Source organism: Streptomyces sedi (assembly GCF_006335015.1).
GTDB lineage: Bacteria > Actinomycetota > Actinomycetes > Streptomycetales > Streptomycetaceae > Streptomyces > Streptomyces sedi.
Genome location: NZ_VDGT01000004.1, coordinates 288,358 through 345,633 on the forward strand (window position 1 = coordinate 288,358; position 57,276 = coordinate 345,633).

The window sequence follows — 57,276 nt, forward strand, 5'->3', positions numbered from 1 at the left end:
GGAGTCCGCTAATCCGTACGAAGGGACCCCCCGTGTCCGTTGACCCGTCCGCCATCCCGAACTTCGGGGGGCGGTCCGACAAGCCCGAGCAGCAGGGCGGCCAGCAAGGCCAGCCGAAGGCGGCGAAGCCGACCGGGCCGATCATGCCGAACCAGGACCTGCTCAAGCAGCTGCTCGACCGGATGCAGCTGAAGTACGTGGTGGACAAGCAGGGCGACCTGGTGGCGCCCTGGAAGCAGTACCGGATGTACTTCATGTTCCGCGGCGAGGAGAAGCAGCGCGTGCTCTCGGTGCGCACCTTCTACGCGCGCCCCCACACGCTCGACGACAAGCCGCGGCTGCTGGAGAGCGTCGACGAGTGGAACCACACCACCCTGTGGCCCAAGGTCTACACGCACACCAACGACGACGGCACCGTGCGTCTCGTCGGCGACGTGCACATGCTGCTGGGCGCCGGTGTGGCGTTCGACCACTTCGTGGCGAGCGTCGTCAGCTGGGTCCGCGCCGGCATGGAGTTCGACCGGTGGCTGGTGGAGCGCCTGGGGCTGGCCAAGGACGTCGACGACGCCGAGGGCGCCGAGGGCTCGGACGGTGAGGAGAACGGCGAGGAGAACGGCGACACCGTCGCCGACGCATCCGACGACACCGACACCGACGCCGACGCCGACGGCGGTGTCGACACCCGGAAGCCGGGGGACCAGGCGTGATCGTCGCGTTCTCGGTGACCCCGATCGGCGCCGGTGAGGACGTGGGCGAGGAGGTCGCCGAGGCCGTGCGGGTGGTGCGCGACAGCGGGCTGCCGTACCGCACGGACGCCATGTTCACCTCGCTCGAAGGCGACTGGGACGAGGTGATGGCGGTGGTCAGGGACGCGGTCGCCGCCGTCGAGGCCAGGGCGGGGCGGGTCAGCCTGGTGCTCAAGGCCGACATCCGCCGCGGCGTCACCGACGGCCTGGACGCCAAGGTCCGCCGCGTCGAGGAGCTCCTCGCGGACCCGGCCCCGGACGACGGCACGCCCTAGCGAGGGCCGAACGGCCGAACGGGCGGGCGCCGACCGCGACCGGGTGCGGCGCCCGCCGGGCTCAGTCGTCCTTCGCCCCACCCTCCGGCGTCTCATCCGCCGCCGTCACCCCGGGACCGGACTCCTCGGCGAAGTGGCAGGCCACCGGGTGCCCCGTGCCCCGGTCGCGCAGCTCGGGCTCCTCGGTCGCGCAGATGTCCTGGGCCTTCCAGCACCGGGTGCGGAAGCGGCACCCGCTCGGCGGGTCCAACGGGCTCGGCACGTCGCCGGTCAGCACCGTGCGCCGCCGCTCCCGCTCGCGGCGCGGGTCGGCCAGCGGTGCCGCCGACAGCAGCGCCTGGGTGTAGGGGTGCGAGGGCCGTTCGTAGACCTCGTCCCTGGTGCCGGTCTCGACGACCTTGCCCAGGTACATCACCGCGACCCGGTCGGAGATGTGGCGCACCACCGACAGGTCGTGGGCGATGAACACATAGGCCACGCCCAGCCGTTCCTGGAGGTCCTCCAGCAGGTTGACCACCCCGGCCTGGACCGAGACGTCCAGCGCGGAGACCGGCTCGTCCAGCACCAGCAGCTTCGGCTGGAGCGCCAACGCCCGCGCGATGCCGATGCGTTGGCGCTGCCCGCCGGAGAACTCGTGCGGATAGCGGTTGCCGTGCTCGGGGCTGAGACCGACCAGCTCCAGCAGCTCGGCGACCCTGGCCCGGCCGCCGTTCCGCCACACCCCCTGCACCTTCAGCGGCTCGGCGATGATGTCGTTCACCGGCAGCTTCGGGTTGAGCGAGGCGTAGGGGTCCTGGAAGACCATGCCGGCCTTGCGCTGCACGGGCCGCAGCTGGCTCGCCCGCAGCCCGGTGATCTCCTGGCCGTCGAAGCGGACCGAGCCCGAGGTCGGCCTGATCAGCTGGAGCAGCGCGCGGCCCGTCGTCGACTTGCCGCAGCCCGACTCGCCGACCACGCCCAGCGTCTCGCCCTCGTTGACGGCGAACGACACCCCGCTCACCGCCTGGACCTGGCCCACCACGCGGCGGACCATGCCCCCGCCGCGCACGGGGAAGTTGACCACCAGGTCGGTGACCCGCAGCAACTCCTCCGCCTCGCCGTCCTTCTCCAGCGTGGTCGTCGCGGTCATCGGCCCTCCTTCGGGGTGCGGAAGAACGCCGTGGCGTCCTCGGCCTCGGCCAGCCGGTCGCTGTGGTGGCAGGCGGCCCGGTGCCCGTCGCCGACGTCCTCCAGCCCCGGCTCGTCGGTGCGGCAGACGTCCGTCGCCAGCGGGCAGCGCGGCGAGAACGGGCAGCCGGGTGGGAGCGAGATCAGCGAGGGCGGGCTGCCCCCGATCGGCCGCAGCCGTTCGTCCCGCCCGCCGTCCAGCGCCGGGATCGAGCCCAGCAGCCCGGCGGTGTAGGGCATGCGGGGCTCGTAGAAGACGTCGTCGGTCGCGGCGACCTCGACCGGCTTGCCCGCGTACATCACCAGCGTGCGGTGGGCCATGCCGGCGATCACGCCGAGGTCGTGGGTGATCATCAGGATCGCCGCGTTGACCTCGTCCTTGACCTCCAGCAGCTTCTCCAGGATCTGCGCCTGGACCGTCACGTCGAGCGCGGTGGTCGGCTCGTCGGCGATGATCACGTCGGGGTTGTTGATGATCGCCATCGCGATCATCACCCGCTGCCGCATCCCGCCGGAGAACTCGTGCGGATACGCCTTCAGCCGCCGTTCCGCCTGCGGGATGCCGACCAGGTCCAGCATCTCCCTGGCCCGCGCCAACGCCTGCCGGCGCGGCACCAGATGGTGCGCCAGCACCGCCTCGGCCAGCTGGTCGCCGATGCTGCGCACCGGGTTCAGCGAGGTCATCGGGTCCTGGAAGATCATCGCGATCTTCCGTCCGCGCAGCGCCCGTTGCTCCTTGGGGCGCAGCGAGAGCAGCTCCCGCCCCCGGTAGCGGATCGAGCCGCAGACCCGGGCCGTCTTCGGCAGCAGGCCCATGATGGCCATCGACGAGACGGACTTGCCGGAGCCGGACTCGCCGACGATGCCCAGCACCTCGCGGGAGCGCAGCGTGTAGCTCAGGCCGCGCACCGCCCGCACCACGCCGTCGTCGGTGGGGAACTCGACGGTCAGGTCGTCGACGGTCAGGATCTCCTCGTCCGAGGGCGGCCTGGCGTCGGCCAACGTGTGGGCGGAGTGCACCTCTTCTGCCGCCTCCGTCACCGCGGCCTCCACGGAGGGCGGCGGGGCGGAGGGGTTTTTGATGGGGGGAGTCAGGGACATCAGTCACGCACCCGGGTCTGTCGGGGGTCGAAGGCGTCGCGCAGGCCGTCGCCGATGAAGTTCACCGACAGGGCGATCGCGATGATGAAGGCGCCCGGCCAGTAGAACAGCCAGGGCCGCACGCTCAACGCCGTGCGGTAGTCGGTGATCAGCCGGCCGAGCGAGGTGTCCGGCGGGCGGACGCCCAGGTTGAGGAAGGACAGCGCCGACTCGGTGAGCACCGCGCCGGCGATGGTCAGCGTCGCCGAGACGATGATGATGCCGACCGTGTTGGGCAGGATGTGCTTGAAGATGATCCGCCCCGCGGAGGTGCCGACGGAACGGGCCGCCTCCACGTACTCCTTCTCCCGCAGCGACAGCACCTCGCCGCGCACCAGCCGGGCGATCTGCGTCCACATGCACAGGCCGAGGAAGATCGCGAAGAGCACCACTCCCTTGCCCGCGACGATCACCCCGATCAGCCCGGCGAGCAGCAGCGTCGGCACGGCGATCACCACGTCGGTGACCCGCATCAGCGCGGCCTCGACCCAGCCCCTGAAGTAGCCGGCGAGCGCGCCGATCACGGTGCCGACCAGGGTCGCCACCAGGCCGACGATCACCGCGATCAGCAGCGACACCTGGGCGCCGCGCATCGTCAGGGCGAAGTAGTCACGGCCGACGTTGTCCTGGCCGAACGGGTGCTCGCCGAGGCTCACCCCGCCGCCGCCGAGGAATCCGGGCCACACCGACAGGGTGGGCCGGCCCTCGCCGACGACCGAGCCGGTGGTGGACGGGTCCTTGTCCCACCAGCCGGGGATGGGTCCGGCGCCGATGCTGGTGACGGCGAGCACCACCACCAGGAAGAACAGCACCATGCCGGCCAGCGCGCCCTTGTGCCGGAGGAACCGGCGGCGCACCAACTGGCCCTGGGAGCGGGCGACGACGTTCATCCCGTGGGTGACGGCCGCCCCGCTTCCCGCGTCGTCGGGCGGGGTGTCCTGGGACTTCGCCACCCCGCTGTCCGCGTTTCGCGTCATGGTCAGTCTCCTTTACGACAACCGGATGCGAGGGTCGAGGAAGGCGTAGACGATGTCGGCGATCATGTTGAAGACCACGATCGCGCCACCGGCCACCAGGAAGAAGGCCATGATCGGCATGGGGTCGCCCTGCTCGATGCCCTGGAAGAGCAGCGAGCCCATGGCCGACCAGCCGAAGACCTCCTCGGTCAGTACCGCGCCGCCGACGATGGTGCCGATGTCGTAGGCGACCAGCGTCGTGATGGGGATCAGACCGTTCCGCAGCACGTGGCGGGTGACCACGGCCCGTTCGCTCAGCCCCTTGGCGCGGCCGGTGCGGACGTAGTCCTGGTTCATCACCTCCAACATGCTGGCGCGGGTGTAACGCGTGTAGCTCGCCAGCGAGACCAGCACCAGGGCCAGCGTCGGCAGCGCCAGATGGCCGGCCGAGTCCAGGCCCGACTCCCAGAACGTTCCCTGGTAGTTGGGGGTCTCGGCGCCGATCGTGGAGATCGGTCGGCCGCCGACGGAGTCGCTGTAGTCGGCGAACGACTGGAGCATCCGGTCGGTGAAGATCACCGCGCCGGCGAACAGCCCGGTGAGGATCGAGGCGGGAACGGCGGCCCTGCGGTACAGCTCGCCGCCCAGGAACCAGCCGACGGCGCCGCTGATCGCCACGGTGAGCAGCGCGAGGCCCACCACGGTCAGCAGCTCGGGGTCCTTCAGCACCGGCCTCAGCGCCAGCGAGGCGACCACGCCGACGCCGGCGGTGATCAGCGCCGCCTGGAGCGGCGGCTTCCACTCAAGGCCGCTGACCAGGGTGGTGAAGCCCAACGCGCCGCCGAGCGCGGTCAGCGCGATCACGATCGGCCCGAGCCCCGGGTCGGCGAACCAGCCGGTGGCGGAGAGCACCGCCAGCAGCACCGCCATCGCCGCGGTCGCCGAGCCGAACGCGGTCAGCCGGCTGCGCCGGTCGCCGACCACGAGGGAGCCGCAGGCCAGGCCGACGATCAGCGCGATCGTGCCGATGAAGACGGGGGAGATGGTCGGGTCGGCCAGCCAGTCGTTGAAGTCGAGGGCCAGGAACTGCTTCAGCAGGGTGCCGACCCAGAAGAGCGGCAGCGAGAAGCAGACGAAGGCGACGAAGGTGACGGTCTGGTCGAGCGCCGTGTACTGCCGCAGCGCCGAGACGACGCCGACGGCGATGCCGATCACGATCGCCAACACGGTGGCGCCGGTGATCAGTTGGAGGGTGGCGGTGAAGGCGTTCTCCAGGGCGGCGTTGACCTGCTGGCCCTGTCGGTCCACACCGAGGTCGCCGGTGAGGACGTCGAGGAGCCAGTTGAGGTAGCGGACGATGACGGGGTCGTCCAGGCCCATTCGTTCGGTGATCTCGGCCATCTGCGCCTCGCGGGCACCGTCCGGCAACTGCCGTGCCTCGGCGAGCGGATCACGGATGCGGGTCGCGAGGAAGAAGACCACGACCGTGGAGGCGAGGAAGACCCAGATCGAGACGAAGAGCCGCCGCGCGATGAAGACGAGCATGGCGCAGACTCCTGAGGTTCACGTGGGTGGGGAGTGAGGAGTGGGGAGTGACGTGGGGGGACTGGGGAGTTGGCGCCGGGGCGCGGCGCGGCCTGGTGCGGTCGTGTCCGCGTCCCGGGACGGGAGGCGGGGCCGGGACTGATCTCTCCCGACCCCGCCTTCTCGCTACCGGGCGCCGCCGCGGGCGCGGTCCGGCCGGTCGGTGCTCACCGCCGGTGGCGGTGGCGCACCGGCTCGGTCAGCCCTTGCTCCACGTGTTGGCGTTCCAGACGATGCCGTTCTGCGACGGGTTGGGCACCACGCCGGAGACCTGGCTGCTCCAGGCGGTGATGCCCGGGTGCTGGTACAGCGGGATGGTGACCAGGTCCTCCCAGAGGAAGGCCTCGATCTGGGCGGTCAGGTCAACGGCCTCGGACAGCTCGGAGGTGCGCAGCACGTCGTCCAGCAGCTGGTCCAGCTCCTCGTTGGAGTAGCAGCCGTTGTTGTTGCCCTTGCCGTCGGGGCTGCACTCGACGGCCGTCCGGTAGGTGGAGTTCCAGCCGGAGCGGTCGGGCGAGCCGGACCAGGCGTACATGGCGACGTCGAAGCGGCCCTCGGAGAGCGCGCCGGTGGTGTCGAAGAAGTCGGCGGCGGGCTGGAAGTCCACCTCGAAGCCGGCCTCGTTGCAGCTCGACTGGATCAGCAGGCCGGCGTCGTTGCGGCGCTGGTTCTCCAGCGTGCCGAGCACGATCTCGGTGCCGACCGCGTTCTCCTCCTCCAGGATCTGGCGGGAGCGCTCGATGTCGGTGACGCCGTACTCGTCGAGGGTGGCGGAGGAGGCCTCGACGGCCTCCTGGTAACCCTCGTCCCAGGGCGCGACGTTGCGGACCTGCTTGACGGTGGCGTCCGGGACGACCGGGGCGATCAGGTTGTCCACCAGCGTCTGGTAGGGCACGCAGAGCGCGAACGCCTGGCGCAGCGCGAGGGAGTCGGCGAACGGGCCGTCCTGGAAGTTGAAGTCCAGGTGCTCGTAGGAGTACTCCTCGGCGACCTCGGACTCGATGCCGCCGGCCGCCTCGATCTGCTGGGCCATGTCCACCGTGGGCTGCGGCTCGATGATGTCGACCTCGCCGTTCTGGAGCGCCTGCACCTGCTCCGGCTCGGCGATCGTGCGGATCACGATCGAGTCGGCGGCGGCGGGCTCACCCCAGTACGCCTCGTTGCGGGTCAGCGTCACCGACTGGTCTGCCACGTAGTCGGTGATGACGAAGGGCCCGGAGGACGGGATCAGCGAGGCGTCGGGGAGCGCGCCGTCGATCAGCCAGCCCTCGTTGAAGAAGTCGGCGGCGGCCTGGACGGGCTCCGGGTCGTCGCCCTGGAGCGCGGCGAGGAACTCCTCGGGGGTCAGCCCGCCCTGCTCGGCGACGACGTGCGCCGGCATGATCGCGTTGTTGCCGCGGCCGGGACCCGAGGTCAGCCAGTCGGCGAACGGCTGGTCGTAGACGAGGGTGAACGCCTTGTCGCCGTCGGCGCACTCCGGCAGCGCGGTGTCCTCGATGCCCTGGGTGCCGGGGGCGGAGAAGAGGCCGTCCCAGCGGCCACTCTGCGCGGTCCACCACATCAGGACGTCGTCACAGTCGATGGGGGTGCCGTCGGACCAGGCCGCCTCCTCGTGGATGGTGTACTCCACGGTCAGCGGGTCGTCGGAGGTCTTCTCGAAGGTGCCGAAGTCCTCGTTGGCTATCGGCTGGCCGTCGTCGTTGCCGAACTGCCAGAAACCGGAGAGCACCTGGTGCATCACCTGACCGTTGGCCACGGTGTTGGCCCCGGCGGTCGTCTGGTTGAAGCTGTCCCAGGGCTGCGCCATGGCGTACGTGATGGTGCCGCCGCCACCCCCGGCGTTGGAATCCTCGTTGCTCTCGTCGCTGTCGTCGCTGCATGCTGAGAGGACGAGTGCCCCTCCCAACATGGCCGCGGCGAGCTTGGACGCTCTGCCGAATCTGGTCATATTCGGGCCTTCCACGGTGAATGGCTTCGGGTGAAGTTGCCGAGAGCCTTGTCACCGTCGAAGGCCCCCACAAGTGGGCCGCCGTGACCGTTGTGCAGCCGAGATGTGAAGACGGAGGCGCCCCGGGGAACGAGTAGGTGTATTCACTGGCGCAGTGGGGCGATTCGCCCCGGTCTCCGCGCGTTGACAGCCCCTTGTCGTCCGATAGTCGGACGGCCGATTAGTGGACACCTGACCTAGCCTGTCCCCTCGCGGGGGAAAACCCCCGGAGTTGGGTAAAACGCCTGTGGGCGTGGGGAGTTCCGTGGTTCGGTGGATTCGTTGCTCTTGGGAGGGTCGGGCGCACCGCCCTCAACTGCGTGTCATGCGGGGCGGTTCCATGCTGACGACCATCAACACCACCTTCACCGACACCCGGGCGGGTGACCTTACCTGGTCGCTGGAGTGCGGACCACAGCCGGCGCTGGCCACTCTCGACCTCGAACTCGCGGACACATCCGTGCAGTTGAGGGTCCTCGGCGCCTCGCACCAGGTGCTGCTCAACGGCAGCAGGGGTGCCTGCGCGGAGACCGTGGCGTGCCTCGCGGGGGACAACTCCCCGCTGCCGCTGGGCGTCTCGCGCCGGCTCGGGGAGTTCGACTACGAGTTCGCCGCGCACGTGGAGACGCTGAGCGCCGGCTCCTTCGCGGGGCGGGCGCAGGAGCTGCTCGCGCTGGTGGCCGAACACCCCCACGGGCTGGCCGCGTTGTTCCCCGGCGACCCCAACGCGTTCACCGCGCTGCTCGCCCAGCGGCAGGACGGCCAGGTGCACTGGCGCACCTGGCACTCCTATCCGCAGGAGCGGCGTCTGGTGGCCACCAGGACGCGGGTGGTGGGGGCGCTGCGCACCGTGGAGACCGTCGGGAAGTCCACTCCTGTGGGTGACAGGGCGAGTTCGAGGTGTGACGTAACGTTCGGTTCATGATCGAGACGTCCGAAGCCGAGTGCGCGGGCGATCCCCCCACCGGCGCGACGCTCCCGGTGCCGCCGGGGGTGGGGCGGGCCCTGGTGCTGGCCGCGGTCTTCGTCTGCGCGGCCTGCGGGCTGGTCTACGAGCTGGAGTTGATCGCCCTCGCCGACTACCTGGCGGGCGACACGGTCACCCTGACCTCGCTCGTGCTCTCCTCGATGGTCTTCGCGATGGGCATCGGCTCGCTCGGCGCCAAGCGGCTGCGGCAGCGCGCCTCGGTCAACTTCGCGCTGGTGGAAGCCCTGTTGGCGCTGGTCGGCGGCTGCTCGGCCACGGTGCTGCACCTGTGCTTCCTGTGGACGGGGGAGATCAGGCCGGCGCTGATCCTCTTCTCGCTGACCATCGGGCTGTTGATCGGCGCGGAGATGCCGCTGCTGATGACGTTGATCCAGCGGATCAGGCGGCAGGACGCGGGGCGCGCGGTCGCCGACCTCTCGGCGGCCGACTACGTGGGGGCGCTGCTGGGCGGACTGGCCTTCCCCTTCCTGCTGTTGCCGCTGCTCGGTCACCTCAACGCGGCGCTCTTCACCGGCGTCGTCAACGCGCTGGCCGGCGGCGCCGTGGTGCTCTGGCTCTTCCGGGGCGACCTCGGTCGGGCCACGCTCGGGCGGCTGACGCTGGTGGTGCTGGGGGTGACGGCGGTGCTGCTGTGCTGCACGTTGGCGGTCGACTCGCTGGGCGAGCGCGCCGAGCGGCTGCTGCGCCAGCGCACCGAGGAGCAGGTGGCGACGGTGCGTGGCGAGACGCCTGCGGCGCGCGGTGCGTTTGGCCCGACCAGTAACATATGCGCCGATCAGTGGGTAGGCTCCGCGCCATGGAGCACGAGGTCTACCTCCCGTACGCCCCCGCTGTCGTCCTGAGCGCCCTCGCCGAGCCCCGGCGGTTGGCGCGCTGCGTGCCGGGGCTCCAACCGGCCCAGGCGGGCACGCCCGCCGACAGGGAAGCCGCGCCGGACGCGATCCGCGGCCGGCTGCGGCTGCGCGTCGGCTCCTCCACCATCACCTACCGCGGCGCGCTGACCGTGGCGGCCGACGGCGAGGCGCACGTGGTGCGCGCCGAGGGCGAGGAGGCCAGGGGCTCGGGCAAGGCCACCCTGGAGCTGTCGGTCACTCCTCGCGCGGTGGACGGCGGTGCCGGCTGCGCGCTGGCGGTCGACGGCCGGCTCACGGCGACCGGCCGGCTGGCCGAACTCAGCGACGGTCAGCGGGAGTCGGCGGGGCGACGCCTGCTGGATCGTTTCGCCGCGGCGCTGGCCGACGAGCTGTCGCAGGAGGCGCGGACGCCGCCGGCGACCGGCGGCGGGATCGGCGAGCCGGACGACAACGAGCGGGCGATCCCCGGGATCCCGGCGGCGCCCGGCGGCGAGCCGCCGGCCCCGGCTCCCGGGGCGGCGGGCGCCGAGGGCGCGGGGGAGACGGCCGAGGACCCGGGCGACGCCGGCGAGCCCGCCGGGGAGTCGCGCGGCGAGGCGGCGCCCGCGCCGGGCGTGCCGGCCGCGCCGCGCGCGGAGAGCCCGGCGGAGCCGGCGGCCTCGGAGCCGCTGACGGAGCCGGGGGCGGCGGCGGGGCGTGGCGAGGGCACCCCGTCCGCGCTCGACCCCGAGCGGGCCGAGCCCTCGGCGCTGCCCGCGCCGGAGGCCGACCACGCCAGGCGCACGATGATCGGCAGGAGCGCGGAGGAGGTCGATCACGCCCCACCGCGCGGGCGTTACGCCCCCGAGCCGGCGCCCGAGGAGCGTGGGCGCTCCGTCGCGGTGCTGCGCTGGGCGGCCCCGGCCGCGGCGCTGGCCGTGGCGTCGGCGGTGGCGTTGCGCCGGGCGCTGCGGCGCCGCTGACCGCTCGCGCCGGGGCGGCGCCCGGAGGCGCGGGGGTGGTGTGTGGGGCGCAGGGGGGCGCGCCGTGGGGCGCGGCCATCATTAGTCATTTGATACATCAGATCGTTATCGTCGTGGGGTGACCATCGATGACAGTGAACGTGGGATTCGGCTCCGAGCCGGCGCTGCCGAGTTGACCGTCCGCCCCGACCAGGGGGCGCGGCTGGCGTCGCTGTCGATCGGCGGCCTGGAAGTGCTGCGTCAGGGCGAGCGCTACGGCTCCTTCGTGATGGCGCCCTGGTGCGGGCGCACCCGGCAGGGGAGGTTCCGCAACGGACCCGTCGACCACCGGCTCCCGTTGGACGCGGGAGAGCACGCGATCCACGGCACGGTGCGCCGGCGCCCGTGGCGGACGGCCCGGGTGGACGAGCGTTCGGTCGCTCTCTTCTGCGACCTCGTCGAGCCCTGGCCCTACCCGGGCCGGGTGACGCAGCTGGTCGAGCTGGCCGAGGACGGCGGCTCGCTCACCCTCACCCTCGGCGTGGAGACCGCCGGCAACTCCTTTCCGGCGCAGGCCGGTTGGCACCCCTGGTTCCAACGGCGGCTCGGTGCGGGCGGCCGGCCGGTGGAGATCGACTTCAGCCCGGAATGGCAGGAGGAGCGGGGCGAGGACCACCTGCCGACGGGGCACCGCATGGAGCCCAAGCCGGGTCCCTGGGACGACTGCTTCGGGATGCCGGACGGCGTCGACGTGCGGCTGAGCTGGCCCGAGCAGCTGGAGCTGACCGTGCGCAGCCGCGAGGAGTGGGTCGTGGTCTACGACGAGGTCCCCGAGGCGGTCTGCGTCGAGCCGCAGTCCGGCCCGCCCAACGGACTGAACACCCATCCGCGTCTGGTCACCGAGCTGGAGCCCCTGGAGGTCTCCACCCGGTGGGAGTGGCGGCTGGCATAGGGTCGTGGCCATGAGCGCGCGCACACGACTGCTCCAGCAGATCAAGGACAAGGCCGTCGTCCACGGCCGGGTGATTCTCTCCTCGGGGCAGGAGAGCGACCGCTATCTCGACCTCCGCCGGGTCGCGCTGGACGGCGAGGCCGGCCCGTTGGTCGGCCAGACGATGCTCGACCTGACCGCCGATCTGGAGTACGACGCGGTGGGCGGGCTGACCATGGGCGCCGACCCGGTGGCCGCCGCGATGCTGCACGCGGCGGCGGCGCGGGGCGAGCGGCTGGACGCCTTCGTGGTGCGGAAGGCCGGCAAGGCGCACGGGCTTCAGCGGCGGATCGAGGGCCCCGACGTGACGGGCCGCCGGGTGCTGGCGCTGGAGGACACCTCGACGACCGGGGGCTCGGTGCTCACCGCGGTGGAGGCGCTGCGCGAGGCCGGCGCCGAGGTGGTCGCGGTGGCGGTCATCGTCGAACGCGGCGCGGCGCCGGCGATCGAGGCCGCGGGGCTGCCGTACTACGCGGCGTTCGACCTGGCGGATCTCGGCCTGGACTGACCCGGGTTGGCTTCGACCGGCCTGGGCTGACCTGCGTTCACTACCCAGTGTCACGGTTTCACGTGAAACTTCGGCGGGCAGTTACGGCCGCCTTCCCCCGTCTGGGAAGATGGCCCCGACGATGACGCGCGGGACGCCGACGAAGACGTCTCCTGATGTCGAGTACCAGCCCATCGCACACTCTCCAAGGAGCGGACAGATGCCCATCGCGACCCCCGAGGTCTACAACGAGATGCTGGACCGGGCGAAGGCCGGCAAGTTCGCCTACCCCGCCATCAACGTCACCTCGACGCAGACCCTGCACGCCGCGCTGCGGGGCTTCGCCGAGGCGGAGAGCGACGGGATCGTCCAGATCTCCACCGGTGGCGCCGAGTTCCTCGGCGGCCAGTACAGCAAGGAGATGGTCTCCGGCTCCCGCGCGCTGGCCGAGTTCGCGCACATCGTCGCCGAGAAGTACCCGGTGAACGTGGCGCTCCACACCGACCACTGTCCCAAGGACAAGCTGGACGGCTATGTCCGCCCGCTGCTGGCCATCTCCCAGGAGCGTGTGGACCGGGGGCTCAACCCGCTCTTCCAGTCCCACATGTGGGACGGCTCCGCGGAGACCCTGGGCGACAACCTGGAGATCGCCGCCGAGCTGCTCGCCAAGGCCGCGGCTGCCCGGATCGTCCTGGAGGTGGAGATCACCCCCACCGGCGGCGAGGAGGACGGCGTCACCCACGAGATCAACGACGAGCTGTACACCACCGTCGACGACGCGCTGCGCACCGCGGAGGCGCTGGGCACCGGCGAGCGCGGCCGGTATCTGCTGGCCGCCTCCTTCGGCAACGTGCACGGCGTCTACAAGCCGGGCAACGTGGTGCTCCGCCCCGAGCTGCTGCGCGACCTCCAGCAGGGCGTCGCCAAGGCCACCGGCAAGCAGGAGCCGTTCGACTTCGTCTTCCACGGCGGCTCCGGCTCCACCGCCGAGGAGATCGCCACCGCGCTGGAGAACGGCGTGGTCAAGATGAACCTGGACACCGACACCCAGTACGCCTTCACCCGCCCGATCGTGGACCACGTCTTCCGCAACTACGACGGCGTCCTCAAGGTCGACGGCGAGGTCGGCAACAAGAAGACCTACGACCCGCGCAGCTGGGGCAAGTCCGCCGAGGCGGGCATGGCCGAGCGGGTCACCGGCGCCTGCCGCGACCTGCGTTCGGCCGGCACCAGGCTGAAGTAGCCGCGCCGCGGGGCCGCGTCCGGGAAACCACCGGGGGGACGACTGGGCGCGGCCGTCGCGGAAGGGGCAGACTGGGCACCATGGTCACGCACGAGAATCTGCTCGGGGGACCGCCCCCGACCCATCTGCCCGACGACCCGGAGCCGCGCGAGCTGCTGGCCTCCGGCACGGCCCCCGCCGAGGTGGCGGCCAAGTACCCCACCTCCAGCCTCGCCTGGGCCCAACTCGCCGACGACGCCTTCGTCGACGGCAGGACCGTCGAGTCCTACGCCTACGCCAGGACCGGCTACCACCGGGGCCTGGACGCGCTGCGCCGCAGCGGCTGGCGCGGCCACGGCCCGGTGCCGTTCGAGCACGAGCCCAACCGGGGCTTCCTCCGCGCCCTCCACGCCCTGGCCCGCGCCGCCGGCGCCATCGGCGAGCAGGAGGAGCACGAGCGCTGCACGCAGTTCCTGCGGGACAGCTCCCCGACGGCGGCGGACACCCTCTCGTAGAGACCCCCGGCCCTCGCCCCCCGGGTCTCCCGGGGCCAGCGGGGCAAGCCCGGCCACGCCGGCATCACAAGGCGCTCCCCCGTGGGGCGCCTTCGCTGGTGGGGCGCCTTCGACGGTGCGCGTCGACGCATCGGGAGACGGACGGAGTGCACGTGAACCCACCCGCGAGATCCGCGCGCGACCGCGACGATCGGGACGACCGCCCCACCCGGGCCGCACGGCTGATCGCCCGCGCCGAGGCGCTGGACGCGGCCGACCCGCTGCGCCCGCTGCGGGAGCGCTTCGTGCTGGACGACACGGTCTATCTGGACGGCAACTCCCTGGGCGCGCTGCCCCGTTCCGTACCCGGCCGGATGGCCGAGGTGGTCGCCGAGGAGTGGGGGCGGCTGCGGATCAGGTCCTGGACCGAGTCGGGCTGGGACAGCGCTCCCGAACGCGTCGGCGACCGGCTGGCGCCGCTGCTGGGCGCGGCGCCAGGGCAGGTGGTGGTCGGCGACTCCACCAGCGTCAACCTCTTCAAGCTGCTGGTCGGGGCCGTGCGGCTGGCCGACGACGCGCGGGACGAGATCCTGCTGGACGCCGAGACCTTCCCCACCGACCGCTATGTCGCCGAGTCCGCGGCCCGGATGACCGGCCGCCGGCTGCGGGCGGTGCCGGCCGCCGACCTCGCGCGGGCCGCCGGGCCGCGCACCGCCGTCGCCCTGGTCAACCACGTCGACTACCGCGTCGGCGAACTCCGGGACCTGCCCGCGCTGACGGCGGCCCTGCGCGAGGCGGGCGCGCTCTCGCTGTGGGACCTCTGCCACAGCGCCGGCGCGCTGCCGCTGGCGCTCGACAGGGACGGCGTCGACCTCGCCGTCGGCTGCACCTACAAGTACCTCAACGGCGGTCCTGGCGCGCCCGCGTTCGCCTATGTGCGGTCCGCGCACCTGCCGCGGTTCGACACCCCGCTGCCCGGCTGGTGGGGCCACAGCGAACCGTTCGCGATGAGCCCGGAGTACGCCCCGCACGCCGGCATCCGCCGGCTGCGCGTCGGCTCGCCCGACCTGCTGTCCATGGCGGCGCTTGAGGCGGCGCTTGAGGCGTGGGACGGCGTGGAGTTGGCCGCGGTGCGCGCCAAGAGCCTGGCGCTGACCGACCTCTTCCTGGAGGCGGTGGACGCGCTGGTGGAGCCGGGCGCCGTCGAGCCGTTGACGCCGGCCGAGCACGCCAGGCGCGGCAGCCAGGTCTCGCTGCGCCACGCCGACGCGGCCGGGCTGTTGGAACGGCTGGTCGCGCGCGGCGTCGTCGCCGACCACCGGCCGCCCGACGTGCTGCGGTTCGGATTCACCCCGCTGTACACGGGGTTCACGGAGACGGTCAGGGCCGCGGCGACGCTGGGCGCGCTGCTGGCCGGCGAGGAGGAACGATGACGGGCGGGGCGCCGGAGAGTGGCGTGGACGCGGTGGAGATGGCGGCGCTGCTCGCGCCGTTCGACCCGGTCGCGCCCGAGGCGACCGTGCGCTACGGGGACCACCCGGCGCACCTGGTCGACCTGCACGGCCCCGGCGACCCGGCGGTGGTGGTGCTGCACGGCGGGTTCTGGCGCGAGGCGTTCGACCGTTCCCATCTGACGCCGTTCGCGCGGGCGTTGGCGGCGCGCGGGGTCGCGGTCGCGGTGCCCGAGTTCCGGCGGGTCGGCGGGGGCGGCGGCTGGCCGGCGACGGGCCGGGACGTGCGGGCGGCGCTCGAAGCGCTGCCGGGGGAGCGGCCCGTGGTGCTGGTGGGGCACTCGGCCGGCGGCCAGCTCGCGCTTGTCGCCGCCGACCACCCCCGGGTGGGCGAGGTGTTCGGGGTGGCGGCCGTCAGCGACCTGGCGCGCGCGGTCGAGCTGGACCTGGGCCGGGGCGCGACCACGGCGTATCTGGAGGGCGCCGAGGGCGGGCTCGACGCGGCGCTGGAGGCCGCCGACCCGTTCCGGAGGCCCAGCCCCCCGGTGCCGGTCACGCTGGTGCACGGCGCGGAGGACGGCCAGGTGCCCGCCGAGCTGTCCCGCCGTTTCGCGGAACGCCACGGCGCCGGGCTGGCGTTGCTGCCCGGCGTCGGCCACTACGCGCCGATGGTCCCGGCGCTGGCGGCCGGGACCTGGCTGCTGGACCGGCTGGCGCGGGCCGCCGCCGCCGGGTGTGAGCCGCGCTGTCCGGCGGGGCGTGCGGAACGGGCGGACTGACGGCCAGCGGGACGGGGTGACGGGCCAGCGGGGCGGGGTGGGCGGCAGCGGGCGGGTTGACGGGCCAGCGGGGGACGGCCGCGCTCACCCGCCGTTCCACATCGGGTCCAGCTCCGGGTACGCCTCCGGCTCCAGCCCCGGCTCCAGCCCCTGTCCCGACCCCGGGTCGGGCCCTGGGTCCGGGAGTGGGGCGGGTTCCGGCGCGGGCTCCGCGTACGCGTCGTGGACCTCGGGCGCGTACGTTCCCGAGTCGGTCAGGCGGGCGTAGGCCACGATGTTGGAGTCGTAGCCGCCGTCCTGCGTCCACCGCCCGCCGCAGGTGATCAGGCGGAGCTGGGGCGAGGTCACCGAGCCGTAGACCCGCTCGTCGGGGAAGTCCGACTTCGGGTACTGCTCGACGGAGTCGACCGTGAAGACGGCGACGTCCCCGTTGGCCCGGTCGACCTCGATGGTCTCGCCCGGCTGGAGCGAGCCGAGCCCGGCGAAGGCCGCCGGACCGTCGTAGGTGTCCAGATGGCCGACGAGGATGGCGGCGCCGCGTTCGCCCGGCGAGACTCCGCCCGCGTACCAGGCGGCGCGCTGGGCGTCCTCCTCGGAGGGGGAGGGCGGCCCGCCGTCCGGCGTCAGGTCGGCGCCGAACACCTCGACGTCGGTGGCCAGATAGGGGATGCGGATCCGGATGGGCACGGAACGTTCCAGCGGCTGCGCGACCGCGGCCGTTCCCGACTCGCCCGAGCCGCCGAGGTTCGCGGTGGAGCCCGCGTCGGGGGCCGCCGCCGGCGCGTCCACCGCGTCGGGCCGGGAGACCCCCTCGGCGATGTCGCTGGACGCGCGGGCCTCGCGGACCGAGGCGTCGCCGCCGCTCGGGGCGAAGACGCCGACCAGCAGCCCGACCACCACCACCGTCACCGCGACCGTGGTCTCCAGCCGGCGGGTGCGCAGCGACTGCCGCTGGTGCCGGGTGCGGGTGCCGGGCGGCGGGGGCGGCGGCCCGGCGGCGCCGCGCACCGCCGTGGCCACCGCCACCCGCGCCTGGCCGAGCGAGGCGCCGCCCTTCCGGTCCCGCACCAGCCGCACCGTCGCGGGACCCGCGTCGCGCAGGCCGCCCGTCAGCCGCCGCAGCGCCGCCGCCGCGCGGGCCGCCAGCCGCCGCGGCGCGGCCACGCGCCCGGCCGGCGCCGGCCCCGCCGCGTGGCGGGGCGCGGCGAGGCGGGGGGCGGCGCGGCGGGGCGCGGCGAGGTGGCGCCGCACCCGCGCCAGCGCGCGCGGCCAACCGGGGCCGGCGCGCAGCGCGTTCGGCAGCCGGGGAAGGCGCGGCTTGGCTGCCGCGCGCCGGTTCCTAGCCACTGGGCTCCCTTTAGTAGGCGTGGTTGCCGGAGCGACGGCGCCTGGCGAGGAAGACGTACCCCACGCCGCCGGCCACCGCCACGCCGCCGCCGATCGCCAGCGCCGTCGCCTGGGTGCCGCCGTCGCGCGAGCCGCCCGAGCCGCCGAAGCCGGCCTCGGCGCCGCCGCTCGGGGTGCCCGCGGTCGCGGTGAACGTGGCGGTGAGCTGCACCCCGTCGGCGCAGTTCACGGTGACGGGGTAGCCGCGACCGACCTTCAGGCCGTGCTTGATCTTGCCGGTGCCGACCCACTGGCCGGCGTCGCCGCGACGCAGGTTGACCGGCTCCTTGAAGGCGTCGGAACGGGCCGGGCCGTCCGGGCGGCAGTTGGCGCGCACCGTCACCGAGGTGCCGGGGTCGCCGGAGGCGGGGGAGATGGTGAGGGGGGCGACGTTGTCCCAGGCGGGCTTGGCGTCCTCCAACACGGCCAGGCCCTGCTGGGGCACGGCCTCCGAGATCTCGGAGACCTCCTCGGGGGCCGGCTCGCGGTCCTGCGCGATCGCCTGGCCGGAGAGGCCGAGGGTGAGCGCGGCGGTGACGGCGGCCAGCGCCAGCGGTCTGGCCGAGGGAACGAGGGGAATGCGGTTGCGCTTCATGTGCGGGTGACCTCCGGGCTATGCCGCACGCGGGGTGCGTGACGTGCTGTCACCCATGCGAACAGTCAGTGATCGACTCCGCATCCGGAACGGGTCCCCGAGGGTGCATCGCTGCTCCGTCAGGGGGGGTGCGCTCGGGGGCGGCGCTGACCGTCCGTCAGCGCCGCCCCCGTTCACCCCTGGGGGCCGCCCGCCTCAGGGCAGTCCCAGGTCCCTGCGACGCAGCCCGAGCACGCCCAGCCAACTCAGGCCGGTGGCAAGGAAGGTGAGCACCAGCAGCGGCACCGCCTCGAACCCCTCGGCCGGCACGCTCGGCACATGGGTCAACGGCGACAGCTCGCGCAGCGCCCGCGGCAGGTTCACGACCTCCCCCAGGAAGACGACCCCCATGGCGTACCCCGGAATCGCCCACGCCGCCGCCGTCGCCCGGGGGAACCAGCCGTAGAGCGCCAGCGTGACGCCGCCGGTGAACCACACCGCGGGGGCGTAGGCCAACGAGGCCAGCGCCACCTCGGGCAGCAGCGCCGCGTCCCCGACGGAGGCCGCGCCCGCCGCGCCCAGGCCGAGCCCGGCGGCGAGCAGCACCAGCGTGGCGCCCCCCAGCGCGAACGCCAACTGGCCGCCGATCCACGCCGTTCGGGACAGCGCGGTGGCCAGCAGCGGTTCGGCCCTGCCGCCGGTCTCCTCGGCGCGCGCCCTGGTCAGCGCGGCCACCACCGCGGCCAGCCCGGCGCCGGCCAGGATGGTCAGACAGACCGAGATGAAGATGTCGGTGGTCGAGGCGCCGACCAGCTGGGCGGCCATCTCCTCGACCTCCTCCAGCATCTGCTCGGCGTCGGAGAGCACCGACCCCAGCATCACCCCGAAGAGCAGGGCGCCGGCGGCGAAGCCCAGCGTCAGCCCCCGGCCCAGCCGGAAGGCCAGGCCGAACGGCATCGCCAGCCACGCCACCGCCCCCGGGCGGCCCGGCCGCGCCGGTCGCAGCCCCGCGCCCAGGTCCCTGCGGGTGCTCAGCCAGAACGCGGCCACGGTCGCCGCGGCGGCGAGCCCCAGGTGGAGCAGCAGCGGCCACCAGCGGTCGTCGAGGAACGGGTAGGCGCGCTGCGCCCAGCCGATCGGCGAGAGCCAGGAGAACGCCGACGGCCCGACGTCCCCCACCGCGCGCAGCGCGTAGGCCGCGCCCAGCACCGCGCAGCCGAGCCCGGTGGCGCCCCGGGAGAACGGGGTGACCTGCGCCGCGACCCCCGCCGCCCCGGTGAAGGCGAGCCCCAGCGTGGCGGAGGCCGCGCCGTAGAGCGCGGCGCCCCCGGCGGTGACCCCTTCCACGCCCATCGAGGCCAGCGTTCCGGCGAGCAGCGCGCCCAGCAGCAGGCAGGCGCCGCCGGCCACCAGCAGCGCGGCGGCCAGTTGGGCGTGCCGGCCGAGCACCCCGGAGCGGACCAGTTCGGCGCGGCCGGACTCCTCCTCCACCCTGGAGTGGCGGACCACGGTCAGCACCGCCATCAGCCCGACGGCGAGCGTGAAGAAGCCGAGCAGCTGATGGGCGGTCATGGCGCCGAGCGAGTAGCCCCCGTCGAGGTAGCGCTCGGGCCCGGACATGGCCAGGCCGGCGGGGGAGCGGAACGTCTCCGCGACCGTGGCCCGGTCGGCCGGCTCCGGGTAGGTGGACTGGAAGCTGCCGACCGAGGCCGCCGTCGTCAGCGTCAACAACCCGAGCCAGACGGGGAGTCGGACCCGGTCCCTGCGCAGCGCGAAGCGGACCATGGTGCCGGTCCCCGCGAACGGGCCGGCGGGGCCGCCCGCCGGCGCGGGGGCGGTGGCGGGCGCCTCGGCCGCCCCGGCGGCCGGCGCGGTCGCGGCCCCGCTCATCGCCCGGCCGCCCGGGACGCGTCGTCGCGGTGGTCGCCGTTCTCGCCGCCGCGGAGGTCGCCGTGGGGGTCGCCGTGGGGGCTGTCGTCGTGGCGGCTGTCGCCGTGGTGCCGGTCGCCGTGGTGCCGGTCGCCGTAGTGCCGCAGCATCAACTCCTCCAACGTCGGCGGGTGGCTGAGCAGGCTCCGCACCCCGAACCCGGCGAGCCGGCTGACGGCCCGCTCCAGGTGCGGCCCGTCGACGGAGAAGGTGACGCGGGTGGCGTCCGGCCCGGTGCCCTCGGCCGGCGTCACCCGCACGTCGTGGACGCCGGGCAGCTCCTCCAGGCCGGAGGCGGGCCGGCCCGTGGTGGCCTCCACGCTGGTGCGGGTGAGGTGGCGCAGCTCGTCCAACGAGCCGGACTGCACGACGCTGCCCTGGCGGACGATGCTCACCCGGTCACAGAGCTTTTCGACCTGGGCCATGATGTGGCTGGAGAGCAGCACCGTCTGACCGTTCTCCTTCGCCTCCCCGATCAGTTCCTGGAAGACGGCCTCCATCAGCGGGTCGAGACCCGCCGTCGGCTCGTCGAGCAGCAGCAGCTCGGCGCGGGAGGCGAGGGCGGCGACCAGGGCCACCTTCTGTCGGTTGCCCTTGGAGTAGGTGCGGCCCTTCTTCGACGGGTCCAGCTCGAAACGCTCCAGCAGCCGCGCGCGGCGCTTCGGATCGAGCCCGCCGCGCAGCCGGGCCAGCAGGTCGATCGCCTCGCCTCCCGTCAGATTGGGCCACAGCTCGACATCGCCCGGCACATAGGCCAGCCGGCGGTGCAGGGCGACGGCCTCGCCCCAGGGGTCCCCGCCCAGCAGCCGCACGGTGCCGGAGTCGGCACGCAGCAGGCCGAGGAGCACGCGGATGGTGGTGGACTTACCGGCCCCGTTGGGCCCGAGGAAGCCGTGCACCTCGCCCGCGCGCACCGTCAGGTCGAGCCCGTCCAGGGCCCTTGTGGGGCCGAACGTCTTGACCAGATCGGCGATCTCGATCGCGTTGCTTGAGGACTTCATGGCAACAAGCTACGTTCGTTTCACGAATTTGTGAAGTTCGGGAATCCTCGGAAACGCGGCGACGGCTGGCAGGATGGCGGGATGACCATGGACCACCCACGTGACGAAGCGGACCCCTATCCGCCGGCCGTCTCCGAGTTCGTGGAACGGTTCGCCGCCGACCTGTTGGCCGCCGGGTTCCAACGGATGGCCGCCCGTGTCTTCGCCTGCCTCTCCGTCTCGGAAGAGGGCGCCCTCACCTCGTCGGAACTGGCCGAACGGCTGCGGATCTCCCCGGCCGCCGTCTCGGGCGCGGTGCGTTACCTCGCGCAGATCTACCTGGTCAGCCGCGAGCGTGAGCCCGGCTCGCGGCGCGAGCGCTACCGGCTCCACCAGGACGTCTGGTACGAGACCATGACCCAACGCGACCAGTACCTGCGGCGCTGGGAGACCACCGCGCGCGCGGGCGTCGACGTCGTCGGCGCGGACTCCTCGGCGGGGCGCCGGCTGGAGGAGACGGCCGACTTCATGGCCTTCCTGGGGGAGGAGATGAGCGGAATCATGGACCGCTGGCACGCGAGGCGTTCCGTCAGCGGGCACCCGGTAGAACACAACGCGTGAGCCCGGCGGCCCCGCGCCCCGTCAGGGGCGCGCGTTCGCCGTGAGGTGCGGGTTTCTTGGTCGGTGGGGCGGGCCCCGTCAGGGGCGCGGGGAACTGCGCGAATGCTGTGTGGCGGGGGTTGGCCGACTACGGAGCTTCGTGGCTGGGCGGGTTGTCGGCGTGAGCCCGGCGTTGGGTTGCTCGCGCAGTTCCCCGCGCCCCTGCACGGGGTGCGCGTTCGGGGTCACGGTGCCGCGCCGGCCAGGTGGAGCGCTCCGGGGAGCACCGTCCAGGTCCTCGCGCGAGTGGGCCCCAGGTCCACCGCGTTCGCCCGGTAGCTGAAGCCCGTCGGTCCCGAGACCGTCACCGAGCTCGCCCGCGCCCGGACCTCCACCTCCCGGGGCCCCGGCCGCACCACCACGTCCGCGAGGCCGTCCGCCGCCCGCACCGAGACCTCGGCGACCGGCCGGTCCTGGTCCGCCAGCAGCCGCCCGTCGGCCTCCACCCGCAGCCGCTGCTCGGCCCGCCCGCGTGGCCGCCCCTGGCGCGGGGGCCGGGGGAACGGCACCGCGCGCCACCACCCGGAGGCCGGGCCCCTGCCGCGCGGCGCCGGGATGCCGAGCGTTCCAAGCACCACCCCGCCCGCGTCGTCGGTCAGCACGTCGAGCCGGCGGGTGCGCCCGGTCAGCACCGCCCGGGACGCGGCGACCGCGTCCGTCGGCACCCCCAGCGCGCTGGCCACCGCCGTCGAGCCGCCGACCGGCACCACGCCCAACGGCCGCGCGCTCAGGTGCCCTTCGCTGTGCAGCATCCGAACGGCCCGCAGCAGCGCCCGGTCGTCACCGACGATCACCAGCTGGCGGCCGTTCCCCCTGGCGAGCGCCTTCGGCAGCGCCTCGCCCTGCTCCAGCACGCAGACCCTGACCTCCCCGCCGGCGCCCGCGCTCAGCACGTCCCTGGCGATGCGGACCGATTCCCCGTCCACGCGCCGGGCCCTCGGGTCGATGACGATGAACACCTGACTGTTCGCCTCCCGGCTGCGTCTCCCGTAAGCTCTCTGTGCAAGAGCCCCTGTCGCGATTGCGCAGGGGTTTCGTCGATCCGGGGCAGCACAGCGTAGATGCCCCGCTCGAAAGGGGTGTACGCCTGTGCCCGCACTTGTGCTGCTCGGCGCTCAGTGGGGTGACGAGGGCAAAGGCAAGGCCACGGACCTGCTCGGTGGCTCCGTCGACTATGTGGCGCGCTACCAGGGTGGCAACAACGCCGGTCACACCGTCGTCGTCGGCGACCAGAAGTACGCGCTCCACCTGCTGCCCTCCGGCGTGCTGAGCCCCGAGTGCACCCCGGTGATCGGCAACGGCGTCGTCGTCGACCCCAGCAAGCTGCTCTCCGAGGTGCGTGAGCTGAACGAGCGCGGCATCGACACCTCCCGCCTGCTCGTCAGCGGCAACGCCCATCTGATCACGGGCTACCACCAGACGCTCGACAAGGTCTCCGAACGCTTCCTCGGCAAGCGGAAGATCGGCACCACGGGACGCGGCATCGGCCCCGCCTACGCCGACAAGATCAACCGGCAGGGGGTGCGCGTCCAGGACCTCTTCGACGAATCGATTCTCCGGCAGAAGGTCGAGGCCGCGCTCGACCACAAGAACCAGCTGCTGGCCAAGATCTACAACCGCAGGGGCATCGAGGTCGAGCAGGCCGTCGAGGAGCTGCTGGGCTTCGCCGAGCCGCTGCGGCCCTACGTCTGCGACACCACGCTGGTGCTCAACCAGGCGCTGGACGATGGCAAGGTGGTCCTCTTCGAGGGTGGCCAGGGCACCCTGCTCGACGTCGACCACGGCACCTATCCGTTCGTCACCTCCTCCAACCCCACCGCCGGCGGCGCCTGCACCGGCACCGGTGTCGGGCCGACCAGGATCGACCGGGTCATCGGCATCCTGAAGGCGTACACCACCCGGGTCGGCGCCGGCCCCTTCCCCACCGAGCTGCACGACGAGGACGGCGAGCGGCTGCGGACCGAGGGGCACGAGTTCGGCGTCACCACCGGCAGGGACCGTCGCTGCGGCTGGTTCGACGCGGTGATCGCCCGCTACGCGGTGCGGGTCAACGGGATCACCGACTTCTTCCTCACCAAGCTCGACGTGCTCAGCGGCTGGGAGCGTATCCCGGTCTGCGTCGGCTACCGGATCGACGGCCGCGAGGTCAGCGAACTCCCGTACAACCAGAGCGACTTCCACCACGCCGAGCCGGTCTACGAGTACCTGCCGGGCTGGCAGGAGCCGATCTCGGCGGCCAGGTCGCTGTCCGACCTGCCGAAGAACGCCCAGTCCTACGTGGCGGCGCTTGAGGAGATGTCGGGCGCCCGGATCTCGGCCGTGGGCGTGGGCCCGGGCCGGGACGAGACGATCCAGGTGCACTCCTTCCTCTGAGCCCCCCGCCCCTGGCGGACGAGTCACGCGCGAAAGGGGCCGGGTGGTGGTCGATCGACCACCACCCGGCCCCTTTCCTTCTCAGGGTCGTGCCGGCGTCAGCTCTCGCGCTGGGCCGTGAACTCGCCCGCACCGTCGCCGAGCGGGGTGAACGTGATCTCGTCCGGGTCGTCGAGGCCGGTCCAGTGGATGCGGTAGCTGGGCAGCGGGTCGCAGCCGCCGGAGGTGGCCTCGCCGGGGCCCACGATCAGCTGCTCGGCGCTGAGACCGCCGGCGACCAACGGCATCTCCCAGGTGCAGCCGTCGCCCGTGGCGACCATCGCCGTCTCGCCGGAAGGGGCGGTGGTCTCGGGGTCGAAGGTCATGCCGGAGCCGACCCAGTTGGAATCGTAGATGGCGTACGGCATCGCGTCGGAGTTGGCGGAGGTGTCCGACATCGTCATCTCGGCCTCGACGTTGAACCTGGCGGCGCTCCACACCAGGTTGCCGCCGCTCATCTCCATCGTCTGCTCGCCCCAGGGGCTGCAACCGCCGCTGGAGGGCCAGGTCTGCTCGACCGTGTCACTGTTGATCGTGGCGACCGAGTCGTAGCTGACCAGCGCCGACGACTCCTTGCAGACCACGTCCTCCAACGCCGTGTACTGCGTGGTGACGATCTGCCCGGTGGAGCCCTCGGCGATCTCTATGCGCTGGTAGAAGACCTCACCCCGTCCGGTGGTCATCTCGCCTTCCCAGGCGCCGACCATCTCGAACGGTATCTGGCCGCTCCCGCCGCCCCCGGTCGGGTCCTCGGTGGGCTCCGGGTCCTCGGTCGGCTCGGGGTCCCCCGTGGGCTCGGTGGTGGGGTCGGTGGAGCCGGTCTCCTCCGTCGTCGGCCCGTTCTCGCCGTCCGCCTCGTCGTCGCTGTCCCCGCCCAGGGCGAAGACCGCGACGCCGGCGACCACGGCCAGCACGGCGACGGCCGCGACCACGATCCACAGCGTCTGGTTGTTCTTCTTGCCGCCGGGACCGCCGGGTCCGCCCTGCGGGTGGTAGCCGCCGTAGCCGCCGCCGTACGGGTTGTTGGGGTCGCCCTGCTGCGGATAGCCGTAGCCACCCTGCCCCTGCTGCGGGTAGCCGTAGCCGCCCTGGCCGGGCGGGCCGTAGCCGCCGGGCGGCGCGTTGGAGGTCATCGTGGCCATCGCGTCCACCGGGCCGTTCGGCTGCGGGCTCGGCGGCGGCGTCGACGGCACGCTCAACTGGGTGGGCGTGGGCGGCGCGTGGCCGGGAGGCGCCGGGGTCGGCGGCACGTTCGGCATCGCCGGGGTCGGCGCCGCGCCGGGCACCGGCGGGGCCTGCAGCGGGTCCTCGGAGTCCAGCAGCTCTACCGCGTGCCGGCCCAGCTTGGCGATGAGGGCGCCGGGCAGCCAGGGCTCGTCGTCCTCGGGAGCCTCGGTGGCCTCCAGCAGCTGGTCCAGCGTCGGCCGCTCGGCCGGGTGCGGGGCCAGGCACGCCTCGATCAACGGCCTGATGCCCTCGGGCACCTCGGTGAGGTCCTGCTGGTTCTGCACGATGCGCAGCATCAGCGCGGTCATCGCGCTGTTCGCGTCGCCGAACGGGGTGTGCCCGGTGGCGGCGAACGTCAGCACCGAACCGAGGCAGAAGATGTCGCTCGCCGCCGACAGCGTCTCGCCCCTGCACTGCTCGGGCGACATGAAGCCGGGGGAGCCGACGGCGGCACCGGTCCTGGTCAGGCCCTCGTTGGTGGCCTCCAGGGCGCGCGCGATGCCGAAGTCGATCACGCGGGGGCCGTCGATGGTGATCATCACGTTGGACGGCTTCAGGTCACGGTGGACCAGCCCCGCCGCGTGGATGTCGCGCAGCGCCCGCACCAGGCCGTTGGCCAGGATGCGCAGCGTGCGCTCCGGCAGCCGGCCGTAGGTGGTGGCGACCACCTCGTGCAGCGAGGGGCCGGCGACGTAGCCGGTGGCGACCCAGGGCGTCGCCGCCTCGGTGTCGCCGTCCAGCACGGGCGCGGTCCAGTCCCCGCCGACGCGGCGTGCGGCGTCCACCTCCTGCTGGAAGCGCTGCCGGAACTCCGGTTGACGGGCGAGTTCGGGTTGAACGAGCTTGACGGCGACCGTGCGCCCGCGGTCGGAGCGGGCGAGATAGACGCTGCCCATTCCGCCGGCGCCCAATTTCCCCAACAGCCGGTACTGGCCGACGCGTTGGGGATCTGTCGGCCCGAGCGGTTTCATGCTGTCCTACTCCTCTTCGGTCCGGTAAACCTCAAGAGCATACGGGGGGTCCCGCACGGGGAGAAGGACAGAAAGAGAACCGCGATCGGTTCCCGATCTGCCACTTTGGCCCGTAACCGTGTCAATTCGTGACCTGAGGCATACCTAATCGTTGCGTGTGTGCTCGGCTGGATCCTCCCCCAGAGCGTCCAGCCAGGAGATCTGAATCGTGTCCCGATCATCTTCCTTGAGTCGCACACGAATGGCGGCGTACACCCGGCAGGTGGCGTCCTCGCCGGTCTCCGCCAACTGGTCGGGACCAAAGGTCAGCTGCCCGCCCTCTACCCTGACCAGCTTGTTCTCCCAGACGCATTCGATCTCCCCGCTTCCGCGCCTGGTCCTTTCATAGCGCAGAAGCTGGTCGCCGACGGCGCCCTGCTCGATGGTGATCACATCCGACCACTCGTTGTCGCTGCTGTCAGTGAACTCGTGCTTCCAGCCCGCGACCAGGTCTTCGGGAACGGCGCTGTCGGTGCGGTCCGGACCGCGGTGCAACGTTGCCTGTTGTTCTCCGTAAGTCCATGTCGCCTCCTCACCGTTCTCCGAGAGCCGCAGCGTCTGCACCGTGTTGTTGTCCCGGCAGGCCTCGCTGGTCTGCTCCTCGGGGACACTCCAGTTGGACTCCTCGGTGAAGCCCAGCCCCTCGTCTCCGAAGGAGTCGAGCCGCACATCATAGGCGCACAGAATCTCGGGGGTGAGGGTGAGGGCGTTACCCACGAGTTCGCCCTCCGCGCCCTGGGCGATCTCGAAACGCAGCTCCCGCGGCTCGTCGTCGCCGCTGCTGTACTCGCCCTGCCAGACGCCCAGATACGAGTCGTCTATCGCCGTGTCGGAACCCCCGCCGCCCATGCGGACCAGCAGCACCACGGCCAGCACCACCAGGACCAGGCCGGCGGCGGCCAGCGCGCCCAGCGGCCCCTTCCTGGCGCGCCAGCCACCGGAGCCGGAGCCGGTGCCCGCGCCCGTGGAGGGGGCGCCGTAGGGCGAACCGGGCGGCGACCAGCCGCCTGAGCCCCGCTGGTAAGGGCCGCCGTCCGGCTGGGAGTAGGGGGAGGGGATCGGCGTCGGCCGGGGCGCCGGGCGCCCGCCGGGCCAGGACTGCTGGGGCTGCCCGGCGGGCGGCGGCGGGGGGCCGGGCGGCGGCACCGGGTCGGACGAGGGGCGCGGGGTGCGCTCTCCGCTCGGCGGCGCCGGCGGCGCGGGGGGCGCCGCCTCGGTCCTGGGCAGCACCGGGTTGTCCACCCGGCTGACCGGGTTCTCCGAGTCCAGCAGCCGCACCGCGTGCCGGCCCAACTGCGCCACCAGGGCGCCCGGTAGCCAGGGCTCGTGCAGGGCCGCCTCCGGCTGGGTGGCGGCCAGCAGCCGCTCGACGCCGATCCGCTCCTCCGGCTCCTTGGCCAGACAGGCGGTGATCAACTGCCGCAACGAGTCCGGCACCCCGGAGAGGTCGGGGGCCTCCTCGGCGATCCGGAACATCAGGATGTGCACGCCCGAGTCCAGCGCCCCGAACGGGGTGCGGCCGGTCGCGGCGTAGGCGAGCAGCGAGCCGAGGCAGAAGATGTCGCTGGCGGGCGTGACCCGTTGGCCGCGCACCTGCTCGGGCGCCATGAAACCGGGCGAGCCCACGGTGGCGCCGGTCCTGGTCACTCCCGCGCCGGGGCCGGGCTCCAGGGCGCGGGCGATGCCGAAGTCGATCACGCGGGGGCCGTCGATGGTCATCAGCACGTTGGACGGCTTCAGGTCGCGGTGCACCAGACCGGCCCCGTGGATGGCGCGCAGCGCGTGGCCGAGCCCGTTGGCCAGCAGCGTCACGCTGCGCTCCGGCAGCGGGCCGTAGTCGCGGCCCACCACCTCGTGGAGCGAGGGACCGGCGATGTAGCCGGTGGCGACCCAGGGGGTGGCGGCCTCGGTGTCGGCGTCCAGCACCGGCGCGGTCCACTGGTCGCCGACCCGCTGGGCGGCGGTGATCTCGTCCGAGAACCTGCGGCGGAAGTCGGGCTCCTGCGCCAGCTCCCGTTTGATCGTCTTCACGGCCACCGTGCGACCGCGCTCCGAACGGGCCAGGTAGACCTGGCCCATGCCGCCCTCGCCGAGCCTGCCCAGGAGTCGGTACTCACCGATGCGTTGTGGGTCCTCCGGCCTCAGGCGATCCATGTGGAAACAGACTCCCCTGGTGACGACATTGGTTCCCTATCCCGAGGATAGAGGTCAAAGGGCGCCCCGCACACGCCGGTTCACCACCGGAAAGGGCACTTTCCCGCGGCGGTCGGACCCGGGAGGGGACACGGCTCCGAGGGGCGTGTGGGGGTGTGGCGGGCGCCGGCGTGTGGGCACCGGTCAGCGCTCCGGCGGGTGCGCCGTCGTGAGCTGGGCGGCGGCGCTCGGCTCCGCCGCCGCCGGCGCGGTGTCGGGCGTGGATCGGTGACTTCGGGGCGGGGGAAAGGGGCGGCGCGCGCCCCCGACGGTGATGACAGCATCCTGTCAAGTGGGTGAAGGTAGTCTGGGCTGCCGTGATTCAACGCAGCACCCTGCGAGAGCAGCTGGCAGAGGCCCTGCGCGAGGAGATACTCGCCGGGCGCCTCGCACCCGACGCCGAGTTCACCGTTCGGGAGATCGCCGAACAGTACGGGGTCTCGGCCACCCCGGTGCGTGAGGCGCTGGTCGACCTGTCGGCGCAGGGGCTGTTGGAGGTGGAGCAGCACCGCGGCTACCGGATCAAGCAGCTGACCCTCACCGACTTCCGGCAGATGGTCGAGGCCCTGGCGCTGGTCAGCGACGGTGTCTTCCACCGCAATCCGCTGTTAGCCCGGCGGCGGGAGACGGGGGACACGTTCACCTCGATCCGTCGCCGCGCGGTCGCCGCTCGACAGGCCGCCCTCGTCGGCGACCTGGACATCCTGATCGCCTACGACCTCCGCTACTGGCGGGAGTTGGACGCGCTTCTGGACAACCCGCACGTCGGCGAGTTCCTCGACCGGCTGCGGGTGCGCTGCTGGGCCTTCCTCGTTCCCCGGCTGCGTGGCGGGGAACGCCTCGCCGGGCGGCTGTGGGCCGGCCATCTGCCGCTCGCCGACGCGATCGAGACGAGCGACTTCGAGGAGGCGGGACAGTTGCTCTGTGAGTACCGGTCGCACATCCTGGCTCTTGCCGCCGAACTCGGCGGGCCCTGACGCCGGACCGGAAGTGAGCCCGTACGTGGCCTGTGACCTGTGGTTGGTCCCCCTCGTTGACGTCCTGTGCCACAGCCCGGACAATCCGTTCGCCGAGGAGATCGCCGAGTACGACCGGGCCCTGACGGACGCCGGGCTGCCGCCGGTGCCGGTCTTCGGCTATGTGCCGGGGATGGTCGGCGAGGTCGCGCCGGTGGCCGGCTTCGACTACACGGCGCTCCATCTGCTGCGCCGCGCCTATCTGCTCCAGCGCAGCGGGCTTCCGGTGACGCCGGCGAACGCGCTGGACGGCGACTACCAGCAGTTGCTGGAGATGTTCGAGAGCGGCGCGCAGCAGGCGCACCTGGTGTGGCACTTCGACCACGCGGGCGCCTATCTGCCGGTCGACTTCCCCCAGCCGCTGGTCAACGACGCGTTGATGGAGGGCGGCGGGCCGCTCGGCTCCAGCCACGGGCTGCTGCGCGAGTTGGAACTGGTCGCGCCCGCGTTGGAGATCGACCCCGCCAACCCGCCGGCCCCGCCCACCGCGCCGAGCCGCCCGACCCGGCTGGACGAGCCGGCCGCCGTACCGGTCGAGGGCCAGGGCCCCTTCGCCAGGGAACGCCACGTCTGGCTCGGCCTGCACGCGGCGGCGACGCGGAGCCTGGCGCAGGGGTCGATGATCGTCTTCAGCTGAGACCCGGTCTCGTCCGGTCGGTCTCGCTCGGACGGTCTCGCTCGACCCTTTCCGCTCGACCGTTTCCGCTCGACCGTTTCCGGTTCGACCGTTCTCGTTCGGACGGGGCCGTGTCCGTTCGGGGCTTTCCGTTCGGGGCTTGGCGGAGGCCGATGGGCGTGTGGCGGCTTCTGTCGTTGTCCCGTGCTTGTTCTCGCCGTTCCTGACCGTTCCGGCGCGGGCGTGTTCCGGGAGGTGGACGGGGGCGTCGGGCTGTCGGTGGGCGCGGTTAGGCTGCCCGCGTGAGAATCCTCGTCATCGGCGGCGGCGCCCGCGAACACGCCCTGTGTCACGCCTTCTCCCGCGATCCCGCCGTCACCGAGCTGCACTGCGCACCGGGCAACGCCGGCATCGCCGCGTCGGCGACGTGCCACCCGGTCGACCAGCTCGACGGCTCGGCCGTCGCCGAGCTGGCGCTCGGGCTCGGCGCCGAGCTGGTGGTGGTCGGCCCCGAGGCGCCGCTGGTCGCCGGGGTCGCGGACGCGGTGCGCGCGGCCGGCCTGCCGGTCTTCGGCCCCGGCGCCGAGGCGGCCAGGCTGGAGGGGAGCAAGGCGTTCGCCAAGGAGGTCATGGCGGCGGCAGGCGTGCCCACGGCCCGTTCCCACGTGTGCGCCACCCCGGCCGAGGCCGACGCGGCGCTGGACGCCTTCGGCCCGCCGTACGTGGTCAAGGACGACGGACTCGCCGCCGGCAAGGGCGTGGTCGTCACCGACGACCTCGCGGAGGCCAGGGCGCACGCGCGCGGCTGCGAGCGGGTGGTGATCGAGGAGTATCTGGACGGCCCCGAGGTCTCGCTCTTCGCCGTCACCGACGGCGAGACGGTCGTCCCGCTGACCCCGGCGCAGGACTTCAAGCGCGCACTCGACGGCGACCTCGGCCCCAACACCGGTGGCATGGGCGCCTACACGCCGCTGCCCTGGGCGGACCCCGGGCTCACCGACGAGGTGCTCGAAACGGTGCTGCGCCCCACGGTCGCCGAGTTGCGCCGACGCGGCACCCCGTTCTCCGGGCTGCTCTACGCGGGCCTCGCGCTGACCTCGCGTGGCGTCCGCGTGGTGGAGTTCAACGCCCGGTTCGGCGACCCGGAGACCCAGGTCGTGCTGGCCCGGCTGGAGACCCCGCTGGCCGGGCTGCTGCTGGCGGCTGCGACCGGCGAGTTGGCGGCCTTCCCGCCGCTGAGCTGGTCCGACGGCGCCGCCGTCACCGTGGTGATCGCGGCCGACGGCTACCCGGCGGCCCCCCGCACGGGCGACCCGGTCGAGGGCCTTGAGGCCGTCGCCGCCGAGGACGCCCCCGCCGTGCACGTGCTGCACGCCGGCACCCGGAGGGACGAGGAGGGCCGGATCGTCTCCGCCGGCGGTCGGGTGCTCTCCGTGACCGCGCTGGGCGTGGACCTCGCCGAGGCCAGGGACCGCGCCTACCGGGCTGTGGGCCGGATCGGGCTGGCCGGTTCGCAGCACCGCACGGACATCGCCGAGCGGGCCGCCTCTGACCAAAGCCCCACCATCGAGTGACCGATGCTCGGTCCGGCTGACGCGCCCGCCGCACCGCACTAGGGTGCGGCGCACGCCCAACTACCGGGCGGCGCAACGTCGTCGATCCCACCCACCGGCCCCTCAGGCGTTCGGCGCAGCGCGCCTTGCGCTGTCGGTCCCCGGTGTCACAGTGGGAGAAGCGGACGACAGCGGACAAACGGCGGAGGGCCGGGCATGGTGCAGCGCGAGGCGCGTAACCCCACATACTCCGCGCGGGATCACGCGCTGGCCGTGCTGCGGGTGCGCAACACGGCGCTCGCGCTGGCCCTGACGCCGGCGGCCGTGGCGATCGTGCTGGCGGTCGTGGGCGCCCCGGCGGCGCTCCTCCAGGTGACGGCCGCGGTCGCCGCCGCGGTGCTCGCGCTCGCCGGCGCGCTGGCCGCGCGGGTCGCCACCGCGCCGCAGGCGCCGACGCCCAGCGTCCCGCTGCCCGAGCCGGCGGCGCCCGCGCTGCACCGGCTGATAGGCGAGCTGGCGGCGCAGCTGGACGTGCCGCGCCCGGGGGCGATCGCGGTCACCCCCGACTGCGACAGCTGGTTGGAGGAGCCGGTCGGACCGGCGCTCCGCTCGGCCTCGACCGCGCCGACGCTGGTCATCGGCTCCCCGTTCCTGTGGTGGCTGCGGGTCGGCGAGCTGCGGGCGCTGCTGGCGCCCGTGGTCGCCGGCACGGGGCCGGCCGCGCACCCGGACATCGCCTCGGCCCGCCGCTGCCTGCGCGCCTGGGACGCGGCGGCCGGCCGGGCGGAGGAGCTGCGGCCGGTCACGGCGCCGGTCGCCGCGGGCGCCGGCTGGCTGGCCCGCCGGCTGCTGTCGGCCGCGGCCGTCCACTCGGCCGGGATGGAGCACGGCGTCGCCGCCGCCTCGGCCGCCAGGGCCAGGGGGGTCGACCAGGGGCTGCGCACGCTCGCCCAGGAGCAGGTCGGGCTCGCCTACGCGGGCTGGGACCGGCTGCTGACCCGGGTCGCGTTGCCGGCCTGGCGCACCGGGCGCTGGCCGAGCGGCCTGGATGCCGGGGTCGCCGCGGCGCTCACCGAGCTGTCCAGCAGGGACCGGATGGCCGAGGGCTTCGCCGCGAGGCTCGGCCAGCGCCCCGCGTGCGATCTGCTGGAACGTCCCGGCGACGTGGACCGTGACGTCTCGCTGCTGGCCGCGCGGATCTTCCACGGGCTGCCGGTCGACGGGGGAGAGGGCTGGGCCCCCGTAGAGTGGCCCGCCTACCCGGAGGAGGTCGTCGACCGGGTCTGGCGCGACCGCGCGTTCCGTCTCTTCCGGGCGCTGGACGCCACGGAGACACCCACGCTGGCGCGGGCGTTGCACGGCCTGGCCGAGGCGGCGTCGGCCGACGGCGGCACGGACGCGCTGGCCGCGCGGCTGAGCGCGGACGCCGCCAGGGCGGAGGCGGCGCGCGCCCCGCGGCCCTGGCCGGGCGGCGACGGGCGGCAGGGGCCGCTGCCCCTTCCCCCGCAACCGCCGCGCGGGCGGCGGGAGTCGCTGATCGACCACGTGGCCGCGGCGGTCTGCTGCGCGGCGGCCGACACGGCGGGCGCCTCGCCGGGGCTCGACTGGCTGGACGGGCCGGTGCTGCGCACGGCGGGCGGCGCCGTCTCGGATCTGTCCACCACGGTGCACAGCCTGGTCGAGGACGGCGACGCGACGCCGCTGCGCGACTGGCTGGCGGCGGCGGGCGTCCGCGCGGACAAGCCGGTGCGGCTGGTCTGAGCGCGGCGGCGTCGCGCGCCGCCGGCGCGCAACCCGCCGGGCGGCCGGGCGCCGCGCGGCTTCTGCCCCCGAGCGCCCGGGTATGGGGGCCGTCCGCCGCGGAACCACCCGGCTCGCGTCCACGGCGCCGCGTCCCGAACGGCCGCTCCGGGGGTGCGAGTATCACGCAACGGTCAACCACACGACAAACGGTGACCGTACGCTCGCCATATGTGATGTGCTGGGTGCCGGCACGACCACACCGCGGGTGCAGGGAGGGGAGCTTGGACGAGAGCAACGGGCGCATTCGCCGCTGGGAGGTGGCGACGCTCTCCCACGCGGTCTCCGATCCGTACGGGCAGGGCCCGTTGCCCTGGCTGCGGTCCAGCGAGGGGCACTTCTTCGACGCCGGGTACGCGCTGCCGTCGCAACGCGTCGACTCCGGTCCCTACGGGCCGCGCACCGCCGACGACGTGGGCTGCCAGATCAAGGGGTTCGCCTCGGAGGGCGTGGTCGAGCCGGGGCAGGCGCTGGACTTCCGGGTGACGGTCGACCCGCCGCAGGAGTTCACCATCGACGTCTACCGGATCGGCCACTTCGCGGGCGACGGCGCACAGTTACTGCTGCGCAGCCCCAAGCTGAACGGGCTCCGCCAGTCGGACCCGCTGATCGCGGGACGCACCGCCTCCTGCCACCACTGGTGGCTCTCCTGGCGCCTCCAGGTCCCCGCCGACTGGCAACCCGGCGCCCACGTCGCGGTGTTGACCACGGCGGACGGCGCCTTCCGCTCCCATGTCCCGTTCGCCGTCCGCGACGACCGGCCGGCCGACCTGCTGCTGGTGCTGCCCGACGTGACCTGGCAGGCGTACAACCTCTTCCCCGAGGACGGCCGCTCAGGCGCCAGCCTCTACCACGGCTGGGACGCGACGGGTCGGCTCCTCGGCGAGCAGGACGCCTCGGTCGCGGTCTCCTTCGACCGGCCGTACGCGGGCGCGGGGCTGCCGCTGCACGCCGGGCACGCCTACGACTTCATCCGCTGGGCCGAGGGGTACGGATACGACCTCTCGTACGCGACGGCGCGCGACCTGCACGCGGGGCGCGTGGACGCGACGCGCTACCGGGGGCTGGTCTTCTCCGGCCACGACGAGTACTGGTCGGTGCCGATGCGCCGGGCCGTGGAGGAGGCCAGGGAGATCGGCACCTCGCTGGTCTTCCTCGCGGCCAACTCCATGTACTGGCAGGTCGGCTTGGGCCCGCTGCCCTCGGGCGACCCCGACCGGCTGCTGCACTGCCGCAAACGGCAGGGGCCGGGGCGCGCGGTGCTCTGGCGCGAGCAGGGGCAACCGGAGCAGCTGCTGCTCGGCATCCAGTACGCGGGGCGGGTGCCCCGGCCGCACCCGCTGGTGGTGCGCAACGCCGACCACTGGCTGTGGGAGTCGACGGGCGTGCGGGAGGGGCGTGAACTCCCGGGCCTCGTCGCGGGCGAGGCGGACCGTTACTTCCCGCGCACGCCGCTGCCGGACGCGCTCGACCGGGTGCTGCTGGCGCACTCGCCGTACGAGGACGAGAACGGCGCGCGGCGGCACCAGCAGACCTCCCTCTACCAGGCGCCGAGCGGTGCCTGGGTCTTCGCCTCAGGGACCTTCGCCTGGGCGCCGGCGCTGGCCAGGCCCGGACACATCGACCGGGTGATCCGCCGGGCGACCGCCAATCTGCTGGATCGCATCTGCAAACGTGACTGAGGTGTGCCGGCCGGCGACGGCCCCGCACCCGCGTGCGCTGGGGCCCGTCGGTTGCGGAAGAATGCCCATGGACCACGCGGAAGGGAACGAACGGCCAGGACCGGTCCGCATCCCTCCGCTCCGAGCCCCGGGAGGCGCAGTGCCAGGATTCGTCGAGCAGCCCGAGCCCTTGAAGGTTCCGGGGCTTGTGCATCTGCACACCGGGAAGGTGCGGGACCTCTACCGCAACGAGGCCGGCGAACTGGTCATGGTCGCCAGCGACCGGATCTCCGCCTACGACTGGGTGCTCGGTACCGAGATCCCCGACAAGGGGCGCATCCTGACGCGGCTCTCCCTGTGGTGGTTCGACCAGCTGGCCGACCTGGTGCCGGGCCATGTCGTCGGCACCGAACCGCCGCCGGGCGCACCGGAGGACTGGGCGGGGCGGACGATGATCTGCCGGCCGTTGGAGATGATCCCGGTGGAGGCCGTCGCCCGCGGCTACCTCACCGGCTCCGGCCTCGCCGAGTACCGCGAACACCGCACCGTCTGCGGACTCGCCCTCCCCGAGGGGCTGGAGGACGGCTCGGAACTCCCCGCACCGATCTTCACCCCGGCCACCAAGGCCGACGTCGGGGAGCACGACGAGAACGTCTCCTACGAGGAGGTCGCCCGCCGGGTCGGCGCAGAGACTGCCGCCCAACTGCGGCAGACCACCCTGGCCATCTACCACCGCGCCCGCGACATCGCCAGGGACCGCGGGGTGATCCTGGCGGACACAAAGTTCGAGTTCGGACGGTCCGCGGGCGCCGAGGGCGACGAGGCGTCGGAACGGCCGCTGGTGCTCGCCGACGAGGTGCTCACCCCGGACTCCTCGCGCTTCTGGCGGAAGTCCGAGTGGCAGCCCGGACAGCCCCAACGCGCCTACGACAAGCAGTACATCCGCGACTGGCTCACCTCCCCGGCCGCCGACTGGGACCACCGGGGCGACACCCCGCCCCCGCCGCTGCCCGAGCATGTCGTCGAGCAGACCAGGGAGCGCTACGCCGAGGCGTACCAGCTCCTCACCGGCAACCCCTGGTCCTGACCTCCTCACTCGTCCGGGTGACTTCCCGTTCCCGCCCCGCCCGCTCCCGGGCCCGGCGGGAACGGCCACCCGCGCGGGCGCCACGTCGCCCGTGCGGGTGAACTTCCGCAACCGTCAGAGCCAACCCCGCTCCCGCGCACGACGCACCGCCGCATGACGGTTCTCCGCGTCGAGCTTGGCGACCGCCGAGGACAGGTAGTTCCGCACCGTGCCCGGCGCCAACGCCGCCCGCTCCGCGATCTCCGCCACCGGCGCCCCGTCCGCCGCCAACTCCAGCAACTCCGCCTCCCGATCCGTCAGCGGCGAGTCACCCGCGCTGATCGCGTCGGCCGCCAGCTCCGGATCGATGTAGCGATCCCCCGCGTGCACCGCGCGGATGATCTCCCCGAGCCGCTGGGCCGACACCGTCTTGGGGAGGAACGCCCGCGCCCCGGCCGCCAGCGCCCGCTTGAGGTGCCCCGGGCGACCGTGCCCGGTGACGATCATCACGGAGCAGCCGGGGAGATCCGTGCGCAGCGTCTGCGCCACCGAGACCCCGTCCGCGCCGGGCATCTCCAGATCGAGGACCGCGACATCGGGGCGCTGCGCACGCGCCATCGCCAACGCCTCGGGGCCCGAGGCGGCCTCGGCGACCACCAACAGGTCGTCCTCCAGGGCCAGCAGGGCCGCCAGCGCCCCCCTGATCAGATGCTCGTCGTCGGCCAACAGCACCCGGATCACCGACCGTCTGTCGCTCACCGCCGCACCTCTCTCTCCACGTCCCCGACCTTGCCCTCGACCGGCGCCCCGCCCGCGCTCCCGACGCCGATCCCCTCCGCGCCCGTCGCGACGGCGGGGCCGGAGCCCTCCGCGTCCAGGGGAACGCGTGCCGTGAGACGAAAGATCCCGTCCCCGACGCGCTCCGCCGCCAGCGTGCCCCCCAGCGCCGACAGCCGCTCCCGCAGACCGGGCAGCCCCGTGCCCGCCCCGCCGGCGGTGGTCTCCCTGGCCACCGCGCCGTCGTTCTCCACGGACAGCTCGGCCAGGCCGTCCCTGGAGGTGCCGAACGTGATGGTGCACAGCTCAGCCGAGGAGTGCCGCAGCACGTTGGTGACGCCCTCCCGCACCACCCAGCCCAGCGCCGAGCCGGCCTTCGGCGACAGCGCCGGAGCCACCGCGTCCACTCCTACCAGCGCACAGCGGATGTCCGCCGCCTCCAACACCCCGCGCGCGCCCGCCAGCTCGGCCCGCAGGTCGACCTGGCGATAGCCCCGGACCACCTCCCTGATCTCGCGCTGCGACTCACGGGCGATCCGCTGCACCTCGGCCAGCTGGTCGACGGCCACCGGCGAACCCCGCCGCGCCAGCTGCGCCGCCAACTCGCTCTTCAACGCGATGACCGACAGGTTGCGGCCCAACACATCGTGCAGGTCGCGCCCGAACCTCAGCCGCTCCTCCGCCACCGCCAGCCGCTTCTCCGTCTCCCGCGCGGCGTCCACCCGGTCCAGCACCCGCAGCGTCCAGGCCGACGTGCGGAAGGTGGCCCCCATGAAGACCATCACCGCCGACTGCACCACCGCCAGCGCCAGAATCGCGGTGACGCCCGGGCCCTGGAGACCGAAGGCGATCAGGCAGCAGGCGAGCGGCGCCGCCAAGTGGGGACCCATCCGATGCAGCGGGACCAGCAGCCCCACCGGCCCGCCGAAGTAAGCGCAGACGAGGAACGCCACCGGCAGGACCTGCTCCGGCAGCAGGTCGAGGGCGATCGCCCCACCCACCAGCAGCGCGGTGACACAGGTCAGGAAGGCCGTCCAGACCAGCAGCTTCCTGGGCTTGGCGGCCTGGTGGAGATAGTGGTTGAGGCCGTCCCTGGTCGAGAAGAGCATCAGCAGCGTGTGGTGGGTGACCAGTACGCACACGGCCAGCGTCACCCAACCGTCCTTGAGCGGACTGGCGTTGAACAGGACCAGCGCGGTCGACACCAGCTCCATGATGGCGACGAAGTACAGCGAGCTGCGCGTGTACGCGTGCACGCGCTTCTGGTGGCTGGAGTGGCGCATCCTGGACCACCAACGTGGCAAGCGCATCGAGCGGGTCCTTCCCCTCTGGACATACCTCTTTCACCCGGAGCGGGCGGCACCACCGTCCCGGCGGCCCTCCGGGGCACGGACCGGTGCCTCCGGAGGGCCGAAGCCCGACCTCACACGCGTCACTGCCTCGGGTCCCAGCGGAACCAGCGCCTCACAGCAAACACCCCGGCGACCACCCACGCCAAGGAGAGCGCACCGGCGCTCGCCACCTCGGTCCCGTCCAGCCCGCCGATCCAACCGTGACGGATCAGCTCGACCGGCGCGGTCAGCGGCAGCGCCCGGCAGATCTCCGTGATCGCGTCCGGGAAGATCTCCAGCGGGATGAAGAGCCCGCTGCCGACCGCGCAGACCAGCAACATCGGCGTGGTGGTGATCTGGGAGCTGTCCACCGTCTTGGTCAGCCCGGCCGTCAGGACCGCCAGCAGGACCAGCACGACGACGCCCAGGGCTATGCCCGCCAGCAGCACTATCGGCGAACCCGGGGCGGAGACGTCCAGCAGCGCGGTGCCGGCGACCACCAGCACCAGGCACTGGACCAGCGCGACCGTCACCGTCGGCAGCGCGGCACCCATCAGGATCTCGCTGTCCGCTATCTCCCCGGTGCGCAGCCGCTTCAACACGCGCTCCTCGCGCCGGGTCACCAGCGCCGGCACCAGGTTGAGATAGATGACCACCAGCAGCACCATGCCGACGCCGCCGGTCAGCACCGCCTCGCCCTGGCTGAGGCCGGCCTCCGAGAGATCCATCTCCTCGGTCGCCGAGTAGGTCGCCAACACCATCATCAGCGGCATCAGCAACGCCACCCACAGCGCCGTCCTGCTGCGCACCAGCAGCGTCAACTCCGCCCGCGCCAGCGCCCGCATCCGTCGCAACGACGCCGCGCTGATCACCGCCGTCGCCCGCTGGGAAGGGCCCACCGTCCGCTCGGGCCGCTCGCTCCGTGTCGTGCTCATGCTGCCTCTCCCCCCTGAACAGCGGCGGCGTGCCGCTTCCACTCGTTCTGCTCGCCCGCTATCTCAAGGAAGACCTCCTCAAGCGAGGCGGACCTCGCGTCCAGCGCCTCCAGCACCACCCCCTGGGCCCTCGCCCAGAGGAGCAGCTCGGTGAGCGTGGTCTGGAGGTCCTGGGTCCTGATCTCCACCTGCCGGTCGTGCACCGCGGCCGGGAGCGAGAGCGGCAGCTGCGCGGGGGCCAGCCCCGGCGGCAGCAGGAACCTGATCCGCGAGGGACGCGCCGCCATCACCTCCTCCGGCGTGCCCGAGACCGTGATCCGGCCCTCGGTCATGATCGCCAGACGGTCGGCCAGCGCCTCCGCCTCCTCCAGGTAATGCGTGGTGAGCACGATCGTGGTCCCTTCGTCGCGAAGGCTCTTCACCAGCTCCCAGGTGGTGCGGCGGGCCTGCGGGTCGAGACCGGTGGTCGGCTCGTCGAGGAACAGCACCCGGGGGCGGCCCGTCAGCGCGAGCGCGAAGTCCAGCCGCCGCCGCTCGCCGCCGGAGAGCTGCTTGGCCCGGACATCGGCCCGCCCCTCAAGCCCGACCAGGGCCAGGGCCTCCTCGGGCGGCCGGGCGTCCGTGGTGCAGCCGGCCCACATCCGGGCCGTCTCCAGCGCGGTCAGCTCGCTCGGCAGCCCGCCCTCCTGGAGCATGATCCCGATCCAGGGGCGCACCACCGCCCGCTCGTGGAAGGGGTCGAGCCCGAGGATCCGGATCTGACCACTCGTGGGCGGCGCCAGCCCCTCCAGCAGCTCCACCGTGGACGTCTTCCCCGCGCCGTTCGTCCCCAGCAGGGCGAAGACCTCGCCCTGCCGCACGGAGAAGTCCAGGCCTCTGACGGCCTCATAGGAACTCTCGGACCCCCGGCCGGTATAGCTCCTGCGCAGCCCCTGCACCTCGATTGCCGTATCCATGCCCTCAAGGTTTCCGTCCCCACGGCCCCGTCGGCAGTGCGAGCTGTCACCAACCCATGTGACAGATGTCAGTTCCCTCGACCCCGCATCCCGGGAAGAATCGACATACCGGGACAGAGATCCGCTCCCGGGACGGGATGGGGCGGGGGCTCCTCCCCGGAAGGGGACGGCGACCGCGAGGGAGACGGAGCATGCGCCGGGGGGCGAGGAGAGTGAGTGGCGGTCCTGGCCGGTCGGCCGTGACGCGGAGGGGGTGGCCCCGGGCGGTGTTCACCAGGACACGGGCACAGAGCGAGGGCCCGATGTCGATGAACGACATCGGGCCCTCGTGCCGAGCGGACGACGAGATTCGAACTCGCGACCCTCACCTTGGCAAGGTGATGCTCTACCAACTGAGCCACGTCCGCGTGGGCCACCCGCGAGCGGGTGATGCTGGCCTACTGTACCCGATCCGAGGACCGGTCCAGCGGCTGGAGCGGGTGACAGGAATTGCACACTGCGCCTCCCTCTTGGAAAGAGGGTGTTCTACTACTGAACTACACCCGCACGCTCCTCGGGGTTCTTGGCCTTTCGGCCCTTCGCCCCTCGGCGTGCTCCAGACTCTAGCGGATCACCCGGGGTGCATGGCAAGTCGGCTCCGTCCGCCACCCGCTCGGCGGCCGTGCGGGTCAACGAGCCGTCGCGTGCGCCTGGTTGAACGCGTCGTACACCTTCCGGGGGATGCGGCCCCTGGCCGGCACGCCCAGCCCGTTGGACTCGGCCCAGGCGCGCACCGCGCGCGGGTCGGGTGCCACGGCGGTGCGGTGGAAGGCGCGGCCCGAGCGGCTCCGCTTCCGTCCCGCCTCGACGAAGGGGGCGAGCGCGCCGCGCAGCTGCTCGGCGTTGTCCGAGCTGAGGTCGATCTCGTAGGTCTTGCCATCGAGGCCGAAGGCGACCGTCTCGGCGGCTTCCCCGCCGTCGATGTCATCGGAGAGAGTGACCACTACACGCTGTGCCACGGATATCGGTCCTTTCGGGAGTGTGTCGCCGTATCCCCGACGTTCCGGGGCGGGTCGCGCCGGGTATCCCGGCGGCCACGAACTCGGCGCTCCCCTCGTGAGTGAGCTTCTTCTTAATTTGTACTGCGCTGGAGGCGCTTAAGTGAAACGCCGGAAATACCGTCGCGTGTCATCTGACGGACCATCTCGTGATCTCTCCCGCATCTCATGGCGAGAGTCATCACGTACCGGGACCCTACTTTTTCACACTCGTTTCTTGCAGGGGTTTGTTGGCCCGATACCTTAACGTGACCAGTATCCGGTCGTCTACCCGTGTAGATTTCTTCGCCGGGTAGGCTGATCCATGCGGCGTCAAGCACCGTGTCACCTCCGTGTCAGGCTGCGTCGTCCCGTATCACCACCACCGCATCACCACCGGGAGTAACCAGTGGCCCGCGTCGTAGTTGACGTCATGCTCAAGCCGGAGATCCTCGACCCCCAGGGACAGGCGGTCCAACGCGCGTTGCCCCGCCTCGGGTTCGAGGGCATCGCGGACGTCCGCCAGGGCAAGCGCTTCGAACTCGACCTGGAGGGGCCCGCCGACGAGGCGGCCCTCGCCAGGATCAGGGAGATCGCCGGCACGTTTCTGGCCAACACCGTGATCGAGGACTTCGTGGTCCGCGTCGAGGAGCCGGCCGAAGCCGCGTCCGCCGACAACAATGCGGAAGAAGGGGCGGTCCGGTGACCACTCGTGTAGGAGTCGTCACATTTCCCGGATCTCTCGATGACCAGGACGCGGGCCGCGCGGTAAAGCTCGCGGGCGGAGAGCCGGTCGCGCTCTGGCACGGAGACAAAGACCTGCACCAGGTCGACGCGGTGATCCTGCCCGGGGGATTCTCCTACGGGGACTATCTCCGTTGTGGCGCGATCGCGCGATTCTCCCCCGTCATGGAAACGATCATTGCCGGCGCCAGGGAAGGTCTGCCCGTCCTCGGTATCTGCAACGGTTTCCAGGTGCTCTGCGAATCCCATCTGCTGCCCGGCGCGCTGACCCGCAACGACCATCTCCACTTCGTCTGCCGCGACCAGCGGCTGCGCGTGGAGAACGCCGCCACCGCCTGGACCGGGGACTTCGCCTCCGGCGCCGAGATCACCGTCCCGTTGAAGAACGGCGAGGGCGGCTACGTGGCCGACGAGTCCACCCTCGACGCGCTGGAGGCCGAGGGCCGGGTGGTCTTCCGCTACCTGGACGTGAACCCCAACGGCTCCCGCCGGGACATCGCCGGCATCACCAACGCGGCCGGCAACGTCGTGGGGCTGATGCCCCACCCGGAACACGCTGTCGAGGCCCTGACCGGGCCGACCACCGACGGCCTCCCGTTCTTCACCTCGGTACTCAAGAAGCTGGTCGCCTGATGTCCGCACAGTCCAAGCCCGTCCTGGACACCGTCAAGCACGCCACCGACACCCCCGAAGCCGCCCAGCCCTGGGCCGAGTTGGGTCTGAAGGAGGACGAGTACCTGCGGATCAGGGAGATCCTCGGCCGTCGTCCCACCGGCGCCGAGCTCGCCATGTACTCCGTGATGTGGTCGGAGCACTGCAGCTACAAGTCCAGCAAGGTCCATCTGAGGCAGTTCGGAGAGAAGGCCCCCGCCAGCGACGCGCTGCTGGTCGGCATCGGGGAGAACGCCGGCGTCGTCGACGTCGGCCAGGGCTACGCCGTCACCTTCAAGGTCGAGTCGCACAACCACCCCTCCTACGTCGAGCCCTACCAGGGCGCGGCCACCGGGGTCGGCGGGATCGTGCGCGACATCCTCGCCATGGGCGCCCGCCCGATCGGCGTGATGGACCCGCTGCGCTTCGGTGCCGCCGACCACCCCGACACCCGCCGGGTCCTGCCGGGCGTGGTCGCCGGCATCGGCGGCTACGGGAACTGCCTCGGGCTGCCCAACATCGGGGGCGAGGTCGTCTTCGACCCCTGCTACCAGGGGAACCCACTGGTCAACGCCCTCTGCGTGGGCGTCATGCGGCACGAGGACATCCATCTGGCCAAGGCCGCAGGCGCGGGCAACAAGGTCATCCTCTACGGCGCCCGCACCGGCGGCGACGGCATCGGCGGCGTCTCGGTGCTGGCCTCCGAGACCTTCGACTCCACCGGCCCGGCCAAGCGCCCCGCGGTGCAGGTCGGCGACCCGTTCCAGGAGAAGCTGCTCATCGAGTGCACCCTGGAGATCTTCGCCGAGCGCCTGGTCGCCGGCATCCAGGACCTCGGCGGCGCCGGCCTCTCCTGCGCCACCTCCGAGCTGGCCTCGGCCGGTTCCGGCGGGATGCGCGTCGAGCTGGACACCGTGCCGCTGCGCGACTCCTCGCTCTCCCCCGAGGAGATCCTGATGAGCGAGTCGCAGGAGCGCATGTGCGCGGTGGTCGAGCCGGAGAAGGTCGACCGCTTCCTGGAGATCTGCGCCAAGTGGGACGTCATCGCCACCGTGATCGGCGAGGTCACCGAGGGCGATCGGCTGGAGATCTACTGGCACGGCGAGCAGGTGGTGGACGTTCCGCCGCGCACGGTGGCGCACGAGGGGCCGGTCTACGAGCGCCCCTACGCCCGTCCCGACTGGCAGGACGCGCTCCAGACCGACGACCCGGCGCGGCTGCCGCGCCCCGTCGACGGTGCCGAGCTGCGGGAGCAGGTGCTGCGGCTGGTCGGCTCGCCCAACCAGGCCGACGTCTCCTGGGTCACGGACCAGTACGACCGCTATGTCCTGGGCAACACGGTGCTGTCCCAGCCCGAGGACAGCGGGATGCTGCGGATCGACGAGGAGACCAACCTCGGCGTCGCGCTGGCCACCGACGGCAACGGCCGCTACGCCAAACTGGACCCCTACGCGGGCGCCCAGCTGGCGCTGGTCGAGGCCTACCGGAACGTGGCTGCCGGCGGTTCGCGGCCCCTGGCCGTCACGGACTGTCTGAACTTCGGCTCGCCCGAGGACCCCGGGGTGATGTGGCAGTTCGCCGAGGCCACCCGGGGCCTGGCGGACGCCTGTCTGGAGCTGGGCCTGCCCGTCACGGGCGGCAACGTCTCGCTCTACAACCAGACGGGCGAGACCGCGATCCACCCGACCCCGGTGGTCGGCGTGCTGGGCGTGATCGACGACGTCACCCGACGCACTCCGATGGCGTTCAGGACCGAGGGCCAGCTGCTCTATCTGCTGGGCGAGACGGCGGACGAGTTCGGCGGCTCGGCGTGGACGGACGTGGTCCACGGCCATCTGGGCGGGCTGCCGCCGCGGGTCGACCTGGAGCGCGAGCGGCTGCTGGCCGAGATCCTGATCTCCGCCAGCAGGGACGGCATGATCGACGCCGCCCACGACCTCTCCGACGGTGGCCTGATCCAGGCTGTCGTCGAGTCCTGTCTGCGGGGCGGGCACGGGGCGCGGCTCGTGGTGCCCGAGGGGCTGACGCCGTTCACCTTCCTGCTCTCCGAGTCCACCGCACGCGCCGTGGTCGCGCTGCCGCGCGGCGAGGAGGTGCGCTTCACCGACATGTGCGCGGCCCGGGGGCTGCCCGCGGCGCGGATCGGCGTGGTGGACGGCTCGGACATCGAGGTCCAGGGGCAGTTCACGCTCTCCCTGGGCGAGTTGCGCGAGGCGCACGAGCGTCCGCTCCGCGCGCTCTTCGGCTGACCTCGGGGCCGCGGGGCCCCGGCTGGTCGCCGGCCCGCGGACGACGACCCGGCCGAGGCCGCGCGGTCGTCGCCCGCGGGCCGGGCCCGTGCCGGTAGTTCCCGGTCAGGGCCTGGTCTCGTAGCGGGGCCCGAGGTCGGGGTCGTCGGTGCCCTCCAGCTTGGTGACCAGGTGCTGGGAGGTCACCAGGTCGTGCAGGAGCACCTTGGTCCGCTCGTGCGGAAGGCCGGCGACGCGGGCCACCTCGTGGGCGTGCACGGCTTCGCCGTCGTGCCGCCGCTCCGCCTGGGCCACGGCCTGGAAGACCGTCTGGTGTTCCGGCCCGTAGCCGGGGTTCTCCCGGCCGGTGAACGAACGGCCGGGCGGCTCGGCCGGCGGCGGCTCCTCGCGTTCGGCCTCCTGCTCGGCGGCCTCGACCCGCTGCTTGCCGCGCGTCAGGGGCTCCATCCGTTCGTCGTGGTCGAGCGAGTTCCGGTCGGGCAGATGGGTGCGCTGCTTGGAGGCGCCGGTGGTGACGTTGCGGGCGCTGGGGCGTTCCCCCGCCGCCTTGGCGGCCCTGGCCGCCGCGCGGCGCTGCTCCTCGTTGCCCTCGACCTTCTTGCGGACCATGGGCCGCACTCCTTCCTGCTCCGCTGGCGCGGGGTCACCGCTGGACCCGCGCGGGATGACCGCGGGAGATCACCGCTGGTGGAGGCCGGTGAGCAGACCGCTGGCCAGCCCGTGCTGGCTCATGGTCCTGTGCACCTGCTCCGCGGTGGCCGCCTCGGGCAGCGGCACCGGTTCCGGCACCGCGTAGAGCCGGAAGCGATAGCGGTGCGGCCGGTCACCCACCGGCGGTTGGGGGCCGTCCCAGCCGCGGTCGCCGAAGTCGTTGCGGTGCGCGGTGCCGCCGTCGGGCACGTCCCCCTCGGCGACTCCGCCGCTGTCCGGGTCGATGCCGGTGACCAGCCAGTGCACAAAGGTGCCGGACGGGGCGTCCGGGTCCTCGCAGAGCAGCACCAGCTCGGTCGTGCCCCTGGGGGGCGTCGACCAGATCAGGGGAGGGGAGACGTTCTCGCCGTCCAGGGCGTAGCGGCCTGGAATCGGCGTGCGGTCGTTGAACGCCGTGCTGTGCAGTTCGATACCAGCCATGCCGTCCGGGGTACCCGGTTGCCGGCGAGGCATTCAGGTGATGCGCCCCTTTTTGCGGGTTTTCTCCCCGGTGTTTCCGTCCCGGCGCGTCCGTCCCGGCGCGTCCGTCTCGGCGTTCCGTCCCGGGGTTTCCTTCGAGGGCGGCCCCTCAGTAGGGCGGCTGCGCCGGCGGCTCGTCGCGCAGGCCGTCGATCGCCTGGTAGACGCGGCTCTTGAGCCCCTCCGGGTCCGGAACGTGCCGCAGCGTCATCATTCCCTGCTCGGAGGCGGACTGGACGCGCACCGTTCCGTAGCGCATCAGCCGCTCCCACAGGGAGGCGGAGAACGACACGTCGTTGACGCGCGCCAGCGGGATGCTGCGGCCCCGCTTGGACAGGAAGCCCGAGCGCTTGTGCAGCCGCTTGGTGGTGAGGAAGTAGATCGTGGCGCGCCACTGGAGCAGGGGGACCAGCCAGAGCCAGATCGCGGCGATAGCCGCCACCCCGAGCACCACCCAGACCGCGGTACCGCCCCAGTCCTCGTCGGTCGGCAGGGCCCAGATGGCCGCGCTCGCCAGAACGATGATCAGACACAGCAGCAGAAACTCACTGACCAGCGTCGTCCAGTGCTGCCTGGTCTCGTAGACGAGTTCCTCGTCCTCTGCCAGATACCGGTCCGCGTACACCATGGCCGCATCCTAGGCCCGCCGCGGCCGGCCGGCCCAGGGAAGCGCCTGGTTGGTATGACCTTGTCACCATCCGAGTCACCGTCCCGCGACGGGTGGCCGACGTAAGCTCCGTGTCATGCCTCCAGCCCGCCGCAAACCCCGCGTCCACCAAGCCGAACGGGTCCGTGACGCGCTGCTCGCCCAGGTGGAGTTCCTGCGGCTGGCCGTGCGTGAGCTGCCCGACGGGCAGCTCACGCGACCGTCAGGTTTGGCGGGCTGGGATGTGCGGGTGCTGCTGGCGCATCTCGCCGAGGAGATGGACGCGCTGCCCCGGCTGCTGGCGCGGCCCGCGCCCACGGCGGCCAGGGCGGAGGTCGACCTGGACCGCTGGGTGCTTGGCACCCGCGACCTCGCCGCTGACCTGGACCGCGACTCCCGTGAGGCCGCCGGCCGCCAGGACGACCACCGGGCGGCGATCGACGGCGCGGCTGAGGAGTTGGACGCGGTCGTCGAGACGGGGGTCAGGGAGGACCTGCTGGTGCCCCACCGTTTCGGCGCGATGCGGGCGTTGGACTTCACGGTGACCAGGGTCGTCGAGCTGGTGGTGCACAGCGACGACCTGACCCGGGCGACGGGCACGCCCGTGCGGCTCGACCGGCAGGCGCTGGCGATCACCGTCCGTGTGCTGGCCGACGCGCTGGCGGCCAAGGCGCCCGGCGCCTCGACGGAGGTGCGGGTGCCGCCGTTCGCCGCGGTGCAGTGTCTCGCCGGCCCCCGGCACACCAGGGGGACCCCGCCCAACGTGGTGGAGAGCGATCCGATCACCTGGCTGCGGCTGGCCACCGGACGCACCGACTGGGCCGCGGCCACCGCCACCGGCCGGCTGCGGGCCAGCGGCGAACGGGCCGCGGTGCTCGCGGATGAACTGCCCGTGCTCGTCTGACCGCCCTGCGTCCGCTTTCCGGCCGATCCGGGCCGGGCATGGGGTATGTCTCACAATCGAGGGGTTCTCGTCGACCCCCCGCTCTGGCCTAAACTCATGGTGTGCCACGTGGTGACGGACGACTCAACCACGACCTCGACCCCGGCGAGAAAGGCCCGAGGGACGCTTGCGGCGTCTTCGGAGTCTGGGCCCCGGGCGAGGAGGTCGCCAAACTCACCTATTACGGGCTCTACGCGCTACAGCACCGCGGACAGGAGTCCGCGGGGATCGCGGTGAGCGACGGTTCCAAGATCCTGGTCTTCAAGGACATGGGACTGGTTTCCCAGGTCTTCGACGAGACCTCCCTCGGCTCGCTGACCGGCCACATGGCCGTCGGCCACGCCCGCTACTCGACGACCGGCTCCTCCACCTGGGAGAACGCGCAGCCGACCTTTCGGGCGACCGGACACGGCTCGATCGCGCTCGCCCACAACGGGAACCTGGTCAACACCGCCGAGCTGGCCCAGCTCGTCGCCGAGCTGCCGGGCGGCCATTCCTCCCGCCAGCGGGTGGCGACGAGCAACGACACGGACCTGGTCACGGTGCTCCTAGCGGGACAGCGCGACGAGCACGGCGAGCCGCTGACCGTGGAGGAGGCGGCGCCGCTGGTGCTGCCCCGCGTCAGGGGCGCCTTCTCGTTCGCCTTCATGGACGAGAACACGCTCTACGCCGCCCGCGACCCGCAGGGCTTCCGCCCGCTGGTGCTCGGCCGGCTGGAGCGCGGCTGGGTGGTGGCCTCGGAGACCGCGGCGCTCGACATCGTCGGCGCCTCGATGGTCCGCGAGGTCGAGCCCGGCGAGCTGATCGCCGTCGACCAGAACGGGCTCCGTTCCACGAAGTTCGCGGATGCGAAGCCTCGCGGCTGTGTCTTCGAGTATGTCTACCTGGCTCGTCCGGACACGGACATCGCGGGACGCAACGTGTACCTCTCCCGGGTGGAGATGGGGAGACGGCTGGCGGCCGAGGCGCCGGCCGACGCCGATCTGGTGATATCGACTCCGGAGTCGGGCACGCCGGCGGCCATCGGCTACGCCGAGGCCAGCGGCATCCCCTACGGCTCGGGCCTGGTGAAGAACTCCTACGTGGGGCGCACGTTCATCCAGCCCAGTCAGACCATCCGACAGCTGGGCATCCGGCTGAAGCTCAACCCCCTGAAAGAGGTCATCCGGGGCAAGCGGCTCGTGGTCGTGGACGACTCCATCGTCCGGGGCAACACCCAGCGCGCCCTGGTGCGGATGCTCCGCGAGGCGGGCGCCGCCGAGGTGCACGTCCGGATCAGCTCGCCCCCGATCAAGTGGCCCTGCTTCTTCGGCATCGACTTCGCGACCCGCGCCGAGCTGATCGCCAACGGGCTCTCCGTGGCCGAGATCGGGGCCTCGCTGGGCGCCGACTCGCTCTCCTACATCTCGCTCGACGGGATGGTCGAGGCCACCACCATCGCCAGGCCCAACCTCTGCCGGGCCTGTTTCGACGGCGAGTACCCGGTGGAGCTGCCGGACCCCGAGCTGCTCGGCAAGGACCTCCTGGAGCAGCGGGGGAACGAAGGCGCCGCGCGGCAGGGCGCCTCGCTGCCCCTGGTCACCGGTCCCGGCGCGGCCGACGCCCTGCGTCGCCCGTGAGCCGACCGGCACCGGTGCCGCACGACCACACGAGAGAGACCTGATGACGACGAACGTGCCCGGAGCCAGCTACGCGGCGGCCGGTGTCGATATCGAGGCCGGCGAGACCGCCGTCCGGCTGATGAAGGAGTGGGTCGCCAAGGCCCAGCGCCCCGAGAGCGTGGGCGGCCTCGGCGGATTCGCCGGGCTCTTCGACGCCTCAGCGTTGACCCGCTACCGGCGTCCCCTGCTCGCCTCCGCCACCGACGGCGTCGGTACCAAGGTCGCCATCGCGCAGCGCCTCGACATCCACGACACGGTCGGCCGCGACCTGGTCGCCATGGTCGTCGACGACCTGGTGGTCTGCGGCGCCGAGCCGCTCTTCATGACCGACTACGTCTGCGTCGGCAAGGTCTACCCCGAGCGGGTCGCCGCCCTGGTGAAGGGGATCGCCGAGGGCTGTGTCCTGGCGGGCTGCGCGCTGGTGGGCGGCGAGACCGCCGAGCACCCGGGGCTGCTCGGCCCCGAGGAGTACGACATCGCCGGCGCGGCGACCGGCGTGGTCGAGGCGGACGCCCTGCTGGGCGCCGACCGGGTCCGCCCGGGCGACGTGGTCGTGGCCATGGCCGCCAGCGGACTGCACTCCAACGGCTACTCGCTGGTCCGCCATGTGCTGCTGCACCAGGCCGGTTGGGGGCTTGAGCGCGAGGTGCCCGAGTTCGGCAGGACGCTCGGCGAGGAGCTGCTGGAGCCGACGCGGATCTACTCGCTGGACTGCCTGGCCCTGACCCGCGCGGTCGAGGTGCACGCGTTCGCCCATGTCACCGGGGGTGGGCTCGCCAACAACCTCGGCCGGGTGCTGCCCGAGGGCGTGCGGGCGGTGCTGGACCGCTCCACCTGGCGGCCGGCGCCGGTCTTCGACGTGGTCGGCTCGGTCGGCCGGGTGGCCAGGGAGGAGCTGGAGCGCACGCTGAACATGGGCGTGGGCATGGTCGCTGTGCTGCCGCGCGAGTCGGTGGACCCGGCGCTGGCGCTGCTCGGCGAACGAGGCGTTCCCTCCTGGGTCCTCGGCGAGATCGTCGCCGCGGAGACCGACGGGGGAACGGCCACGCTCAGCGGGAACCACCCGGGTTGACGGTGGAACCGCACACGGTGGGACCGGAGTCACACCCGGTCCGCACACCGACCACCGCGCAGGTCGCGCCCGTGCGGTGGCGAAAGCGTCCGTGGGGCGCGTGCCGTCGTGCGGACAAGGGCCCACACAATACTGAGTCCGGTCCGGGAGGCTCCCGGACCGGGCCAGTCGTCACGCGTCCATCGGACGCCATGAGTTGGTCGAAGACGAGCGGCGCGGGTCAGGCGCCACGCCGTTTCGAAGAGTCGGGGGACGGCTCTTGGTCGTCTTCCTCGTCCTCTTCGTTGTACAGCTCCGCGTACCGCGAATACAGGTCGTCGTCCAGCTCTTCGTCGCTCTCGGCAGGCTCGCCGTTGGACGGCTGCTGGTCCTGCGTCGGAGAAGCACCCAGCTCTTCGGCCAGTCGAGAAAGGTCCGTCCGGCCGCTGTTGTACTTCAGCTGGCGGGCGACCTTAGTCTGCTTGGCCTTGGCCCGGCCGCGCCCCATTGGCTCGACCCCCTCAACGACGGGGCACGACGGCCCCGGAGTGTTGACATCCGTTCATGATCGAGAGTGGGCCCTTCTCAGAAGCGCCCAGTCCATCGGTCTTTAACCGTACCTGCTTCCGGGACCCCGCGGTACGCCGTCCGCAGGACCCAGCCGCAACGCCCGTTGCCCGATGGACCCTCTCTGCTGGTCAACGGCGATTTTACCTTCTTTCCCAGTACGACTCGTCCGCAGGGGGTGACATGTCTTACGCAAACGGGCGATCCACGCCCCTGGCCTGCGCGATTCGCTGTTCCGCGATCCGGTCGGCGGCCACGGCCGGGGGAACGCCGTCGGCCTCGGCGCGCTGGAAGATCTCGCGCGTGGTGAGCCGGATGTCGGCGGCCTTGGTCTTCGCACGTGCGAAGTCGAAGCCGTGCAGCTCGTCGGCGACCTGGATCACCCCGCCGGAGTTCACCACGTAGTCGGGGGCGTAGAGGACACCCCGGTCGGCGAGGTCCTTCTCCACGCCCGGGTGGTCCAGTTGGTTGTTGGCCGCGCCGCAGACGACGGCGGCGCGGAGCAGTGGAACGGTGTGGTCGTTGAGCACGCCGCCCAGCGCGCAGGGAGCGTAGATGTCCAGCTCCTGGGCGCCGATCAGCTCGTCGGCCGTGTCCACCGCGACGACCGAGGGGTGGGCGGCGAGCACGCGGCGGACCGCCTCGGCGTTGACGTCGTGGATCAGCACCCGGGCGCCGGCCTCGACCAGCTGGTCGACGAGGAGATGGCCGACCTTGCCCACGCCGGCGACGCCGACCGTGCGGCCGGTCAGCTCGGGGGAGCCCCAGCGGTGCTCGGCCGAGGCGAGCATCGCCTGGAAGACGCCGTAGGCGGTGAGCACCGAGGAGTCGCCCGCGCCGCCGTTCTCCGGGGAGCGCCCCGTGGTCCAGCGGCAGGTCCTGGCGACGACGTCCATGTCCTGGACATAGGTGCCGACATCGCAGGCGGTGACGTAACGACCGCCGAGCGCGTCCACACAGCGACCGTAGGCGAGCAGCAGTTCCTCGGTTTTGATCTTCTCCGGATCGCCGATGATCACGGCCTTGCCGCCGCCGTGCTCCAGGCCGGCCAGCGCGTTCTTGTAGGTCATCCCGCGCGCCAGTCGGAGGGCGTCGGCGAGCGCGGCGCTCTCGGGGCGGGGGGAGTCCGGGTAGGCGTGGAAGCGGGTGCCGCCCAGCGCGGGGCCGAGCGCGGTGGAGTGGACGGCGATCACGGCGCGCAGGCCGGTGGGCCGGTCCTGACAGAGGACGACCTGTTCGTGTCCGCCCTGGTCCGAGTGGAACAGGGTGTCGAGCACCTCGGCCTCGGGGGCACTGTCGCCGGCGACAGCGGGACGTACGTCGGTCACGGTGGTGACTCCTGTAGGTCGGTTGAGAAGCCCTCGTTGATGGTGAGGGCTTTGGTGAGACGAGAGTACGGCGGGTCGGGTGCCGGGGATGCCGTGGGTGCGCGGTAGTGACACGATCAGGGGCGGTGCCCACGGCCCCGGGCGGAGGGCGGCCACGGGTCGGACGTGAGCTGGGAGGGTGGCGTGGCGAAGGTTCCGTACGCGGCGTATCTGAGGGTGTACGAGCCGCTCGCGGCCTTTCCCGAGCCGGAGCGCGGGCACTGGGCGGAGTACGCCAGGCGCCCCGGGCTGCCGGGGCTCCAGGACGAGCTGCGGACCGCGCTGGGGGCGGTCGTCGCGACGCCGCCTCGGGTGGCGCCCGCGCGGGAGAGCGCGGACGCGTTCGTGACCTGGCTGGACGGGGTGCTCTGTGTCTGCCCCTGGCGGACCAGGCTGCGGTCCTGGCAGGCGATGGGGGAGGTGGGGCAGTGGCTGATGCCGCAGTCGGTGGTGGACTCGGCGCTGCCGCCCGGCGTGCGGGAGCGCGCCTCGGACGACTACACGCGCTGGCGTGAGCGCAACCCCGACGCGCGCCCCTGGATACGCTCCGCGCTCTGGCATGTGCCGGTGCGCTGGTTCGTGCTCTTCGCGGACGACGAGCGGGAGTTCCGCGAGGCCGAGCGACAGCCGGCGGACGGAGCGTCGCGGATGCGTTACCGAACGCCCATGGCCCAGGCGCGGCGGCGGGTGGCCAGGGGGCTGCGCGCGCTGAAGGAGACGATGCCCGAGGGGCCGATGGTGGGGGCGCTCACCGATGTGGGGCGCTGGCTGGAGGAGTTCCACCCCCGGTCGCTGGTCGAACTGGACTACGGCGGGTTGGTCTATACGATCTCCGAGGACCAGCTGGCGGCCGATCACTCGGCGGCCGAGGTGGCGGAGGGGCTCAGCGCTCTGGCCGCCGGCGATCTGGAACGGGCCCAGGGGATCTACGAAGGGCTGACCGATCGCTGGATGGCCGTGCGAGAACGCCAGTTCGCCAACTGAAAGCGGGGCGTGAGGGGACTAAAGCCCCAAGCGTGATGGAAGGCACTGTACGGACTCTTGCCTTCAAGTACTCCCCTCGTGTCAAAATAGGACAAGGAGTTCGGAGGGGCTCCTTCTGTCCGTCGCGGGGCGGATGGATCGGTATTGCGCCTCCTTGGGAGGGCTGATGGCGACTCATTCACGTTGTGACTGATCGTCACGGCTGCGTGACTGTCCGCTATGGCATGGTCCATCGGCTTCCGCCGAGGTTGAACACCTGAGAGGGCAATTCCATCGGTTTGGCCGACCCGGCTGGACGGATGGTGTAGTTGTAGTGCCGAGGACAAGCCGTTCGTCCTATAACCGACTCGACTCGCGTCTGTCATTTCGGGCAACGCGGGTCAAGGTGCAGAATTTAGAGGAAAGAACCGTGATGGTTCGGTTCTCCCGAGGAGGCCGCTCATGACCGCTCGCACCCCTGATGCCGAGCCGCTGCTGACCCCGGCTGAGGTTGCCACGATGTTCCGCGTCGACCCGAAAACGGTCACACGCTGGGCAAAGGCGGGCAAGCTTACGTCTATCCGCACGCTTGGTGGGCACCGCCGCTATCGCGAAGCGGAGGTGCGCGCACTGTTGGCGGGCATCCCGCAGCAGCGTGGCGAGGCCTGAGCAACACCGCACATCCCAGGTCCCGGGGCCCCCACTCCGGTCCGCCTGGTCTCGATCGCGTCGGACTCCGCCGGGTCCGACGCGATCTTTTTGTGCCCCTGGGGCGGTTCCTGAGGGTCCGTGAGGTTCCCCCAACTCCCGGTGCAATTGCACATATTAAATTGGCGGGTGTCTCTACGGGGTCGAACGAGTCCAGCGCGCAATCAAGTTGAGTGACTCCCGTCACACCCGTCTCCGCTTGCCTCGCGCCCTCCTCGCGGGGTAGTAGGCCCGCTTCGTGCCCGACTTGATCCTTCCCCGCTCCGACATGTCGAAAGCCCGGACCCTCCAAGAGGGGCCGGGCTTTCGGTAAAGAATTGAACTAACGCGGTCCTGACGGGATTTGAACCCGCGGCCTCCACCTTGACAGGGTGGCGAGCACTCCAAACTGCTCCACAGGACCAAGCTGCGTCGGCGACTCTACCCCAGCGGACGGGTCCCGTGCCAATCGGCCCCCGACGCCTGGGAGAAGCGGGCTTCTCCCAGGTCAGGAAGGCTGCGCGGGGGCCAGCGCGTCGACCGCCCTGATGATCCGCTTCTCCGAGACCGGGTACGCCGTGCCCAGGGCGTGGGCGAAGTGGCTCACCCGCAGCTCCTCGATCATCCAGCGGATCTCCGATGCCCGTTCGGGCACCGGCACGCCGGCCGGGAACTGCTCCAGCAGCCACGCGTGTTCGTCCATCATCTCCCTGACCTTGGCCGTCCTGGCCAGGTCGCGCTCCGCCTGGTGCGGCAGCTGCTGGAGCCTGCGGTCGACCGCCTGGAGATAGCGCAGCAGGTCGGGAAGCCGCCGCGCGCCGTGCTCCGTGACGAAGCCCGCGTGCACCAGCCCGTTCAACTGCTCCCGCACATCGGCCAGCGAGGGCCCCAGCGTGGCGCCCCGGACGGTCGCCAACCGGCGCTCACACGTGCCCCACGCCGACAGCACCTCCCTGACCTGCCGGGTCAGCCGCAGCGTCAGCTCCACGATGTCCGCCCGCACCGCGTCGAAGAGCCGGGTGAAGCCCGCCTCGTCCCACGCGGGGCCGCCGTGCGCCGCGACCAGCTGGTCGGCGGCGGCCGTCACCAGGTCGTCGAAGAGCGCGGGCACCGAGCCGTGCGGGGTGCTGGCCAGCGCCAGCTTGCCCGCGTTGTCGAGCTTCCGCTGGGCGAACTTGCCCGGATCGGACGGCAGGTTGAGCAGCACCAGGCGGCGAGTGCCCCTGGCCATGGCCTCCGCCTGCGCCGCCTCGTTGTCGAAGAGCCGCACCGCGACCGAGGTGCCCTCGTCGACCAACGCCGGGAACGCCTTCACAGGTTGACCGCCGCGCCGGGTCTCCATGACCTTCGGCAACGTGCCGAGACTCCAGCGGGTGAGCCCCGTGCGCTGCTCCGGAACGCCCCCGCTCTCCTCCTCACCCCGGTGCGCGCCCCCGCGCGCCGCTCTGGGGCCCTTCGCGCCCCCGTCGAAGGCGCGGTCCAGGGCGGCCTGCGCGCGGGGCTTGAAACGCGCCTTGAGCGCCTCCAGATCCTTGTCCTCGGGCGCGGGCCCCCCGGTCACCTTGCGGTGCCGCTCGTCCACCACGCGGAAGGTGACACGCAGGTGGGCCGGGACCTTCTCCTGGTCGAAGTCCTCGGGCGCGATCCGCGTCCCCGTCAGCCGCGTCAGCCCGTTGGCCAGCGCCACCCGCAGCGGCGCCTCGGTCGGCTCCGGGGTCTCGGCGAGGAAGCGGCGCGCGAAGTCCGGCGCCGGAACGCAGTTCCTCCGCAGCGGCTTCGGCAGCGAACGGATCAGCTCCGTCACCAACTGCTGCCGCAGCCCCGGGATCTGCCAGTCGAAGCCGGCCGACGTCACCTGGTTCAGAACCTGAAGGGGCAGATGGACGGTGACCCCGTCCGCGTCCGCGCCCGGCTCGAACTGGTAGGTCACCCGGAGCCGCAGACCGCCCTGGCGCCAGGTGTCGGGATAGTCGCGCTCGGTGATCTGCCCGGCCCGCTCGTTGATGAGCATCGACTTCTCGAAGTTGAGCAGGTCCGGGTCCTCGCGCCGCTTCCGCTTCCACCAGGCGTCGAAGTGCGCCCCCGAGACGACGTCCTCCGGGATGCGCTGGTCGTAGAAGTCGAAGAGCGTCTCGTCGTCCACCAGGATGTCCCGGCGACGCGCCCGGTGCTCCAACTCCTCGACCTCGGCGAGCAGCCGGCGGTTGTCCTGGAAGAACCGGTGGTTGGTCCGCCAGTCGCCCTCCACCAGCGCGTGGCGCAGGAACAGCTCCCGGGAGACCTCCGCGTCGATCCGCCCGTAGTTGACCTTCCGGCGGGCGACGATCGGCACCCCGTAGAGGGTCACCCGCTCGTAGGCGAGCACCGCCGCCTGCTTCTGCTCCCAGTGCGGCTCGCTGTAGGTCCGCTTGACCAGGTGGCCGGCGAGTGGCTCGACCCACTCCGGCTCGATCCTGGCGTTGATCCGCGCCCACAGCCGGGACGTCTCCACCAGCTCCGCCGACATCACCCAGCGCGGCGGCTTCCGGAAGAGCGCGGAGCCGGGGAAGACCGCGAACTTCGCGCCGCGCGCGCCCAGATACTCGTGCTTCTCCGGGTCCTTCAGGCCCACCTGCGACAACAACCCCGCCAGCAGCGACTGGTGGACCACCTGCGGCGCCGCCGCGGGAGCCTCCTCGCCCGCCGGCTCCACGCCCATCGTCCTGCCGACCTGCCGCAGCTGGCCGAAGATGTCCTGCCACTCGCGTATCCGCAGGTAGTTCAGGAACTCGTCGCGACACATCCGGCGGAACGCCGAGGACGACAGCGCCCGTTGACGCTCCCGCACGTACTCCCAGAGCGCGAGGAGCGCCATGAAGTCCGAGTCCTCGCCCGGGCCCTCCCTGAACCGCGCGTGCCGTGCGTCGGCCTGCTGCTGCTTGTCGGCCGGGCGCTCGCGCGGGTCCTGGATGGACAGGGCGGCGACGACGACCATCACCTCGCGGACGCAGCCGTTCCGTTCGGCCTCCAGCACCATCCGCGCGAGCCGCGGGTCCACCGGCAGCCGGGAGAGCCTGCGGCCCGTCTCCGTCAGCCGGGAACCCGCCAAGGCCCCCAGCTCCTCCAGCAGCTGCACGCCGGCCTTGATGCTGCGGTGGTCCGGCGGGTCGATGAACGGGAAGCGCTCCACCGCGCCCAGGCCCGCCGCGTTCATCTGGAGGATCACCGACGCCAGGTTGGTGCGCAGGATCTCGGCGTCGGTGAACTCGGGCCGGGAGAGGAAGTCCTCCTCCGAGTAGAGCCGGACGCAGATGCCGTCGCTGGTCCGGCCGCAGCGGCCCTTGCGCTGGTTGGCGCTGGCCTGCGAGACCGGCTCGATCGGCAGCCGCTGCACCTTGGTGCGGTGGCTGTAGCGGGAGATGCGCGCCGTGCCCGGGT

Annotated in this window: 48 protein-coding genes, 3 tRNA genes and 2 pseudogenes (1 of these 53 only partly in view); 27 read left to right on the forward strand and 26 right to left on the reverse strand. The window is 72.5% G+C overall.

Annotated features, from left to right (window positions below):
- Positions 1-32 precede the first annotated feature (32 nt).
- A pseudogene (locus tag FH715_RS07915) lies at positions 33-596 on the forward strand (YbjN domain-containing protein); the annotation flags it as partial.
- A 107-nt stretch (positions 597-703) separates the two neighbouring features.
- Complete coding sequence (locus FH715_RS07920) at positions 704-1,021, forward strand: MTH1187 family thiamine-binding protein (protein ID WP_139642198.1); 318 nt, start codon at positions 704-706, stop codon at positions 1,019-1,021.
- A gap of 61 nt (positions 1,022-1,082) precedes the next feature.
- On the opposite strand, the gene FH715_RS07925 is transcribed toward FH715_RS07920, so the two are convergent.
- The 5 genes from FH715_RS07925 to FH715_RS07945 form a co-directional block, all read right to left on the reverse strand.
- A complete protein-coding gene (locus tag FH715_RS07925; protein WP_139642200.1) occupies positions 1,083-2,150 on the reverse strand; it encodes an ABC transporter ATP-binding protein in 1,068 nt (355 codons plus the stop codon).
- Entirely contained in the window at positions 2,147-3,229 is a 1,083-nt protein-coding gene (locus tag FH715_RS07930; RefSeq protein ID WP_246108620.1) for an ABC transporter ATP-binding protein, read from the reverse strand. Before FH715_RS07930 ends, FH715_RS07925 begins: the two co-directional genes overlap by 4 nt.
- A gap of 59 nt (positions 3,230-3,288) precedes the next feature.
- Positions 3,289-4,305, reverse strand: coding sequence for an ABC transporter permease (locus FH715_RS07935; RefSeq protein ID WP_139642204.1), 1,017 nt, complete (start codon positions 4,303-4,305; stop codon positions 3,289-3,291).
- Positions 4,306-4,317: 12 nt separating this feature from the next.
- The gene (locus FH715_RS07940; protein WP_139642206.1) at positions 4,318-5,829 is read right to left on the reverse strand and encodes an ABC transporter permease; all 1,512 of its coding nucleotides are present in this window, start codon (positions 5,827-5,829) and stop codon (positions 4,318-4,320) included.
- 238 nt (positions 5,830-6,067) lie between these two features.
- Positions 6,068-7,816 (reverse strand): ABC transporter family substrate-binding protein, encoded by a 1,749-nt coding sequence (locus FH715_RS07945; protein WP_139642208.1) that lies wholly within the window; start codon positions 7,814-7,816, stop codon positions 6,068-6,070.
- A 379-nt stretch (positions 7,817-8,195) separates the two neighbouring features.
- Here FH715_RS07945 and FH715_RS07950 point away from each other — a divergent pair, with 379 nt between their 5' ends.
- The 9 genes and pseudogenes from FH715_RS07950 (at position 8,196) to FH715_RS07990 (ending at position 16,062) form a co-directional block, all read left to right on the forward strand.
- The gene (locus FH715_RS07950; RefSeq protein WP_139642210.1) at positions 8,196-8,780 is read left to right on the forward strand and encodes a DUF2617 family protein; all 585 of its coding nucleotides are present in this window, start codon (positions 8,196-8,198) and stop codon (positions 8,778-8,780) included.
- A pseudogene (locus FH715_RS07955) lies at positions 8,777-9,565 on the forward strand (spermidine synthase); the annotation flags it as partial. The gene FH715_RS07950 and the pseudogene FH715_RS07955, both read left to right, overlap by 4 nt.
- Positions 9,566-9,639: 74 nt before the next feature.
- Positions 9,640-10,659, forward strand: a complete 1,020-nt coding sequence (locus FH715_RS07960) for an SRPBCC family protein (RefSeq protein WP_139642211.1) — start codon at positions 9,640-9,642, stop codon at positions 10,657-10,659.
- A gap of 118 nt (positions 10,660-10,777) precedes the next feature.
- Entirely contained in the window at positions 10,778-11,590 is an 813-nt protein-coding gene (locus tag FH715_RS07965; RefSeq protein ID WP_425472689.1) for an aldose epimerase family protein, read from the forward strand.
- Between the two features lie 10 nt (positions 11,591-11,600).
- Positions 11,601-12,137: an orotate phosphoribosyltransferase gene (gene pyrE / locus FH715_RS07970; protein WP_139642214.1), complete on the forward strand. Its 537-nt coding sequence runs from the start codon at positions 11,601-11,603 to the stop codon at positions 12,135-12,137.
- A gap of 199 nt (positions 12,138-12,336) precedes the next feature.
- A complete protein-coding gene (gene fbaA / locus FH715_RS07975; protein WP_139642216.1) occupies positions 12,337-13,359 on the forward strand; it encodes a class II fructose-bisphosphate aldolase in 1,023 nt (340 codons plus the stop codon).
- 80 nt (positions 13,360-13,439) lie between these two features.
- Positions 13,440-13,853, forward strand: coding sequence for a DUF3151 domain-containing protein (locus tag FH715_RS07980; RefSeq protein ID WP_139642217.1), 414 nt, complete (start codon positions 13,440-13,442; stop codon positions 13,851-13,853).
- Between the two features lie 221 nt (positions 13,854-14,074).
- Positions 14,075-15,265 (forward strand): kynureninase, encoded by a 1,191-nt coding sequence (kynU, locus tag FH715_RS07985; protein ID WP_139642332.1) that lies wholly within the window; start codon positions 14,075-14,077, stop codon positions 15,263-15,265.
- Complete coding sequence (locus tag FH715_RS07990) at positions 15,262-16,062, forward strand: alpha/beta fold hydrolase (protein ID WP_139642218.1); 801 nt, start codon at positions 15,262-15,264, stop codon at positions 16,060-16,062. Before kynU ends, FH715_RS07990 begins: the two co-directional genes overlap by 4 nt.
- 84 nt (positions 16,063-16,146) lie before the next feature.
- Here the strand turns inward: FH715_RS07990 and FH715_RS07995 are convergent, their stop codons facing one another.
- From FH715_RS07995 to FH715_RS08010, 4 genes are all read right to left on the reverse strand, one after another.
- The gene (locus FH715_RS07995) at positions 16,147-17,409 is read right to left on the reverse strand and encodes a class F sortase (protein ID WP_139642219.1); all 1,263 of its coding nucleotides are present in this window, start codon (positions 17,407-17,409) and stop codon (positions 16,147-16,149) included.
- Positions 17,410-17,419: 10 nt separating this feature from the next.
- Positions 17,420-18,043 carry a hypothetical protein gene (locus FH715_RS08000; RefSeq protein ID WP_139642220.1) on the reverse strand — a complete coding sequence of 208 codons (624 nt, stop codon included), beginning with the start codon at positions 18,041-18,043 and terminating at the stop codon, positions 17,420-17,422.
- A 195-nt stretch (positions 18,044-18,238) separates the two neighbouring features.
- Entirely contained in the window at positions 18,239-19,912 is a 1,674-nt protein-coding gene (locus FH715_RS08005; RefSeq protein ID WP_139642222.1) for an ABC transporter permease, read from the reverse strand.
- Positions 19,909-20,952 (reverse strand): ABC transporter ATP-binding protein, encoded by a 1,044-nt coding sequence (locus tag FH715_RS08010; RefSeq protein WP_139642224.1) that lies wholly within the window; start codon positions 20,950-20,952, stop codon positions 19,909-19,911. Before FH715_RS08010 ends, FH715_RS08005 begins: the two co-directional genes overlap by 4 nt.
- An 81-nt stretch (positions 20,953-21,033) precedes the next feature.
- On the opposite strand from FH715_RS08010, the gene FH715_RS08015 reads away from it, so the two are divergent.
- Positions 21,034-21,552, forward strand: a complete 519-nt coding sequence (locus FH715_RS08015) for a GbsR/MarR family transcriptional regulator (protein WP_139642227.1) — start codon at positions 21,034-21,036, stop codon at positions 21,550-21,552.
- A gap of 224 nt (positions 21,553-21,776) precedes the next feature.
- Here the strand turns inward: FH715_RS08015 and FH715_RS08020 are convergent, their stop codons facing one another.
- Positions 21,777-22,550, reverse strand: coding sequence for a diacylglycerol kinase family protein (locus FH715_RS08020; RefSeq protein WP_342782164.1), 774 nt, complete (start codon positions 22,548-22,550; stop codon positions 21,777-21,779).
- Between the two features lie 130 nt (positions 22,551-22,680).
- On the opposite strand from FH715_RS08020, the gene FH715_RS08025 reads away from it, so the two are divergent.
- On the forward strand, positions 22,681-23,964 hold the full coding sequence (locus FH715_RS08025) for an adenylosuccinate synthase (protein ID WP_139642229.1): 1,284 nt from the start codon (positions 22,681-22,683) through the stop codon (positions 23,962-23,964).
- 98 nt (positions 23,965-24,062) lie between these two features.
- Here FH715_RS08025 and FH715_RS08030 read toward each other — a convergent pair whose 3' ends face one another.
- Together FH715_RS08030 and FH715_RS08035 are read right to left on the reverse strand one after the other, a co-directional pair.
- Positions 24,063-26,201, reverse strand: a complete 2,139-nt coding sequence (locus tag FH715_RS08030; protein ID WP_139642231.1) for a serine/threonine-protein kinase — start codon at positions 26,199-26,201, stop codon at positions 24,063-24,065.
- A gap of 144 nt (positions 26,202-26,345) precedes the next feature.
- Positions 26,346-28,394 (reverse strand): serine/threonine-protein kinase, encoded by a 2,049-nt coding sequence (locus FH715_RS08035; RefSeq protein ID WP_139642233.1) that lies wholly within the window; start codon positions 28,392-28,394, stop codon positions 26,346-26,348.
- A 359-nt stretch (positions 28,395-28,753) separates the two neighbouring features.
- On the opposite strand from FH715_RS08035, the gene FH715_RS08040 reads away from it, so the two are divergent.
- The 6 genes from FH715_RS08040 (at position 28,754) to FH715_RS08065 (ending at position 36,166) form a co-directional block, all read left to right on the forward strand.
- Complete coding sequence (locus tag FH715_RS08040; protein WP_139642335.1) at positions 28,754-29,410, forward strand: GntR family transcriptional regulator; 657 nt, start codon at positions 28,754-28,756, stop codon at positions 29,408-29,410.
- A 25-nt stretch (positions 29,411-29,435) separates the two neighbouring features.
- Complete coding sequence (locus tag FH715_RS08045) at positions 29,436-30,086, forward strand: hypothetical protein (RefSeq protein WP_139642235.1); 651 nt, start codon at positions 29,436-29,438, stop codon at positions 30,084-30,086.
- 281 nt (positions 30,087-30,367) lie between these two features.
- Positions 30,368-31,639, forward strand: coding sequence for a phosphoribosylamine--glycine ligase (gene purD / locus FH715_RS08050; RefSeq protein WP_139642237.1), 1,272 nt, complete (start codon positions 30,368-30,370; stop codon positions 31,637-31,639).
- A 195-nt stretch (positions 31,640-31,834) separates the two neighbouring features.
- A complete protein-coding gene (locus FH715_RS08055; RefSeq protein ID WP_139642239.1) occupies positions 31,835-33,379 on the forward strand; it encodes a M48 family metalloprotease in 1,545 nt (514 codons plus the stop codon).
- 263 nt (positions 33,380-33,642) lie between these two features.
- Positions 33,643-35,100: a N,N-dimethylformamidase beta subunit family domain-containing protein gene (locus FH715_RS08060; RefSeq protein ID WP_139642241.1), complete on the forward strand. Its 1,458-nt coding sequence runs from the start codon at positions 33,643-33,645 to the stop codon at positions 35,098-35,100.
- A 139-nt stretch (positions 35,101-35,239) separates the two neighbouring features.
- Complete coding sequence (locus FH715_RS08065) at positions 35,240-36,166, forward strand: phosphoribosylaminoimidazolesuccinocarboxamide synthase (RefSeq protein WP_139642243.1); 927 nt, start codon at positions 35,240-35,242, stop codon at positions 36,164-36,166.
- 114 nt (positions 36,167-36,280) lie between these two features.
- Here the strand turns inward: FH715_RS08065 and FH715_RS08070 are convergent, their stop codons facing one another.
- From FH715_RS08070 to FH715_RS08105, 7 genes are all read right to left on the reverse strand, one after another.
- Positions 36,281-36,886, reverse strand: a complete 606-nt coding sequence (locus FH715_RS08070) for a response regulator transcription factor (RefSeq protein ID WP_139642337.1) — start codon at positions 36,884-36,886, stop codon at positions 36,281-36,283.
- A 14-nt stretch (positions 36,887-36,900) separates the two neighbouring features.
- A complete protein-coding gene (locus FH715_RS08075) occupies positions 36,901-38,232 on the reverse strand; it encodes a sensor histidine kinase (RefSeq protein WP_246108621.1) in 1,332 nt (443 codons plus the stop codon).
- Positions 38,233-38,354: 122 nt separating this feature from the next.
- On the reverse strand, positions 38,355-39,188 hold the full coding sequence (locus tag FH715_RS08085; protein WP_139642245.1) for an ABC transporter permease: 834 nt from the start codon (positions 39,186-39,188) through the stop codon (positions 38,355-38,357).
- Positions 39,185-40,144 (reverse strand): ABC transporter ATP-binding protein, encoded by a 960-nt coding sequence (locus FH715_RS08090; protein ID WP_139642248.1) that lies wholly within the window; start codon positions 40,142-40,144, stop codon positions 39,185-39,187. The genes FH715_RS08085 and FH715_RS08090 overlap by 4 nt, the downstream gene beginning before the upstream one ends.
- A 334-nt stretch (positions 40,145-40,478) precedes the next feature.
- A tRNA-Gly gene (locus tag FH715_RS08095) sits at positions 40,479-40,551 on the reverse strand.
- 64 nt (positions 40,552-40,615) lie between these two features.
- Positions 40,616-40,690 (reverse strand) — tRNA-Gly (locus tag FH715_RS08100).
- Between the two features lie 122 nt (positions 40,691-40,812).
- Positions 40,813-41,142 carry a histone-like nucleoid-structuring protein Lsr2 gene (locus FH715_RS08105; protein WP_139642249.1) on the reverse strand — a complete coding sequence of 110 codons (330 nt, stop codon included), beginning with the start codon at positions 41,140-41,142 and terminating at the stop codon, positions 40,813-40,815.
- Positions 41,143-41,569: 427 nt separating this feature from the next.
- Between FH715_RS08105 and purS the strand changes: the two genes are divergently transcribed.
- Genes purS through purL form a run of 3 tightly spaced genes read left to right on the forward strand, consistent with a single transcriptional unit; the run spans position 41,570 to position 44,804 of the window.
- Complete coding sequence (purS, locus tag FH715_RS08110) at positions 41,570-41,866, forward strand: phosphoribosylformylglycinamidine synthase subunit PurS (protein ID WP_139642251.1); 297 nt, start codon at positions 41,570-41,572, stop codon at positions 41,864-41,866.
- Positions 41,863-42,537 carry a phosphoribosylformylglycinamidine synthase subunit PurQ gene (purQ, locus tag FH715_RS08115; RefSeq protein ID WP_139642252.1) on the forward strand — a complete coding sequence of 225 codons (675 nt, stop codon included), beginning with the start codon at positions 41,863-41,865 and terminating at the stop codon, positions 42,535-42,537. Before purS ends, purQ begins: the two co-directional genes overlap by 4 nt.
- Entirely contained in the window at positions 42,537-44,804 is a 2,268-nt protein-coding gene (gene purL, locus FH715_RS08120; protein WP_139642254.1) for a phosphoribosylformylglycinamidine synthase subunit PurL, read from the forward strand. Before purQ ends, purL begins: the two co-directional genes overlap by 1 nt.
- 105 nt (positions 44,805-44,909) lie before the next feature.
- On the opposite strand, the gene FH715_RS08125 is transcribed toward purL, so the two are convergent.
- The 3 genes from FH715_RS08125 to FH715_RS08135 form a co-directional block, all read right to left on the reverse strand.
- Positions 44,910-45,413 (reverse strand): hypothetical protein, encoded by a 504-nt coding sequence (locus FH715_RS08125; protein ID WP_139642256.1) that lies wholly within the window; start codon positions 45,411-45,413, stop codon positions 44,910-44,912.
- A 69-nt stretch (positions 45,414-45,482) separates the two neighbouring features.
- Positions 45,483-45,935: a YbhB/YbcL family Raf kinase inhibitor-like protein gene (locus tag FH715_RS08130; RefSeq protein WP_139642258.1), complete on the reverse strand. Its 453-nt coding sequence runs from the start codon at positions 45,933-45,935 to the stop codon at positions 45,483-45,485.
- 148 nt (positions 45,936-46,083) lie between these two features.
- Complete coding sequence (locus FH715_RS08135) at positions 46,084-46,602, reverse strand: PH domain-containing protein (protein ID WP_139642259.1); 519 nt, start codon at positions 46,600-46,602, stop codon at positions 46,084-46,086.
- Between the two features lie 115 nt (positions 46,603-46,717).
- Here FH715_RS08135 and FH715_RS08140 point away from each other — a divergent pair, with 115 nt between their 5' ends.
- The 3 genes from FH715_RS08140 to purM all read left to right on the forward strand — a co-directional run bounded on the left by FH715_RS08140 (position 46,718) and on the right by purM (position 50,296).
- Positions 46,718-47,524: a sterol carrier family protein gene (locus FH715_RS08140; RefSeq protein WP_139642261.1), complete on the forward strand. Its 807-nt coding sequence runs from the start codon at positions 46,718-46,720 to the stop codon at positions 47,522-47,524.
- Positions 47,525-47,625: 101 nt separating this feature from the next.
- The gene (gene purF, locus FH715_RS08145; protein WP_139642263.1) at positions 47,626-49,182 is read left to right on the forward strand and encodes an amidophosphoribosyltransferase; all 1,557 of its coding nucleotides are present in this window, start codon (positions 47,626-47,628) and stop codon (positions 49,180-49,182) included.
- Between the two features lie 43 nt (positions 49,183-49,225).
- On the forward strand, positions 49,226-50,296 hold the full coding sequence (purM, locus tag FH715_RS08150; RefSeq protein WP_139642265.1) for a phosphoribosylformylglycinamidine cyclo-ligase: 1,071 nt from the start codon (positions 49,226-49,228) through the stop codon (positions 50,294-50,296).
- Between the two features lie 220 nt (positions 50,297-50,516).
- Here the strand turns inward: purM and FH715_RS08155 are convergent, their stop codons facing one another.
- Complete coding sequence (locus tag FH715_RS08155) at positions 50,517-50,783, reverse strand: DUF3073 domain-containing protein (RefSeq protein ID WP_139642267.1); 267 nt, start codon at positions 50,781-50,783, stop codon at positions 50,517-50,519.
- A gap of 247 nt (positions 50,784-51,030) precedes the next feature.
- Positions 51,031-52,170, reverse strand: coding sequence for a Leu/Phe/Val dehydrogenase (locus FH715_RS08160; protein WP_246108622.1), 1,140 nt, complete (start codon positions 52,168-52,170; stop codon positions 51,031-51,033).
- Positions 52,171-52,353: 183 nt separating this feature from the next.
- Between FH715_RS08160 and FH715_RS08165 the strand changes: the two genes are divergently transcribed.
- Both FH715_RS08165 and bldC read left to right on the forward strand, forming a co-directional pair.
- Positions 52,354-53,193, forward strand: a complete 840-nt coding sequence (locus tag FH715_RS08165; RefSeq protein ID WP_139642269.1) for a DUF8083 family protein — start codon at positions 52,354-52,356, stop codon at positions 53,191-53,193.
- A 441-nt stretch (positions 53,194-53,634) separates the two neighbouring features.
- Positions 53,635-53,841: a developmental transcriptional regulator BldC gene (bldC, locus tag FH715_RS08170; RefSeq protein WP_019431930.1), complete on the forward strand. Its 207-nt coding sequence runs from the start codon at positions 53,635-53,637 to the stop codon at positions 53,839-53,841.
- Between the two features lie 367 nt (positions 53,842-54,208).
- Here bldC and FH715_RS08175 read toward each other — a convergent pair.
- A tRNA-Asp gene (locus tag FH715_RS08175) sits at positions 54,209-54,283 on the reverse strand.
- A gap of 84 nt (positions 54,284-54,367) precedes the next feature.
- Positions 54,368-57,276 carry the 3' portion of an ATP-dependent RNA helicase HrpA gene (gene hrpA / locus FH715_RS08180; protein ID WP_139642271.1) on the reverse strand. Its footprint extends 1,129 nt past the window's final position, so 2,909 of the gene's 4,038 nt are visible here — the last part of the coding sequence; the start codon falls outside the window, past its right edge; the stop codon is at positions 54,368-54,370.

What these genes read in the sequence shown, in the direction of transcription:
- FH715_RS07945 (WP_139642208.1), bottom strand. Translation starts at nt 7,816, where the DNA reads ATGACCAGATTCGGCAGAGCGTCCAAGCTCGCCGCGGCCATGTTGGGA.
- FH715_RS07980 (WP_139642217.1), top strand. Translation starts at nt 13,440, where the DNA reads ATGGTCACGCACGAGAATCTGCTCGGGGGACCGCCCCCGACCCATCTG.
- FH715_RS08015 (WP_139642227.1), top strand. Translation starts at nt 21,034, where the DNA reads ATGACCATGGACCACCCACGTGACGAAGCGGACCCCTATCCGCCGGCC.
- FH715_RS08075 (WP_246108621.1), bottom strand. Translation starts at nt 38,232, where the DNA reads ATGCGCTTGCCACGTTGGTGGTCCAGGATGCGCCACTCCAGCCACCAG.
- FH715_RS07940 (WP_139642206.1), bottom strand. Translation starts at nt 5,829, where the DNA reads ATGCTCGTCTTCATCGCGCGGCGGCTCTTCGTCTCGATCTGGGTCTTC.
- FH715_RS07950 (WP_139642210.1), top strand. Translation starts at nt 8,196, where the DNA reads ATGCTGACGACCATCAACACCACCTTCACCGACACCCGGGCGGGTGAC.
- FH715_RS08090 (WP_139642248.1), bottom strand. Translation starts at nt 40,144, where the DNA reads ATGGATACGGCAATCGAGGTGCAGGGGCTGCGCAGGAGCTATACCGGC.
- FH715_RS08155 (WP_139642267.1), bottom strand. Translation starts at nt 50,783, where the DNA reads ATGGGGCGCGGCCGGGCCAAGGCCAAGCAGACTAAGGTCGCCCGCCAG.
- FH715_RS08010 (WP_139642224.1), bottom strand. Translation starts at nt 20,952, where the DNA reads ATGAAGTCCTCAAGCAACGCGATCGAGATCGCCGATCTGGTCAAGACG.
- FH715_RS07925 (WP_139642200.1), bottom strand. Translation starts at nt 2,150, where the DNA reads ATGACCGCGACGACCACGCTGGAGAAGGACGGCGAGGCGGAGGAGTTG.
- pyrE (WP_139642214.1), top strand. Translation starts at nt 11,601, where the DNA reads ATGAGCGCGCGCACACGACTGCTCCAGCAGATCAAGGACAAGGCCGTC.
- FH715_RS08135 (WP_139642259.1), bottom strand. Translation starts at nt 46,602, where the DNA reads ATGGTGTACGCGGACCGGTATCTGGCAGAGGACGAGGAACTCGTCTAC.
- FH715_RS08125 (WP_139642256.1), bottom strand. Translation starts at nt 45,413, where the DNA reads ATGGTCCGCAAGAAGGTCGAGGGCAACGAGGAGCAGCGCCGCGCGGCG.
- FH715_RS08035 (WP_139642233.1), bottom strand. Translation starts at nt 28,394, where the DNA reads ATGGATCGCCTGAGGCCGGAGGACCCACAACGCATCGGTGAGTACCGA.
- FH715_RS08000 (WP_139642220.1), bottom strand. Translation starts at nt 18,043, where the DNA reads ATGAAGCGCAACCGCATTCCCCTCGTTCCCTCGGCCAGACCGCTGGCG.
- FH715_RS07960 (WP_139642211.1), top strand. Translation starts at nt 9,640, where the DNA reads ATGGAGCACGAGGTCTACCTCCCGTACGCCCCCGCTGTCGTCCTGAGC.
- FH715_RS07935 (WP_139642204.1), bottom strand. Translation starts at nt 4,305, where the DNA reads ATGACGCGAAACGCGGACAGCGGGGTGGCGAAGTCCCAGGACACCCCG.
- FH715_RS08030 (WP_139642231.1), bottom strand. Translation starts at nt 26,201, where the DNA reads ATGAAACCGCTCGGGCCGACAGATCCCCAACGCGTCGGCCAGTACCGG.
- purM (WP_139642265.1), top strand. Translation starts at nt 49,226, where the DNA reads ATGACGACGAACGTGCCCGGAGCCAGCTACGCGGCGGCCGGTGTCGAT.
- FH715_RS08130 (WP_139642258.1), bottom strand. Translation starts at nt 45,935, where the DNA reads ATGGCTGGTATCGAACTGCACAGCACGGCGTTCAACGACCGCACGCCG.
- FH715_RS08005 (WP_139642222.1), bottom strand. Translation starts at nt 19,912, where the DNA reads ATGAGCGGGGCCGCGACCGCGCCGGCCGCCGGGGCGGCCGAGGCGCCC.
- FH715_RS07990 (WP_139642218.1), top strand. Translation starts at nt 15,262, where the DNA reads ATGACGGGCGGGGCGCCGGAGAGTGGCGTGGACGCGGTGGAGATGGCG.
- FH715_RS08140 (WP_139642261.1), top strand. Translation starts at nt 46,718, where the DNA reads ATGCCTCCAGCCCGCCGCAAACCCCGCGTCCACCAAGCCGAACGGGTC.
- FH715_RS08055 (WP_139642239.1), top strand. Translation starts at nt 31,835, where the DNA reads ATGGTGCAGCGCGAGGCGCGTAACCCCACATACTCCGCGCGGGATCAC.
- fbaA (WP_139642216.1), top strand. Translation starts at nt 12,337, where the DNA reads ATGCCCATCGCGACCCCCGAGGTCTACAACGAGATGCTGGACCGGGCG.
- bldC (WP_019431930.1), top strand. Translation starts at nt 53,635, where the DNA reads ATGACCGCTCGCACCCCTGATGCCGAGCCGCTGCTGACCCCGGCTGAG.
- FH715_RS08085 (WP_139642245.1), bottom strand. Translation starts at nt 39,188, where the DNA reads ATGAGCACGACACGGAGCGAGCGGCCCGAGCGGACGGTGGGCCCTTCC.
- purL (WP_139642254.1), top strand. Translation starts at nt 42,537, where the DNA reads ATGTCCGCACAGTCCAAGCCCGTCCTGGACACCGTCAAGCACGCCACC.